This window comes from Croceibacterium mercuriale (assembly GCF_000802385.1).
Taxonomy (GTDB): Bacteria; Pseudomonadota; Alphaproteobacteria; order Sphingomonadales; family Sphingomonadaceae; genus Croceibacterium; species Croceibacterium mercuriale.
Window position 1 is genome coordinate 614351 of sequence record NZ_JTDN01000002.1, and the last position, 57671, is coordinate 672021.

Here is a 57671-nt window from a genome sequence, read left to right on the forward strand (position 1 = left end):
AGCCGCCCGATCGCGTCGGTCACCTGGGCTTGCGGGATGTCGTGAGTGAGGGCGGCCACGTCTGGGTAACTCCTGTTGGAAATGCGGTCAGCGACGGATCGGCTGGCCCAGCACGCCATAATCGCGTGCCATCTGACGGTAGAGATTAACGAATGCGGGATCGGCGTCGAACCGGCCGCCTGGATTGACCCGGTGTTCGGCCGGCGGTCCGGTCGTGGGGGTGGCGCCGGGCGCCTCTGCGCTGTTCAGCCCCTGGCTCAGCAGGTCGGGCTTGGGGCCTTCGCCGGCGCTGACGCCGTCCTGCAGGAAGATCGCCTCCTGGTGGCGGGTCGGCTCCCAGATGAAGCTGCCCCAGCCATTGGGATGCGCCTGCACCAGGTCGTTGAGGTAGCGCTTGCGGCTGGAATATTCGATCGCGAAGAAGCCGTGATCGGGATAGCGGCGGCTGAATTCCGCAAAGGTCCGCTCCCAGTCGCCCTGCGCCTGCTGCTGGTAGCAGGACATGCCCAGCGCATCGAAGCGCACGTCGCGTTCGATCAGGCTGTCGGTCCAGTGGCGGGTGATCTGCCAGTGGCGGCCCAGATGATTGTGCAGCGCCACCGGCACGTCGGGCAGCACCGCTCGGCTGGCGGCGATGCCGGCCTTCAGCAGCGCGGCGAAGCGGTCCATGCCGCCGGGCATGGCCTCGCTCATATGCTCGGCATCGGTGACCGGGTTGCCGGTGGCGAAGGGCAGCGGGATGCGCCCTTCCGGCCACAGCATGCCGAACGTGGTCTCGTTGCCCAGCACCACCATGTCGGGGGCGACGCCCGCGGCCTTCATCCTCGACAGGGCGTCATCCGTGTGCCGGTGGACCGCATCGACCAGCTGCGTGAAGGGCAGGTCGGCCCAGGCGGCCGGCTTGTTCTGCTTCTGCGGATCGGCCCAGGTGTCGGAATAATGCAGCGTCAGCGACAGGTGCATGCCGGCCGTGCGGATGCGGCGGGCAAAGGCGATGGTGCTGTCGATGCTGCCCCACGGCCCGCCCGGCTTGCCCCGCGAGTAGCCGTTTTCCGGATTGACGAAGGTGCGCAGCTTGATGGCGTTGAACCCGGCATCGGCGAAGATCGCCAGCGGATCGCGCTGCACGCCATCCTGCCAGTAGGTGGCGCCGATCGCCTCGTCCTCCGGCACCCAGGTGATGTCCGCGCCCAGCAGGTACGGCCAGGGTCGCCTGCCGCCCGCGGTCTGCGCCGGGACGGTCGCGCAGGCGCCCAGCGCCGCGCTACCGGCAGCAAGGCCCGCAGCGGCGGCGAACTGACGGCGGGACAGATCGATCATGCGAGATGGAACATCGGGGTCAGCGGCCATTCGGACGGCTTGTTGTCCGGTTCCACCTGCATGATGTCGGCCATGTGGTCCCACCAGCGGCGCATCACCGGATGACCGGGCAGCGCATCGCGCTTGTTCTGCTCCGCCAGGCGCAGGGTGGCGAACAGCGCATCGGTCTGCTCGTCCAGGAAGATGTGGTAGTCGCTGATGCCTGCATCGTGCAGCAGGTCGACCAGCTCCGGCCAGATCTCGTCATGCCGGCGGCGATATTCGTCGGCCATGCCGGGCAGCAATTGCATACGGAAGGCGTGAACCTGCACCGGGCGCTCCTCTCTTGTCTCCGCCCGTGCTTATGCCGCATGGGGGCGGATGCGTAAAGTGGGACTGCTTCCCAATTTATGGAATGGAGCGGCTCAGCTGCCTGCCTGCCCGGCGTTCGACCGGATGATGCTGGGCGGCAGGGTGAAGCTGGCAGGCAGCGGCGGGTTGGCCGGGTCGTAGGTGCGGAACGCGGGCGCGACATGCTCGCCCAGTTCCGGCACCTGCGCCATGCCGGCCGCGATGATCCGCGCCAGCTGGTACGCGCCATAGGTGTTGTGATGCGTCCGGTCGCGGCCTTCGTCGGCAAAGGCCTTGGCGGCTTCGTCCGGCCCCAGCGCCTCGTAGAAGGCAATGGTGCCTTCGGTCAGTTCCACCAGCGGCACGGACTGCGCCCGTGCGACCTGCCGCACGGCGGCGGGATAGCCGGCCAGCGACGGGACGATCCGCCCGGCCTCGTCATAGTTGCGGCGTTCGGGCGAGTTGATCAGCACCGGGGTCGCCCCGCGCAGCCGCACCTCCGCGATATAGGCGGCGAGCCAGGCATCATAGGTACTGCCGGCCGCGACATAGGTCTGCGGCCATTGCGCCTTCTGGTCGTTATGGCCGAACTGCATGGCCACGACGTCACCCGGCTGCACCAGCGACAGCACCTTGGCCAGGCGGTAATTGGTGGCGAAGCTCTTCAGCGTCTCCCCCGACCAGGCATGGTTGGCCACCGCGATGTCGTCCGCCATGAAGCGGGTGAGCATCTGCCCCCAGCTGGCGGCGGGATCGTCCGGCTGGTCGGTGACGGTGGAATCGCCCAGCAGGTAGAGCGTCGGCACGGTGACCGGTTCCACCGACACGGCCCGCACCGCGGCACGATCGCTCAGGAACTCGAGTGTCAGCCGGTCATCCCAGTTGAGGCTGGTCTGCTCGCGCGCGGACAGCCGGACGCCGCTGGCGCCGGGGGCATTGCGCTCGGGCGCGGGCAGGGTCGCGTCGCGGACATTGACGATGAAGCTGTGCCGGGCGGTCTCGCCAGCGGCGACGGCCACGTCCTCCAGCATCAGGCGACGTGATTCCGCCATCACGCTGATCCGGGCGGTGCCGGTGATCGTCAGCGTGACGCGGTAATTGCCGGGCGCGGCCCTGACCGACCAACGCTGCGCATCCTCCCACCCTTCGCCCGTCGCATCGCTGTAGGCGGCGGCGTCGGTCAGGTCGTGCTGCACGGGTTGCGCCATGGCGTGGGTCGCGCCCAGCAGGGCCAGCGCGATCAGCGCCGCCTTCAATGCCCGTCGCCGGGGATGTGCAGCATGGTCGGGCTGATGTCGGCGATCCTGGTGGTGCCGGTCAGTGCCATGGCGACGCGCATCTCCGCGCGCATCAGGTCCAGCATGTGCGTGATCGCGGTCTCGCCACCAGCGGCCAGGGCGTAGACCCAGGCGCGGCCCAGCAGCACGCAATCGGCGCCCAGCGCCAGCAGGCGGATGACGTCGAGGCCGGAACGGACCCCGCCATCGGCCATCACCACCAGCTGGTTACCCACGGCATCGGCGATCGGCGGCAATGCGCGGGCGCTGGACAGCGCGCCGTCCAGCTGACGCCCGCCATGGTTGGACACCACGATGCCGTCCGCCCCGGCCTGCACCGCCTCGCGCGCATCTTCCGGATCGAGGATGCCCTTGATGACGATCTCGCCCGCCCACTGGCTGCGGATCCAGGCGATGTCGTCCCAGCCCACGGCTGGTTCGAAATTGTCCCGCATCCAGGCAAAGAAGTCCTCCAGCCCGGTGTTCGGCCCCAGCACCGGCGCGACGTTGCCCAGCGCGTGCGGGCGGCCATGCACGCCGACATCCCACGCCCAGCGCGGCCGGCGCATCGCCTGGATCATGCGTCGTGCACCGCCCGCCAGCCCCGGCGCACCCGCCAGGCCGGAACGGTAATCGCGATAGCGGCTGCCCGGCACCGGCATGTCGACGGTGAACACCAGCGTGGTGCAGCCGGCTGCGGCCGCCTGCGCCAGCAGGTCGCGCATGAAGCCGCGGTCGCGGATCATGTAGAGCTGGAACCAGAACGGCTTCTTCGCCGCCGCCGCAACCTCCGGAATGGGGCAGGCGGACACGGTGGACAGGGTGAAGGGAATGCCCGCTTTGTCCGCCGCGCGCACCGCCTGCACCTCGCCGCGGCGGGCGTTCATGCCGGCCAGGCCGATCGGGGCCAGCGCCACCGGCATGGCCAGTTCCTGCCCGAACAGGGTGGTGCTGAGGTCGATCTGCGACACGTCCTTCAGCACCCGCTGGCGCAGTGCGATCGCCTCCAGATCGGCGACGTTCCGTTTCAGCGTAACCTCGGCATAGGAACCCCCGTCGATATATTCGAACAGGAAGTTCGGCAGGCGACGCCGGGCGAGGTCGCGGTAGTCGATCGCAGAAGCGGCCTTCATGATAGTCCTCTCAAATCCGGCCCTGTGATGCCACAATATGAGATCGCTTGCTAGATTTTGATAAAAGTCGGCCGCATGGCAATTGCCAGATTGGTCAGGACAATTTACCTTCTCGGTCAACCAGAACCGGCGGAGAGGCCTTGATGCGTTTGAAGTTCCTTGCCCTTGCCGGCGCCTGCCTAGCGCTGCCGGCTCCGATCATGGCGCAGGACGCCTCCGTCCACGTCGCCAGCCCGCGCCAGACCTTCAACTTCAACAGCGACTGGCGGATGCACCATGGCGAGCTGCAAGGCGCCTCCGCACCGCGCTTCGACGATGCCGGCTGGCAGGCGGTGGTGCTGCCCAATGCCTTCAACGAGAAGGAGGCTTTTGCCCGCGACATCCGCGAACATTCCACCGGCATCACCTGGTACCGCAAGCGCTTCACCCTGCCGGCGGACGCACCGGGCAAGGCGCTGCTGGAGTTCGAGGGCGTGCGCCAAGCGGCCGAGGTGTGGGTCAACGGGACGCAGGTCGTGCTGTCGGAGAACGGCGCGATGGCCTTCGGTGCGGATATCACCGCGGCGCTGCGTGCCGGCGAGAACGTGGTCGCGGTGCGGATCGACAATTCGTGGACCTACAAGGAGCGGGCCACCGGCAGCCCGTTCCAGTGGAACGATCGCAATTTCAACGTGAACTATGGCGGCATCACCAAGAATGTCCGCCTCCACCTGACCGGTCCGACCTACCAGACGCTGCCGCTCTGGTCCGGCCTCGGCACCACCGGGCAATATGTCTGGGCGGATGGATTCGACCTGCCGACCCGCAGCGCCACGGTCCATGCGCAGAGCGAGGTGCGCAACGAGGCCGGCGCGCCGCGCACGCTGACCCTGCGGGCGGAGCTGCGCGATCGCGACGGCACCTTGCGCGCCACGTTCGACAGCGCGCCGCAGGTGGTCGGTGCCGGGGCGACCGCCACATTGGCGGCGCAGCAGCAGGTGGCCGACCTGACCTGGTGGAGCTGGGGCCATGGCTACCTCTACACCGTCACCACCACCCTGCTTGACGGCGACCGGCCGATCGACAGCGTCGATGTGGTCACCGGCTTCCGCAAGCTGGATTTCGGGCAGGGCATGGTGCAGCTGAACGGCCGCACGATCCAGATGCACGGTTATGCCCAGCGTTCTTCCAACGAATGGCCGGCGGTGGGCGTGTCGATCCCGCCGTGGATCAGCGATTTCTCCAACCAGCTGATGGTCGACAGCGGCGGCAATCTGGTGCGCTGGATGCACATCACCCCGTCGAAGCAGGACGTGGAATCCGCCGATCGCGTCGGCCTGCTGCAGGCCATGCCGGCCGGCGATGCCGAGCGCGATCCCGATGGCCGGCGCTGGGAATTGCGAACGGAGCTGATGCGCGACGCCATCATCTACAACCGCAACAATCCCAGTGTGGTGTTCTGGGAAGGCGGGAACGAGAGCATCAGCGAGGCGCACATGGCCGAGCTGAAGGCGATCCGCGACCGGTATGATCCCCATGGCGGGCGGGCGATCGGCAGCCGCGAGATGCTGGACAGCACGATCGCCGAGTATGGCGGGGAGATGCTGTACATCAACAAGAGCGGCGACATCCCCATGTGGTCGATGGAATATTCGCGCGATGAATCGGCCCGGGCGTATCAGGACAACTGGACCCCGCCGTTCCATCAGGACGCGCCCGACTACAACCGCAACGGCGACAGCCAGGCGGCGGAGGATGTGCGGCGCTGGTGGGAATATTACCGCGTGCGTCCGGGCACCGGCACTCGCGTCAGTTCGGGCGGGGTCAACATCATCTGGTCCGACAGCAACACCCATTTCCGCGGCGACAACAATTACCGCCGCTCCGGCGAGGTCGATGCGGTGCGCCTGCCAAAGCCCAGTTTTTTCGCCCATCAGGTGATGTGGAACGGCTGGGTCGATCCGGCGCCGGGCACATATATCGTCGGCCACTGGAACTACGCCCCCGGCGTGGTGAAGCCGCAGATGGTGGTTTCCACCGGCGAGCGGGTGGAGCTGTTCCTGAACGGCCGCTCGCTGGGCCTGGGGGAGCGGAGCAACGGCTTCCTGTTCACCTGGCCGGACGTGGTGTGGAACGGCGGTGTGCTGGAGGCGGTGGCCACCCATGCGGATGGCGCCGTGACCCGGCACACGGTGGAGACGACCGGCGCGCCGGCCGCACTGAAGCTGACGCCGCATACCAGCCCCCGCGGGCTGGTGCTGGACGGCGCCGACATCGCGCTGGTCGATGTGGAAGTGGTGGATGATGCCGGGCGCCGCGTGCCGGTGGCCGACAACATGATCCGCTGGACGGTGGAAGGCCCGGCCGAGTGGCGCGGTGGCATCGCGCAGGGCGACAGCTCCGGCAAGCCGCGCGCGGCGGAAGCGGTACAGCCGGAGAACATCCCCGGCACCACCAGCCATCCGGGCACCGCGCGGGAGGAGGACAACTTCATCCTGTCGCCGAACCTGCCGGTTGAAGGCGGCATCAACCGCGTGCTGGTGCGCGCCGGTACCGGCAGCGGGACCGTGCGGCTGACCGCGATTGCGGACGGCATGGCCCCGGTCACGATCGAGCTGCCAACGGCGCAACCCGAAGCCGCCAGTGCCGGCCTGTCGCGCGACTTCCCCGAACGGCACCAGACCGCCAGCCTGTCGCGCGGACCGACGCCGAACGGGCCGTCCTTCACGCCGACCCGCACCACGCACCAGCCGGTGGCCGTCAGCGCGGCCGACAATGCGGGCGAGGTCGGTTTCGCGCATGACGACAACGAACTGACCCGCTGGTCCAGCACCGGTACGCCCGATGGGGCCGTAATCAGCTTCGATTTCGGCAAACCGGTGCTGTTGAGCGAGGTGGACCTGAAGCTGGTCGGCTGGCGCACCCGCGCCTACCCGCTGCGGTTCGAACTGGACGGCCGGACCATCTGGGAAGGCGATACGGAGCGGACGCTCGGCTACGCCAACGTCGCCTTCCCCCCGGCGCAGGGCCGGGTGCTGCGCATCGTGCAGACCGCGCCGGTCGCCGATCGCGACGCGTTCGGGCAGATCGTGGAACTTGCCACCGCGCGGCAGGCCGGCGACACCGGTGCGAACGAGGTGCCGCCCGGCTGGAACCTGGGCATCGTGGAGGCAGACTTCCACGGACCGGCGGGCGCCTGGTAGACGGGAGCAGGGCATGAAGGTCGGACGGGCATTTGCGGGCGGGGTGCTGCTGTGGCTGGCGCTGCCGGCGGCGGCGCAGCAGGATACGGCGGAGACGCACTGGATTGCCGGCTGGACGCAGCCGATGATGGCGGCGGCGGAGGCGGGCAGCGCACCGCCTGCGGACAGCACGGTACGCGTGCAGGTGCTGGTCACCGCCACCGGCCCGCGCATCCGCCTGCGCTTCAGCAACGCCTTCGGGACGGAGCCGCTGCTGCTGCAACAGGTGCGCGTGGCCCATGCCACGCAGCCGGGGCAGGACCTGGTCGATCCGGCCAGCACGCAGGCGGTCGCCTTCGGCGGTTCCGCGTGGGTCATCATCCCGCCGGGCGCGGAGTACCTGTCCGATCCGGTGGCGTTGCCGGCGACGGCGGGCGGCACGGTGGCGGTCACCTTCCACCTGCCACAGGCGAGCGCCTCCGTCGGATCGGTGCCGCAGGGGATCAGTTTCGTTGCACCCGGCGCGGTCGGGGGCGATCCCGCCAGCTTGCCCGGCGGCGCGAGCAGCAACCGCCTGCCGGTGCTGACGGGCGTGCATGTGGCGGCGGACCGCTGCGCGCGCACCATTGCCGCGATCGGCAATTCCATCACCGCGCATGGCGGCGGCACGGTGACCGGCGCGGATCGCTGGACCGAGGTGCTGGCCACGCGGCTGCGGGCGGATGCGGGTACCAGCGGGTGGAGCGTGGTCAATCTTGGGATCAGCGGCGGGCGCGTGGCGAAGGCCGGCACCGGCCAGGCGGCGACCGCCCGGTTCGAGCGGGACGTGCTGTCGCAGCCCGGCCTCGCCACAATCGTGGTGTTCGAAGGGGTCAACGATGTCGGCAAGCTGGTGCGGGAGGAGCCGGTCACGCCGGAGTCGCGCGCCCGCACGGTGGCCAGCGTGATCGAGGGCTATCGCCAGATGATCGCGCGGGCGCACGATGCCGGTGTGCGGATCGTGGGCATGACGATCCTGCCGTTCCGCGACACGCCCACCTATCGCTCCGACGCTGCGGCCGAGGAGGACCGGCAGGCGCTGAACCGGTGGATCCGCCAACCCGGCCATTTCGATGCGGTGATCGACCTCGACCCTGCCATGACCGATCCGGTGCGGCCGGGTTACCTGCTGCCGGCGGTCGATCGCGGCGACGGGCTGCATCCCTCCCCCGCAGGACAGGCGGTGCTGGGTGCAGCGATACCGCTGGAAGCACTCTCCGCGCCGATGGCCGGATGCCCGTGACGGCTTGTCGCCGCGGGTGAGGCAGTTGTAATGCTAACGCTAACACAAGACCTCTGAGGGAGAGTTCCATCGTGAAGATCACCGCCGCCCGTGTCATCGTCACCTGTCCCGGGCGTAACTTCGTCACCCTCAAGATCGAGACCGACCAGGGCGTTTACGGCATCGGCGATGCCACGCTGAACGGGCGGGAACTGGCGGTCGCCTCCTATCTCACCGACCATGTGATCCCCTGCCTGATCGGCATGGACCCGCAACGGATCGAGGATATCTGGCAGTATCTGTACCGCGGTGCCTACTGGCGGCGCGGGCCGGTGACGATGCGGGCGGTCGCCGCGGTCGACGTGGCGCTGTGGGACATCAAGGCCAAGATGGCTGGCATGCCGCTGTACCAGCTGCTGGGAGGGCGCAGCCGCGATGCCGTGATGGTCTATGGCCATGCCAACGGCGCCGATATCGAACAGACGGTGGACGCGGTCGGCCAGTATATCGACATGGGCTACAAGGCGATCCGCGCGCAGAGCGGCGTGCCGGGCGTGGAGAAGGCCTATGGCGTGAGCGGCGGTACGCTGCATTACGAGCCCGCCGATGCAGCGCTGCCCACCGTTACCGGCTGGGACACGCGCAAATCGCTGAACTTCGTGCCCAAGCTGTTCGAGAAGCTGCGCGACACCTACGGCTTCGACCATCACCTGCTGCATGACGGGCATCACCGCTACACCCCGCAGGAAGCGGCCAATCTGGGCAAGATGCTGGAACCGTTCCAGCTGTTCTGGCTGGAGGACATGACCCCGGCCGAGAACCAGGAAGCGTTCCGGCTGATCCGGCAGCACACGGTGACGCCGCTGGCCGTGGGGGAGATCTTCAACACGATCTGGGACGCCAAGGACCTGATCCAGAACCAGCTGATCGATTACATCCGCACCACCATCGTGGGTGCCGGCGGGGTGACGCACCTGCGCCGGATCGCCGATCTCGCCAGCCTGTACCAGGTTCGCACCGGGTGCCATGGGGCGACCGACCTGTCGCCGGTGACCATGGGCACGGCGCTGCATTTCGATACCTGGGTGCCCAATTTCGGCATCCAGGAATATATGCGTCACACGGACGAGACCGATGCGGTGTTCCCACACGACTACCACTTCCACGATGGTTACCTGCATTGTGGCGAGACGCCCGGCCATGGCGTGGACATCGACGAGGATCTGGCCGCCAGGTACCCCTACAAGCCCGCTTACCTGCCGGTCGCGCGGCTGGCGGACGGGCAGCTGTGGAACTGGTGATCCGCCGCCCTGGTGACACGCCGGCCAGCATGGAGTGTTGCCGGCGCGCCACCGTCCCTGCCTGACAGGAAGCTGCCTCCCCACGTGCACGGCGATGCGCTTGCTATTCATGCGGCGCGGGTGTTTGTAGAACAAGAGCGAGCGGGGCCAACCGTCGCCACGGCCGTAACGGTCGAGCAGGGGAGATGTTGTATGAGGAAGATGCAGTTCTGCGTCGCCGTTTCCGTCCTGGCCATCGTGGCCGGCGGGACCCAGGCCCATGCACAGGATGTCCGTGTACCGCCGGCCGGTGGCGGGACCAGCGCCACCGGCACGCCCGACCCGACCGGCCAGGTGCCCGTGACCACCGGCGAGCCGGACATTACCGACGGCGCCGCGACCGACCAGATCATCGTCACCGGTCTGCGCCGCAGCCTGGAATCGGCTGCCGCGATCAAGCGCAATTCCGATGCGTTCGTGGATGCGATCGTGGCGGAGGATATCGGCAAGCTGCCCGACACCTTCGCGTCTTCCGCACTGGCGCGCGTGTCCGGCGTCAGCGTGCTGCGCGGCGGCGGCGAGTCGGCCGGCGTCACGGTGCGCGGCCTGCCCGATATCAGCACCACCTATAACGGGCGGGAGATCTTCACCGCGGAAGGGCGCTTCGTCCAGATCCAGGACTTCCCCGCCGGCACGGTCGCCGCGCTGGAGGTGTTCAAGTCGCCCACCGCCAATCTGGTGGAAGGCGGCATCGGCGGGCAGGTCAATGTGCGTGGCCGGCGCCCGTTCGACTTCGACGGGTTCGAGATGTCTGGATCGCTGAACGGCGTGGACTGGGACCAGTCCGACAAATTGTCGTGGAACGGCAACCTGCTGGTCAGCAACCGGTGGGACACCGGCATCGGCGAGATCGGCGTTCTGGTGAATGCGTCCTATGTCGGCATCAACTTCCTGGATGCGACCCGCGAACAGTCGCTGGTGATCGGCACGACCAGCGCGGCCAACGCGCCGGGCACCAGCGGCGGCGTCCGCTTCCCGGACGCGCAGGCCATGTTCCTGGGTTACGGCGACCGCTTCCGTCCGTCGGCCAATGCGGCAGTGCAGTGGAAGCCCACCCCGGACCTGGAGATCTATGTCGACGGTCTGTTCCAGGGCTATCGCGGCAAGGATTACAACCGCTTCATGTTCGTGCCGATCTTCGGCGAAGGCACGCAGCTGACCAACCTGACCACGCGCGAAGGCGACCCGACCATCGCCCAGAGCGCGACCGTGACGGGCGCGTTCCGGCCGGATGGCTATTACGGATCGTTCAACGGCAAGACCGACACCTTCCAGTTTGGCGGCGGCGCGATCTGGCAGCGTGACGCACTCAAGCTGTCCGCCGATGTCGCCTACACCGACAGCACCTACAGGCAGGACGGCATCAACATCGATTACGCTTTCGCCCGGTCCCCGGTGCGCAATGTCGTGTTCGAAGCCGGCGATGATGGCGGGCCGGTCTTCGACTTTGTCAATTTCAACGTGAACGATCCCGCCAACTACATCAGCCGGGGGTTCTTCCAAGAGAACCTGGCCGTCAGCGGCAAGGACATCCAGGCGCGGGCGGATGCGCAGTACACCTTCGATGGCGGGTTCCTGCAGCGGATCGATTTCGGCGTCCGCTTCAACGACCGCGACGCCACGCGGGATCGCGGCGCGCCGTACATCAACAACGAGGCGGCCGGCATACCGATCACCGCGCTGCCGGTGGACTTCAACAGCCAGCCGATCGGTTTCGATTTCGGGGGCGGATTTCCGATCCGCACCTTTGCCGGCATTCCGGCCACCAGCATCCGCGACAATCTGCCGGCCTTGCGCACGTTCTACGGCGCGCCGGACGGGCAGCCCGTCTTCAACCCGGCGGAGAACTTCACCGCCAACGAGAAGGCCTATGCCGTCTACGGCCAATTGAAATATGGCTTCGACTTCGGCGGAGACATGCTGGTGGATGGTGTCGTCGGCCTGCGCGCGGTGCGCACCGAAACCAGCATCAGCGGGTTCCAGCTCGATGGTGCGCTGGTGACCCCGATCACGGCGGAGAACGACTACACCGACTACCTGCCCAATGTCAGCGCACGCGTCGCCTTTACCGACGAGCTGCAGCTGCGCCTGGCCTACACCCAGACGCGCACCCGGCCCAATTTCTTCGACCTGAACCCCACGCTGACGGTCGGCCCGCCGGTGGTGAACCCGAACCCCAACGATCCCAACAGTGCGGCGCGCGGCATCACCAGCGGCAATCCCGACCTGACGCCGCTCACGTCGAACAATTACGACATCAGCCTGGAATGGTACTTCTCGCCCAGCGGATCGCTGACCGGCGCGCTGTTCCGGCGCGACGCGCAGGGGTTCATCTCCCGCGCGATCACGTTCGAGAACGATCCGGTTTACGGCCTGGTACGGATCGACCGGCCGGAGAATACCGGCGACACCCGGTTCCAGGGCGCGGAAGTCGCCTTCACCAGCTTCCTGGATCTGGACAGCCTGCCCGAATGGGCCCGCGGCTTCGGCGTGCAGGCGAATGGCACCTATATCGATTCCGCAGGTGACCTCGCCGTCGCGCTGGGCGGATCGCCCAACGTCACGGGGGAGCAGGTTCGCTTCAACGGCGTGTCCAAGTGGACCTACAACCTGGTCGCGCTGTACGAACGGCCGATCTTCTCCGCCCGGCTGGCGTACAATTACCGTTCCAACTTCGTGACCTTCTACAGCATCGAGCCGCTGGACGTGGGCACCGATGGCAGTCCGCGCACCCGCGGCCTGCGGGAGCAGGGGCGCGGCCAGCTCGATTTCTCGACCACCGTCACCCCGATCCCCAACATCACCGTCGCGTTCGACGTGGTGAACGTGCTGGGCAATCCGTTGCAGCGTTATCGCGACTTCAACGACAACGGTGACGAGTTCGCGCGCCAGATCCTGTATCTGGAGCGGACCTATTCGCTGGGCGTGCGCTTCCGGTTCTGACCGGAGGCGACCACCCGAGCAGCCTTGCGCGACCGGCCGCAGAGCCGGCGCGCCCACAGGAGAGAGTGACCCATGGCATTCAGACTGTTCCTTGCGCTGGCCGGATCGGCGCTGGCGCTCGCCACCGTGCCGGCCGAGGCACGCGACATCTGGTCCCCGACCGAGGCGCATGGCTGGTACGACCGGCAGCCCTGGCTGGTGGGCGCGAACTACAATCCGTCCACCGCGATCAACCAGTTCGAGATGTGGCAGGCCGACAGTTTCGATCCGCAACGGATCGACCAGGAGCTGGGCTGGGCGGAAAGCATCGGCATGAACACCATGCGCGTCTACCTGCACAACATGCTGTGGGAGGATGACGCCGAGGGGCTGAAGCAGCGGATGGACCAGTTCCTGACCATCGCGGCGCGGCACAATATCCGGCCCATGTTCGTGCTGTTCGACAGCTGCTGGGACCCGAACCCCGTATCCGGCCCGCAACGCCCGCCCATCCCCGGCGTGCACAATTCGGGCTGGATGCAGGCGCCCGGCGCCGCGCGGCTGGCCGACCGCTCGCGGCATGGCGAGCTGGAAGCATATGTGAAGGACATCGTCGGCCACTTCGCGAATGACGACCGCGTGCTCGCCTGGGACGTGTGGAACGAGCCCAACAATGGCGGCGGCGGCAATTACCCGGCGACCCCGAACAAGACGGAGATGGTCGCCGGCCTGCTGAACGATGTGTTCGAATGGGCCCGTTCGGCCGAACCGACGCAGCCGCTGACGTCGGGCCTGTGGATCGGGGAAAGCTGGGACAAGCGCAACACGCTGGATGCGGTGGAGCGGATCCAGGTCAGCGAATCCGACGTCAACAGCTTCCACGACTACAACTGGCCCGAACAGTTCGAGCGGCGCGCGAACCAGATGCTCAGCTATGGCCGACCGGTGCTGTGCACCGAATACATGGCACGCGGTAACGGATCGACCTTCGACGGATCGCTGCCGATCGGCAAGCGGATGAACATCGGCATGATCAACTGGGGCTTCGTCGACGGCAAGTCGCAGACCCGCCTGCCGTGGGATTCCTGGAAGAAGCCCTATACCTTCGACGAGCCGACCATCTGGTTCCACGAGGTGTTCCGCAATGACGGCACCCCCTATCGCCAGGCGGAGACGGACCTGATCCGCCAGCTGGCGCGCGAACCCAAGGTGACGCAGGCCGCGGATCGCAATCGTTGAGCGGGCTGCTGCGGACCTGGTCGGCCGGCCTGCTGCTGGCGCTGGGCAGCACGGTCGCCGCATCGGAGGAGGCGAGCTTCGCCGGCGCTGATCCCGCGGTGCTGGTGGTGGAGGACCAGGTCTGGCTTTATCCCACCGGCGGCGATGGTGCGCTGCATGCCTGGTCGCAGACGGGGGATGGCAGCTGGCGGCGGGGCCCCGCGCTGATCCGGCTGGCCGATATCGGCTGGATCCCGCCGGCGGAGAACCGGCAGCTCTGGGCCCCGCACATGAGCGCGGCCAATGGCCGCTACTACTTCTACTACTCGGTCGGCCCGCAGGAGCCGTATCCGGCCAAGATCGGCGTCGCCGTCTGCGACACGCCCGCCGGCCCCTGCATCGACAGCGGCCGCGCGCTGATCGACGGGGCGGATGCCACGCAGTTCGCCGGCCGCCCGGCCGGCAATTGCGCCGACGGCATGTCTCCCTCCGGCTCCGGCCAGTACCGGTTCGAGGCGATCGACCCGATGGTCTATGTCGACCCGGCTTCCGGCAAGCGGCTGCTCTATGCCGGCGGCAGCAACGGATCGACGCTGCGGGTGTTCGAGCTGGCGCCGGACATGGTCACGCTGGAGCGGGAGGTGGCGGTGGACCAGCCGCCCTGCTTCACCGAGGGCGCCTGGATGCACGACCGGGACGGCACCTACTACCTGTCCTACAGTTCGGGCCATTACGACCGGTCCGATTACTCCGTACGCTATGCCACGGCGCCCGGCCCGACCGGGCCGTGGACCTATCGCGGCACCATCCTGTCCAGCGGAGGCGGGTACAAGGGGCCCGGGCATCACAGCTTCTTCCGCGACCCCGATAATGGACAGATGATGATGGCCTATCACCGGTGGGAAGGACAGGCGGGCGACGGACCCTATCGCAATGCGGAGCGGCGGGTTGCGCTGGCACCGGTCGAGTACCGGGCCGACGGGACCATCCGGCCGATCGACCTGGGCCGGGAACCGGCCAGCACCGCCACGGTTTCTCGACCTTAGCGATAGACAATGTACAAGGCTGATCGGAAGGGTGCCATGCAACTGTTCACGACCAGCCCTATGCGCCGTCCGGCCATGAACCTGACCCCGGGCGCGTCCGCATGAGCGGCGCGGCGCCGGCGGCCGGCCCCGGCCGATCCTTCCGCCTGCCATCCTTCGGCGTGCAGGTCCTCGCCGGCCTGGTGCTGGGTGTCGTGCTGGGCTTCGTGGCGCGGGGCCTGGGCGAGACGAGCACGCTGGCCGAAGGCTTGCGGATGGTGGGGGCAATCTTCGTGCAGCTGCTGCGCGCCCTGGTGCCGCCGCTGGTGTTCACCGCCATCGTGGGTTCGATCGCCGCGCTGAAGGACTTGGCCGGCGCGGCGCGGCTGGTGGTGCAGACGCTGGTGTGGTTCGCGCTGACCGCGCTGATCGCGGTCACTATCGGCATCGCGCTGGGCATCTGGCTGGAACCGGGCCTGCGCGCCGGGATCGATCCGGCCACTGCCGGGACCCCGGTCACGACCGGCAGCTGGCTGGGTTTCCTGCAGGGTATCATCCCCGCCAACTTCCTGGGTCTGGGCGCCACGACCACGCTGGAGGACGGGGCACCCGTCACCGCCATCTCCTTCAACGTGCTGCAGCTGATCGTGATCGCCATCGCGGTGGGCGCGGCGGCGGTGCGGGTGGGGCCGGCGGGGGAGACCTTCCTGGCGTTCAACGCATCGGCCCTGGCGATCATGAAGCGGCTGCTGTTCTGGGTCATCCGCCTGACCCCCATCGGCACGGCGGGCCTGATCGGCGACGCCATTGCCCGCTATGGCTGGGATGCGCTGGGATCGCTGGGGCAGTTCACGCTGGCGGTCTATATCGGCCTGCTGCTGGTGATCGGGGTCGTCTATCCGGTGCTGCTGTGGCTGAATGGCCTGTCGCCCGTGCAGTTCTTCCGCAGCGCCTGGCCGGCGGTGCAGCTGGGCTTCGTGTCGCGCTCCTCCATCGGCACGTTGCCGGTCACGCAGGAAGTGGTGGAGCGCGGGCTGGGCGTACCCCCGGCCTATGCCGCCTTCGCCGTGCCGCTGGGCGCGACCACCAAGATGGATGGCTGCGCCGCGATCTATCCGGCGGTTGCCGCGATCTTCGTGGCGCAGTTCTACGGCGTCGCGCTGGATGCCGGCGACTACCTGCTGATCGTGCTGGTGTCGGTCCTCGGCTCCGCCGCGACCGCGGGCCTGACCGGCGCGGTGGTGATGCTGACGCTGACGCTGTCCACCCTGGGCCTGCCGCTGGAAGGGGTGGGCCTGCTGCTGGCGATCGACCCGGTCCTGGACATGGGGCGCACGGCGGTGAACGTCGCCGGGCAGGCACTGGTCCCGACCATCGTCGCCGAGCGGGCGGGCATGCTGGACAGGGCCACCTTCGGCAGCCCGGTGGTGGCCGCCACCAGCTGACCTAATGCGCGGCACCCGGCGGGGGCAGGCGTTTCGGACGCGGAGCCAGCCAGATGGCGCTGGCCGCGACCACGAAGATGATCGATCCCAGCAGGAACATGTGGGTGATCGCCAACGCGCTGCTTTCCTGCGTCACCAGCTGCTCCACCGCGGCGCGCACCTGATCTGGCGAAAAGCCGTTACCCTGCAGCGCCTGCACGGTCGTATCCTCGTTCAGCCGCCCGACCATCTCGCTGCGCGCGACGGAGATGTTGTTGGCGAACAGGGTGGTGGAGAGGGATGTGCCGATCGCCCCGCCCATGGTCCGCAGGAAGCTCATCAGCCCGGCGGCCGACGCGGTTTCCTCCTGCTGCACGGCGGCCAGTGCGATGGTGGTCAGCGGGATGAAGAAGAACGGCATGCCGAAACCCTGCACCATCTGCGGAAACGCCAGCGACCAGAAATCCGCCCCGCTGGTCCAGTGCACGCGCAGCAGCGACGACAGGCCGAGCCACAGGATGCCGAAGCACACCAGCGCCCGCGGATCGTACCGCTTCATCAGCCGCGGGACGATCGGCGACATGATCACCGCGCCCATGCCGGTGAAGGCGGTGGCGTAGCCGGCATAGGTGGAGGTGTAGCCCAGGCTGCCCTGCAGCCATTGCGGGATCAGCACCACCGTGGCGAAGAACGTCGCAAAGGCGAAGGACAGCGTGCCCACCGCCACCACGTAGCCGCGATGACGGAACACGCGCAGATCCACGATCGGGTGTTCCTCCGTCAGCTCCCAGGCGATGAACAGCGCCCCGCCGACCAGCGCGACCAGTGCCAGGACGATGATCGTCGGATCCTCGAACCAGTCATGCTCCCGCCCGATATCCAGCATGATCTGCAGCGCGCCGATCCACACCACCAGCAGCACCAGGCCAACGGTGTCGATGCCCAGCTTCTGCTTCAGCGTCTCTGCCGGGACCAGCAGGCGCAGCGCGCCGAAGATGCACAGCAGCGCGATCGGCACGTTGATGAAGAAGATCCAGTGCCACGACCAGCTGTCGCTGATGCTGCCGCCCAGGATCGGACCCAGGATCGGCGCGGTCACCGTGGTCATGGCCCACAGGCCCATCGCCGCGCCGTGTTTCTCCCGCGGGAAGATGCGCAGCAGCATGGTCTGTGTCAGCGGCATCAGCGGTCCGCCGCACAGGCCCTGGCCGATGCGCGCGGCGACGATCATGGTCAGGCTGGTCGACAGCCCGCACAGGACGGAGAAGATGCCGAAGCCGATCATCCCGACGATAAAGGTCCGCACCGTGCCGAACCGCCCGGCCAGCCAGCCGGTCAGCGGCACGCAGATCGCCTCCGCCACGGCGTAGGAGGTGATGACCCAGGTCCCTTGCGTGGTCGACACGCCCAGCGACCCGGCGATATGCCCGACGCTGACATTGGCGATGGTGGTGTCCAGCACCACCATGAAGTTGGTCAGGCCCAGCAGCAGCCCGGCCAGCAGCAGCCTGGGACCGGTGAAGGGCGTGAACGTGTCGTCGCGGGCCATGGTTGCGCCTACCGGCCCGAAACGTCGATCTCGGCCGTCATCGACAGGCCGACGCGCAACGGATGGGCGGCAAGTTCACGCGGATCGAGCGCGACGCGCACCGGCAGGCGCTGCACCACCTTGATCCAGTTGCCGGTCGCGTTCTGCGCCGGGATCAGCGCAAAGGCGGAACCGGTCCCGCCGGAGAAGCCGACCACGCGGCCGTGATATTCCACGTCCCCGCCATACAGGTCCGACGTGAGCACCACCGGCTGGCCGGGCCTCACGCGGGCGAGCTGCCCTTCCTTGAAGTTGGCATCGACGTAGACCTGTCCGACCGGGACGATGCGCATGATCGTGGCGCCCGGCGCGATCCGCTGCCCCAGCTGGATCGTGCGGCTGGCGACGACGCCATCGATCGGTGCGCGGATCACCGTCCGGTCCAGATCGAGCCGTGCCTGCCGCACGCGGGCCTCGGCCGCCAGCACGTCGGGCGCGGTATTGGCATCCGCACCCTGGACCAGTGCCTGGTTGGCGGCCAGGTTGCCGGCGGCGGCACCCTGCTGCGAGGTCGCCTGGGTCACCGCAGCGCGCGCCTGCGCCAGTCCCGCACGGGCCGCAGCCAGCGCGTTGGTGGCGGCGGTGATCTCGTCGCCGGAAACCGCGCCATTGGCCGACAGCGCCTGCCGCCGGTCGAAATCGACCTGCGCCTTCTGGAACAGGGCCTGCGCGCTTTGCAGCTGCGCCCGTGCACCCGCCACATCGGCGCCGCGCGCCTGCACCTGCGCCGACAGGGCGGTGCTGGTGGCGGAAGTCTGGCCGAACTGGCGACGCGCCTTGGCGAGATCGGCCTCGGCCGCGGCCAGCGCGATGCGGGCGTCGCTGTCATCCAGCCGCACGAGCACGTCACCGCGCTTCACCGCCTGCGTGTCGGATGCCGACACCGCCACCACCTGTCCCGCCACCATGGGCGTGATCTGCGCGGTCTCCGCCCCGACATAGGCGTTGTCGGTCTCGACATAATGGCTGCCGACCAGCGCGTACCACAGGCCATAGCCCGCGCCCGCCAGCAGCACGATCGCGGCGATGGCGCCCAGGGCCTTCCGGCGCTTGCCGGTGCGCGCCGAGGTGTCGGCGGGGAGGTCGGCAGCAGGGGCATCAGCCATGGATCGGATCCTTGTCGATGGGGGCAGCGGCGGCCGTGGCGGGGAAACCGCCACCCAGCGCGCGCACGAGAGCGATGTCGAGGGTGAAGGCTCGCGCCTGCAGATCGGCGACGATCCGCTGCGCCTGCAATGCACGGTCCTGTGCGGTCAGCACGTCCACGAAGCGGGACAATCCGCCTTCGTAGCGCTGGCGCGCGATGTCATAGGCGGCGGTGGCATCCTGCAGTGCCTCCTGCTGTTCCCGCAGGCGCACAGCCAGCGCGCGCTGGCTGACCACCGCATCGGCGACGGCCTGATAGGCGCCGGTCACCGTGCGGTCGTAATCGGCCACGGCCAGGTCATAGCTGCCGCGCGCCACGCGGTATTGCCCCTGCAACTGCCCGCCACGGAAGATCGGCAGGCTGACCGCCGGGCCGGCGCTGCCGAAGGTCGATCCCCCGCGCAGCAGATTGTCGAGGCCGAACGACTGGAAGCCCAGCACGGCCGACAGGCTGAGTGACGGGTAGAAATCGGCCCGCGCCACCTTCACGCGGGCGGCCTCCGCCTCCACCCGGGCCAGCGCGGCGAGCACGTCCGGGCGGCGGGCGATCAGGTCGGTGGTCACGCCGGCGGGCAGGCCGCGCGGGGCGATCGCCACCGCAGGCTCCGCGATGGCGAGACCACGATCCGGCCCCTGGCCCAGCAGCGCGGCCAGCCGGTTGCGGGTCAGCGCGATCTGCTCGTCCGTGGCGGCGATCTCCGCCCGCGCCGCCGGCACGGCCGATTGCGCCTGCTTCAGTTCGGCCTGCGTATCCAGCCCCGCCGTCACGCGATCGGCGGTGAGCCGCTCGGTCTGCTCGCGGATCTCCAGCGCGGTGACCTCCACCGCACGGGCGGCGAACAGGCGCGACAGGTCGGCATAGGCATTGGCGATCGTGGTCGACAGCGTCAGGCTGGCTTGCGCCCCGTCCAGCCGCGCGGCCGCCGCATCGGAGCGGGCCGCGGCATAGCCGGCCCGGTTGCGGCCCCACAGGTCGAGATCGAAGCCCAGATCGGCGGAGACGCGCCCGGTATCGTTCCAGCCGCGCGGCACGAAGGCGGCGGGAATGCCGTTATTGTAGCTCTGCTTCGTGGCGGCGATGCTGCCGTTCAGGTCCACGCTGGGCAGGCGCGCGGCGCCGGCCTGCTGGGCGTAGCCTTCCGCCTGCCGCACCCGGGCCGCCGCTGCCGCGACGTCGGGCGATCCGGCCAGCCCTTCGGCGATCAGCGTATCCAGCTGCGGATCGCCGTAGCCGCGCCACCAGTCCAGCTGGGGCCACGGGGTGCCGGCTGTGTCCGCAAGGGTCTGGCCGGCGGCGTAGGCCTGCGCGGGGGCGACCTGCGGCACCGGGTCGAGGTTCGGCACGGTCGCGCAGGCGGACAGCAGCAGCGCGGCGAGCGGCGCCGCGCGCCGAACGGATCGAAAATCGGGAAGCATCATGAGATTGGCCGTACTATGTGGTACAGTTCGTCAGATGATGCTGCGGCGCACACTTGTCAACCCGGAAATGTACCGTATAGTACACCTGGTGAGCGATGTAGAGAAACAGGTACCTGATCAGGCACTTACGCCCCGCCAGCAGGAGCGGCGCGCGGCGATCGTGGCGGCGGCGCGGCAATCCTTCCTGGCAAAGGGCTATGCCGCTACATCCATGTCCGGCCTGCTGAAGACGCTCGGCGGGTCGAAGGCGACGCTGTGGAGCTACTTCCGGTCCAAGGAGGAGCTGTTCGCGGCGGTGATCGAGGATGTGACCGCATCCTTCCGCCAGCAGATCGAGACCGACCTGCTGAACCCGGGCGATCTGGAACAGACGCTGGTCGCGTTCTGCCGCAGCTTCATGGCACGGATGACGCATCCTGACGGGGTCGCCACCTGGCGGCTGGTGATGGCGGAAAGCAGCCGCTTCCCTGAGGTGGGCCTGATCTTCTACCGCGAGGCGGCCAGCCAGGTGGAACGGAGACTGGCCGGTTACCTGCAGCAGCAGATCGATGCCGGGCGTCTGCGCGATGAAGGCGCGCTGGACATGGCGCGGCTGCTGATGGGCATGCACAAGGCGGGGCTGCACCGCCGGCTATGGGGCGTGGAGCCCGCCGACGGCGCCGATGCGGATGCGGATGCGCGCAGGTTCGTCGGCTACTTCCTGCGCCTGTTCGCCGTGCCAGGCTGATACGTCAGGCCGGGCCGACCACCAGCGTCACCTCGCCCGCCTGCAGCCCGTCCGCCTCGGCCCGCACCACCACGGTGCCCGGGCGGTTGCCGACCCGCACGATCGCCTGGCACAAGCCGTTGAAGGCGTGCCGCTCGCTTGCCACGTCCGCCTCCACGCTGGTCGGGTTGCCGTTGCCGACGCCGATCACCTGACCGCGACCCTGCACGATGAAGCGCACCAGATTGCCGGCATCGGGCACCGGGCGACCGCGCCGATCCAGGATCTCGGCCCGCAGCACCGCCACGTCGTCGCCCGTGGCAGTCAGCCGGCGGCGGTCCGCGGTCAGTTCCACCCGATAGGCCGCATCGGCCGTTTCCACGATGTCGCGCGCGGTGCGCAGCTTGCCGTCCATGCCGCGCGCCTCCAGCTTGCCGGGCTCGTACGGCACCTGCCAGGCCAGATGCCCATCCACCGGCATCGGCTTGCGCCCGAGGGAGTCGCCATTGAGGAACAGCTCCACCTCCGGCGTATTGCCGTGCACCCACACCTCGATGTTCTCGCCCTCGCGCCCCGGCCAGTTCCAGTGCGGCAGCACGTGGACCAGCGGCTCGGCCGGGCGCCACCATGCGCGGTAGTAATAGAAATTGTCCTTGGGGAAGCCGCAGGTGTCGGTCACCCCGAAATAGCTGGAGATGCTGGGGAACCTGGGGAAGGGTGTCGGCTCCCCGCGATAGTCGAACCCGGTCCAGATGAAGCCGCCGGCGATCCACGGCCGGGTCGCGCCGATCCGCCACCAGGCCTCCGCCGTGCTGGCCCACCAGGGATGCTCGGTATCATAGGCGCGCAGCACCTGCCGTTCGGGATCGTTGGCATAGGCGCCGCGGGTGGCGACGGTGCTGCCCGTCTCGCTGCCATAGACCGGCACGTCCGGGTGGGCGGCATGGAATGCGTCCATCTGGTCCGTGCGGTAGTTGAAGCCGACCACGTCGACCACGGTGGCCACGCCCTTGTCCCAGCTATTGTCCAGCGCGAAGGTGCTGGGGCGGGTCGCGTCCAGCCCGCGCACGCGGTCCTGCATGGCGGCCGTGATGCGCGCGCCGCGCTGCGTACCCTGATGCGGCTCTTCGTTACCCAGCGACCAGGCGATCACGCACGGATGGTTGCGGTCGCGCCGCATGATCCGCTCCAGCTCGTCCATGGCGACGGGATCGCTGCTGTTGCGGCGCGCCTCCACGATCATCATCATGCCCATCTGGTCGGCGGCATCCAGCAGGGCGGCGGCCGGCGGATTGTGCGCGCTGCGCCAGGCGTTGCAGCCCATTTCCTGCATCTGCGCGATGCGCCAGCGGTGCAGCGCATCGGGGATGCCGGTGCCGACGCCCGCATGATCCTGGTGGTTGCACACGCCCAGCAGCTTGGCCGGCTGTCCGTTCAGCAGCAGGCCGCGCGCCGCATCGAAGCGGATGTGGCGCACGCCGAACGGCGTCTCGTATCGATCCACCACCGCATCGCCCACGCGAACCTCGCTGACGAGACGGTACAGGGCGGGGTCGGCGGGCGACCACAGGCGCGGGGCGGGCAGCACCGCATCGGCCTCCACGCTGATCGTGTCGCCGGCCGGAATGGTGAGCGTCTGGTCCGGCAGTCGCACCGCCTCCCGCCCGTCAGGCCCGGCGACATGCTGGCGCAGCACGCCGGTCGCATCCTCCCCACCGGCATTGCGCACCTCCAGCGTGGCGGTGACGCGCGCGCCGGCAGGCTCGGTCACGCTGCGCACGTAGCTGCCCCATTGCGGCACGTGGACGGGTGCCGCGCGCACCAGGTCCACATGGCGGTAGATGCCCGCCCCTTCGTAGAACCAGCCTTCGCCCAGCGTCGCATCGACCCGCACGGTCAGCACGTTGGGTCCGCCGTCATAATCCAGGAAATCGCCGATGGAGACGCCGAACGGGGCATAACCGCTCTCGTTGGTGCCCACGACGTAGCCGTTCACGAAGATCGTCGCGTCGCGGAACACGCCGTCGAACTCGAGCCACACCGCCCGGTCGCGGTCACTTGCCTCGATCGGCAGGGCAATGCGGTACCAGCCGATAGAGTTTGCGGGATGCGCCCGGCCGATCGCCTTGAAGCCATGGGCGGCCACGGCATCGGCGGTGTTCTCCGGCGCAGGCTCCGCCGGCGGCGCGAAGGGCAGCTCCACCGCCCAGTCATGCGGCACGCGCACCTGTCGCCAGTCACTGTCGTCGAAGCCTGGCTGCGCCGCATCGGCGGTTGCCGCGCCAGCCTTGGCAAAGGTGCGCTGGTTGCGGCCCCAGCCGAAATCGGCCTCCATGTCAGCGGCATGGCCCAGATGGAACCGCCATTCGGCCAGCCGTGTCACGGAACGGGGATTGGCCGGTGCCCGGCGGGTCTGCGCCGCCGCACGAGTCGGCAGGCCGGCAAATGGCAGCACCGCACCGGCCACCATACCCGCAGCCATCAGGTTCCGTCGGCCGATCCTCATGCGCTTTGTTCCCGTCCGCTAATTGTCAGATCACGGCTAGTAGCTTGGCCATGGCAGCGCCAGTGCTCTCGTCAGACTGGCGCCGGCCCCGTGGAATTGCCGATCACCAGCTCCAGCGCAATGTGATCCTGCACCGGGGCGGCGGGCGTCTGGCCGATATGCGCCAGCAGGCAGCGCGTGGCGCGGCCGGCGATCATGCGCATCGGACGGCGCACCGTGGTCAGCGCCGGGCTGACCATGGCGGCGACATCCGTGCCGTCGAACCCGGCGACCGACAGCTGCGCCGGAACCGCCAGCCCGCGCTGCTCCGCCGCCTTCAGCACGCCGGCGGCCATCAGGTCGTTGCAGGCGAAGATGGCGCTGGGCGGAGCGTTGCCATCCAGCAGCCGCGCGGCGGCCGCCATGCCGGAGGCGAAGCCGTAATCGCCCTCCACGATCATCTCCGGCCGCAGCACGATGCCGCTGTCCGCCAGCCCGCGGGTGAAGCCGGCAGCGCGTTCCTGCGAGGATGCGCGGCCTGCCGGCCCGGTGACCAGCGCGATGCGCCGATGGCCCAGGGCCGCCAGATGCGTGCCCACCGCGGCGCTGGCCTGCGCATCGTCGGCCACCAGCACCGTGGGGTATCCTGCCAGTTGCCGGCTGGCGAGCGCCACCGCCGGCACGCCCAGCCGCGCCAGGGCGGCGGGCAGGCCGGGTACCTCCGATACGGGCGACAGCACGATCAGCCCGTCGACGCGCGACCGGCGGGCAAAACCGGTCAGCTGCTGCACGATGTCCGGGTCCGCCACACGGGCCGGGCGCACCAGCAGTTCGTGCCCGCTATCGCTGCACACCTCCGCGATGCCGCGCTGGATGGCGCCCAGCACATGGGCGTTCTCGTCCCCCTGGATAACCGCGATCAGCTGCGACCGCCCGCTGGCCAGCGCCTGCGCCCGGGCGCTGGGGGTGAAGCCGAGGCTGGCGATCACCTGCTCGATCGCGTCGCGCGTCGCCGCGCCCACCTTGGGGGAGCGGTTGATGACGCGCGACACCGTGCGCACAGACACGCCCGCCGCCGCCGCCACATCGACAATGGTGGGCGCGCTGCTCATGCAGGATCAGTCCAGCGGATCGTCCAGGCGGTAGGCGCGCCGGACCAGCCCGTTGGTCAGCTCCTGCGCCAGCTCGGCCGCCTCCCAGTCCTCCAGCCGGTGTTCCGCCACCAGCCGCGCCAGGAAGGCGCAGTCGACCCGACGGGCGACATCGTGCCGCGCGGGGATCGACAGGAAGGCGCGCGTATCGTCGTTGAAGCCGACCGTGTTGTAGAAGCCGGCGGTCTCCGTCGTCATCTCGCGGAAACGGCGCATCCCCTCGGGGCTGTCATGGAACCACCAGGACGGACCCAGCTTCAGGCACGGATAATGCCCGGCCAGCGGCGCCAGCTCGCGGGCATAGGTGCTCTCGTCCAGGGTGAACAGGATGATGGACAGGGTGGTGCTGGTGCCGAACCGGTCCAGCAGCGGCTTCAGCGCGGCGACATAGTCGGTGCGGGTCGGGATGTCCGCGCCCTTGTCGCGCCCGTGGCTGGCGAACAGGCCGCCATTGTGATTGCGGAACGCACCCGGATGGATCTGCATCACCATGCCGTCCTCCGCGCTCATGCCGGCCATCTCGGTCAGCATCTGCGCCCGGAACAGCTCGGCATCGGCGGCGGTCCAGCTGTCGCCGCAGACCTTCAGGAACAGCGCCTCGGCTTCCGCCGGAGACAGGTTGGCGGTCTGCGCGGTGGGGAAACCATGGTCGGTGGCGGTGGCGCCGATGGCGCGGAAGTCGGCGCGACGCTTGCGATGCGCGGCCAGGTAGCCCTGCCAGCTCCAGACGTCCTCGCCCGTCAGTTCGGCAAAGCGCGCCATGGCCGGACGGAACGCCTCGTGCTCCACATCGATCACGCCATCGGGGCGGTAGGTGGACACGACGCGGCCGTTCCAGCCCGATGCGCTGATTGCCTCGTGATGCGCCAGGCTTTCATGCGCGCCTTCGGTGGTGGCCAGGAATTCGATGCCGAACCGGTCGAACAGCGCACGCGGGCGGAACGCCTCGGTCGCCAGCTGTTCGGTGATGGTGTCGTAATACAGGTCGGCGCTGTCCGCCTCCAGCGCGACATCCATGCCGAACACGGTGGCAAAGGCATGGTCCAGCCACATGCGCGACGGGGTGCCGCGGAACAGATGGTAATGCTGTGCGAACAGCCGCCATGCCGCCCGCGGGTCGGCCGCCGGTGCCACGCCATGCGCAGGTACGCCCAGCGATTCGAGCGCGATGCCCTGCGAATAGAGCATACGATACAGATAGTGGTCCGGCGCCAGCAGCAGCTCCGTGGCATTGGTCCAGTTGGCGTTGGTGGCGAACCAGGCCGGATCGGTGTGCCCGTGCGGGCTGACGATCGGCAGGTCGGCAATGCCGGCATAAAGCTGGCGCGCAATGGCGCGGGTATCGGGATCGGCAGGGAGCAGGCGATCTTCGTGCAACACCAATGGACGCATGTTTTCCTCACAAAATGGCGGTCTGGCGACTTGTGCCAACGTTGGCACAAATGATACCACGCTGCAAATGAGCGTTATCGACCAGATTGACCTTGCTGCGGTGCAGATCGACGAACGCGACAATGTCGCGATCGCGCTGCGCGCGATCCCTGCCGGCGAAGTGGTGGAGGTGGCCGGCCGGCGCATCACCCTTCGCGATCCGATCGAACAGGGGCACAAGCTGGCGCTGGTGGCGCTGGCGCCCGGCGACCAGGTCCTGCGCTATGGCTGGCCGATCGGCAGCGCGACGCAGGGCATCGAGCCCGGTGCGCATGTCCACAGCCACAACGTACACACCAACCTGTCGGGTGAGGAGCCGTACCGCTACGACCCGGTGCAGTTCCCGCTGCCGCCAGTGGCGGAGGATCGCTGGCGCTTTGCCGGGTACCAGCGCGCCGATGGCAGCGTGGGCACACGCAACCAGATCTGGGTGATCCCGACCGTCGGCTGCGTCGGCCGCACTTCGCAGCGGCTGGCGGCGGAGGCGAACAGGCGTCATGGCAATAGCACCGATGGCGTGCTGGCCTTCGCCCACCCGTTTGGCTGCTCGCAGCTTGGCGACGATCTGGACGGCACCGCGCGGATCCTGGCGGCGCTGGCCTGCCACCCCAATGCCGGCGGCGTGCTGCTGCTGGGCCTGGGGTGCGAGGAGAACCAGCTGAGTGCGCTGATCGAGCGTATTCCCGAACCCTACCGCGCCCGGATGCGGACGCTGGGCGCGCAGTTCAGCCTGGACGAGATGGGCGAGGGTGCCGAGGCGATCGACGCGCTGGTGGAGCAGGCCGCGGCCGACCGGCGCACCGAGGTCGGGCTGTCCGCGCTGCGGCTGGGTCTGAAGTGCGGCGGGTCCGACGGGTTCAGCGGGCTGACCGCCAATCCCCTGATCGGCCGCGCCGCCGATGCGGTGGTCTCCGCCGGCGGCACCGCGCTGCTGACGGAGATCCCCGAAGTGTTCGGTGCCGAGCGCCTGCTGATGGCCCGCGCGCGCGACGAAGCCACGTTCCATTCGCTGGTGGAGCTGGTGAACGGCTTCAAGGCGTATTTCCTGTCGCATGGGGAGCCGATCAGCGAGAATCCCAGCCCCGGCAATGTCGCGGGCGGCATCACCACGCTGGAGGAGAAATCGCTCGGCGCGGTGCAGAAGGGCGGCCGTGCGGCGGTGGTCGACGTGCTGCGTTATGGCGAGCGGCTGCGGCGCACCGGCCTCACCATCCTGGAGGCGCCGGGCAACGATGCCGTGTCCACCACCGCGCTGGCTGCGGCGGGCGCCACGCTGACGCTGTTCTCCACCGGCCGCGGCACCCCGCTGGGCAGCCCGGTGCCGACCATGAAGCTGGCGACCAATCACGGTCTCGCCGCCCGCAAGCCCGACTGGATCGACTTCGATGCCGGGTCGGTGCTGGATGACGGGCTGGATGCCACGGCCGAGGCGCTGCTGGACCGGATCTGTGCGGTCGCCAGCGGCGAACCGGCCCGCAACGAAGTACATGAGGAGCGCGATATTGCCATCTGGAAGAGGGGCGTGACCCTGTGAGCGAACCCACCCGTCTGTCGCGCGCCACCCTGGCGCAGCGCGCGCCCGGCATCGCCGCGCCCGTCTACCAGCTGGAGAGGCGCACCCCCGGCATCGTCCATTTCGGCCCCGGCGCGTTCCACCGCGCGCACCAGGCAGCCTATGCCGACGCCGTGCTGGACAGCGATCCGCGCTGGTCGATCAGCGAGGTCGCGCTCAATTCCACCGGCACCGCCGACGCGCTGCAGCCGCAGGACGGGCTGTATGTGCTGGCGCTGCTGTCGGAAACGCCGGAATACCGCATCATCGGCTCCATCGCGGAGCTGCTGACAGCGCGCGGGCAGGGCGAGCTGATCCTGCAGCGCCTGGCTGCCCCGACCACGCAGCTGGTGACTTCCACGGTGACGGAGAAAGGCTACTGCCTGTCACCCGATGGCGGGCTGGACATGAATCATCCCGGCATCGCGGCGGAGCTGGCGGGCGGTGCGCCGACCACCTTCATCGGCTGGCTGGTGGCTGGCCTTGCCCGGCGCAAGGCGGAAGCCGGCGGGCCGCTGACAGTGCTGTCGTGCGACAATCTGGCGCATAATGGCGCGCGGCTCGGCCGTGCGGTGCGCGAATATGCCGAGGCGACGGATGCCGATCTGGCCGCATGGATCGCGGACAATGTCAGCTTTCCGTCCTCCATGGTGGACTCGATCACGCCCGCCACGACCGATGCCGTGCGCGATCAGGTGGCTGCGGCGACCGGGTTGCAGGATGCCTGGCCGATCCAGCGCGAACGCTTCACGCAGTGGGTGATCGAAGACGATTTCCGCGGTGCGCGTCCCCCGTTCGAGACCGCCGGCGTGCAGTTCGTACGCGATGTCGCCCCGTTCGAGGAGGCGAAGCTGCGGCTGCTGAACGGCCCGCATTCCACGCTGGCCTATCTCGGCCTGCTGCTGGGGCACGAGACCGTGGCCGACGCGATGCGCGACCCCGATCTCAGCGCCTTCGTGGCGCGCATGATGCACGAGGATATCGCCCCGACACTGCGTACGCTGGAAGGCATGGAGCTGGCCGACTATGCCGACAGCGTGCTGGACCGGTTCCGCAATCCGGCGATCCGCCACCTGCTGTCGCAGATCGCGTGGGACGGATCGCAGAAGCTGCCCTTCCGCATCCTGGGCACGGTGCTCGACCGGCGCCGCGCCGGGCTGCCGACCGGGCGGCTGGCCGTGCCGCTGGCGGCCTGGTTCCGCTTCCTGGCGCTGCCGCGTGGCGATGGCGACAAGCTGGTCGATCCGCTGGGCGACCAGCTCGCTCCCCTCGCGGCTGCCGGCGACGTCGATGCTCTGCTGGCCGTGGAGGCGGTGTTCCCGCGCGAGCTGGCCGCTGATGCGGAGTTCGTGGCGGCGCTGAAACAGGCGCATGCGGCGATGAGCAACCGGAATGCCACCGCCAGCATGCTGAAAACAGCGTTGTGACGGGTCACGGGAGAGGACACGCGTGAACACGATCGAACAGGGGGCGGCACACGGCCGGCGCTATCGCTGGGTGATCGTCGGCCTGCTGCTGGCGGCGACGATCATCAACTATGTCGACCGGCAGATGATCGGCCTGCTGAAGCCGACCCTGCAGGAGGAGTTCGGCTGGAGCGAAGGCGATTACGCCAACATCGTGCTGTGGTTCCAGGCGGCATACGCGATCGGTTACCTGGGGTTCGGCGCCACGATCGACCGGATCGGCGCCAAGGCCGGTTATGCCTTCGCCTTCGTGATCTGGACCGCGGCGCATATCGCGCATGGCCTGGTCAGCACGGTGGCAGGCTTCTCTGCCGTGCGCTTCGCGCTGGGCATCGGTGAATCCGGCAACTTCCCCGCCGGGCTGAAGGCAGTGGCGCAGTGGTTCCCGCCCAAGGAGCGCGCCTTTGCCACCGGCATCTTCAACGCCGGATCCAATGTCGGCGCGATCATTACCCCGCTGCTCGTCCCGATCCTGACCATCGCCTATGGCTGGCAATGGACCTTCATCATCACCGGTGCGGTCAGCCTGGTCTGGCTGGTCGCCTGGCTGGTGCTGTACCGCAATCCGCCCGTAGACCAGTCCGCCTATGTCGCGCCGCCCGCGCCGGCGGACAATGCGATCGAGGCGCCCGCCATCGCCGCCGCTGCCGCCACCACGCCGGTCGGCGCTCCGCCGAAGATCGGCTGGCTGGCAGTGCTGCGCATGCGCGAGACCTGGGCCTTTGCCAGCGCCAAGTTCCTGACGGATCCGATCTGGTGGCTGTTCCTGTTCTGGCTGCCCGACTTCTTCAATCGCCGCCACGGGCTGGAACTGGCGCAGTTCGGCCCGCCGCTGGTGGCGATCTATCTGGTTGCCGATATCGGCAGCGTGGCCGGAGGGTGGAGCAGCATGCGCATGATGCGTGGCGGCATGAGCCAGAACAAGGCGCGCAAGCTGACCATGCTGCTGTGCGGGCTGTTCGTGGTGCCGATCATCTTTGCGCAATATGTCGACAGCCTGTGGGGCGCCGTGGCGCTGATCGCGCTGGCTGCCGCCGGGCATCAGGCCTGGTCCGCGAACCTGCTGACGCTGCCATCGGATACCATCCCGCAGAACGGGATCGGCAGTGCCATCGGCATCGGCGGTGCGGCCGGCGCGATCGGCGGCATGTTCATGGCGCAGTTCACCGGCTGGGTGCTGGACACGACCGGCAGCTACTGGCCGGTGTTCCTGGTCGCGGGCACGGTGTACCTGCTGGCGCTGGGCGTGATCCAGCTGCTGGTGCCCCGCATTCCGGATCGCTCCGCCGCCTGACGGACGCCTGTCGTACGAACTCCTGCGCCCGCCGGCATCCGTGCCGGCAGGCGTTTTCATGTGTCCGGCGGGCAACTGACTCCCACATGGCGAATAAGCGTTTCATATTTTCATAGGCAGGGCGGTTTTTGTTTGTCATACAAACGAACAAGAAGACTCGAGTGGGGAGTGACAGCGGTTCGATAGCGGTGCGTGGGGCACCACTTCGGACCAGCGCGACGGCAGGTCGGCCGTCATTCCCAGGTATAACGCAGAACAACTGCTCCGGCCGGTCATCGGTCGGCATAATCGCATCAGGGGAGAGAGTGCATGCGTGGAGTGGAATTGCGGCGCGTGGCGCAGGTGACGGCATCGTGGGCGGTGCTGGGGCTGGCGCTGGCATCGGGCAGCGGACAGGCACTGGCCCAGGCGGCACCCGGTACGGAAGCCGGTGCCCCGGTCATCACCGGCAGTTCGCGGCAGGATGTGGATCCCGCTCCTGACACGGTAGCTGATGCTACCCCTGGCGACGAGATCATCGTCAGCGGCGCCCGCGAAAGCCAGCAGAGCGCCAACGCCCGCAAGCGGAACGCCCGCACCGCGACAGATTCCCTGGTGGCGGACGACATCGGCTCCTTTCCCGACCGCAACGTGAACGAGGCGATCAGCCGCATTCCCGGCGTGGCGCTGGACCGCAACGAATTCGGCGAAGGCGCCGGAATCGCCATTCGTGGCAACGGCCCTGACCTGACCCGCGTGGAGCTGGACGGCGTCGGCGTGCAGAGCACCACCGGACTGGCACTGGGCGCCCCGCGCGGCGCCGACTTGCGTGAATTGCCGGCGGAGTTGGTCAAGAGCATCGACGTGGTCAAAGGCTCCACCGCCGACATGACCGAAGGGTCGATCGGCGGCACCGTGCAGATCAAGACCCGCTCCGGCCTGGATTTCGACGATTTCTTCATCACCGCACGCGCCGGCGTGACGCAGAACTCGCTGGGCAAGGACTGGACGCCGGATTTCAGCGGCGTCGTGGCGGACAAGTTCTTTGATGACCGGTTCGGCGTCATCCTGTCCGGCACCTATTCCAAGATCCAGAACAACGGCCACAATTTCGAGAACGTCCAGTCGGGCAACCAGGGCTATGCCCGTGTCTACGACTTCGACCAGTCGCCGGAAAAGACCTTCGAGTACAATCTCGACACGCTGGGCACCGATGCGGCCGATGTCCGCTTCGCCAACAGCACCTTCACGCCGCGCACGCTGCTGGAAACCATGATTGCCGCCGGTTCGAAGGATGCCTGCCTGACCGCGCTGCCCTTCCTGGCAACCTCGGCCAGCGCCGCCTTGAAGAACCAGCGCAATCTGGAGCAGCGGTCCTGCCTCAACCAGTGGGCGGACGAGACACCGTCGCTGATCCGCCAGTTTGTGAACACCCAGACGGAGGAACGCTATTCGATCGACGGGCGTATCGATTTCGAGATCACGCCGGACTGGACCGTGTTCGCGAAGGGCACGATCGCCAATCGTACGGCCGACGACCAGCAGCGCACCCGCAATCTCGTCAATCTCTTCAGCGAGAATGTCGGTGGTACGTTCAACGTCAACACGGCGACGAACCCCGGACGGCGCACGGTATCTCCGTTCGCACCCGAGGGTTATTTCCTGTTCGACCCGCTATACTCGCCGCGCACCTTCCAGGGCACAGGCACGCCCACCCCGCCCCTGGCGCAGGTGACCGGCGTGGTGCTGAATGCGCGACCGGACAGCATTGTCGTGGACGATCTGCACAATGTCACCGGCTTCACGCTGACAAACAATTCGGTCGGCATCGACCAGATCGACAACACGATCACCAACAAGTCCGATTACGTCCAGGCAGGTACCAACTATTACGGCGAGACGTGGGAGGTCGAGGCGTTCGTCGGCATGACCAACGCGTCCAGCAGCCGGTTCGACAAGCGGTTCTCCCGGTCGTACCAGTATGGCGATGCCACATTGGCACTGCAGGAAAACGGCCTGTGGGACATCCAGCTGCCGGACAATTTCGACGACACGAACCCTGCCAATTTCGTGCAGCTGAACCCGGTGCCGTGCGTCAACAATTCGACCGTCGCGCCGCCCAACTGTATCGCACAGACCGCGGTTGCTGCTGGTGAGTTCAACCCGGCAACCCCCGCCTACACCCAGGCGCAACTGCCGCTCGTCACGCCCAGTTTCGGCCTGCAATATTCCCCGCGTGCGGGTGAGGCGTCGGAGAAAATCGCCAAGCTGGACGTATCGTACAAGGTGAATGACGAGATACCGTTCTTCACCCGCTTCAAGGCCGGCGCGATGTACCGCCGGAACGACACGCAATCGTGGGGCAATGGGGGCTATACGGTGGCCAGTGCGGTGGGCACCTTCGGACAGGCCGGCTATATCCCGGCAGTCGTGGTGCCGCGGGCGATCGTTCGCGGTAGCCTGCGTGCATGCCAGCCGACAGCGACCAGCACAGTCGGGTGCAATTACGGCTTCGTGCCCAGCACCAACCCGGCCTTTGGCCGCGAAGGTGTCGATACGCTGACGCCGGATCAGTTGCGCCAGCTGTTCATGGATACACTGGAAGAGTCGGATTCGGATTACTTCGGCGATCTGCCAAACCGCGGCAACCTGCCTGGCAACTGGCAGGGCATCAAGGTAGCCGAGCTGTTCGAACAGCTGGGCAACAACCAGTTCATGAACTTCGACTGCCTGAGGGAATGCACCGGTAGCGACGGGCAGGTCTATGCCCAGCCGACCACCCTGACGCAGGAGACGATCAAGAACGTCTATGCCATGTTCGACTTCGAACTGGATCAGCTGCCGCTGGGTCTGGTGCTGAACGGCAACGTCGGTATCCGCGGGGTCATGCGCGACGTGAAGGGCACCGGCTTCCAGACGCTGCAGTCCATCACCATCACGCCCAGCTACAACCCAGCTGTTCCGAACGCACCAGGCGGCACCGTCACCCGCAGTTTTTCCCAGAACACCACGCTGACCGGCAAGACCAACAACTGGCTGCCCAGCTTCAACGTAAACCTGTGGGCGTTCGACGAGACGGTGGTGCTACGCGCTTACGGTGCGAAGACGGTGGCCCTGCCCAGCCCGGGCCTGCTGGTCGCAAGCGGCAACTGCATCATCGACCAGCGTGACGTGCTGGACGGCGATGGCGAGCTGGGCTGCACCGGCCGGGTCGGCAACCCCAATCTCAGCCCGTTCGAAGCGTGGAGCTACAATGCCAGCCTGGAATGGTACCCGAATTCGGATACCCTGCTGTCGGCGACTTTCGGTCGGCTGGATGTGACCACAGGACGGCCGATCAACGTGACTTCGACCCTCCGCCCGTTCGCCGGCAGCACCCAGATCGATCCGGGCACCGGCCTGCCGCTGTCGGACTTCACATTCACCATCCCGACCTATGCCGATGGTCCGGGTTATTCGCGCGACGTGCTGGAGTTCCAGGCCAAGACTGCCTTCACCTTCCTGCCGTGGTTCCTGCGTTATACCGGCGCGGATGCGAACATCTCGATCCTGTCGACGGCCGTCACCAGCGGCCAGCAGGACCCGCTGTCGGGCGACATCATGGGGGTGCCGGGCGAGTCCAAGTACACCACCAACGTCTCGCTGTGGTATGATGACCGCAAGCTGCAGCTGCGCGTCACCTACCAGGACCGGACCGAGGCCTTCCAGTGCATCACCCCGTGCGGCGGCACGGCCAATGCGTTCAACTATCCGGGTGAGCAGTGGACCAATGTCCGCCTGGCGGGGCCCGGCTACAATCCCGGCCGGCCGTTCTTCCGGAACGGCACGACCTTCATCGATGCCAAGATCGCCTACAACTTCAACGAGCGGTTCCAGATCTATGCGGAGGCTCGCAACCTGACGCGGGAAGCGCAGATCGAAGGCTCCGGCGAGTATGACCGCTTCGCCGACGGGACGGAGCGGGTGTACAAGCTGCGCTACGGCGGCCGTCGCCTGATGGGCGGTGTGCGCTTCACCTTTGGCAGCTGATCGCCAGCTGATCGCGTGAACCAGGGGGCGCCTTCCGGCAGCGGAGGGCGCCCCTTCCTTATCGGCCATCACCCCGTTACCGGAACGCCCATGCGCATCGCCCTGTTCGAACCGGAGATTGCCGGCAATGTCGGCGCCGTGCTGCGCCTGTGTGCCTGCATGGGCGCGGGCGTGGACCTGATCGAGCCGCTGGGCTTCCAGTGGAACGATCGCCGTGTGCGCCGCACCGCGATGGATTACATCGACCACGTGGCGGTGACGCGCCATGCCGACTTCGCCGCCTTCCGCGCGACGATCGGGCCTGCACGCCTGGTGCTGTTCACCACCAGGGCCGCGCACTCGGCCTACGAATTCACCTATCGCGCCGATGACGTGCTGCTGTTCGGCAAGGAAAGCGCCGGGGTGCCTGCCGCGATCGCGGATGCCTGCGATGCGCGGGTGCGCATACCCATGCGGCCGCAGGTGCGGTCCATGAATCTCGCCACCTCCGCCGCGCTGGCGCTGGGCGAGGGGCTGCGCCAGACTGCCACCCTGCCCCAGTGACCGAAGGATATGCCATGATCACCCTGTCCCGCCGCGCGGCCGCCGCCGGCCTGCTCGGCACCGCCATGCTGGCGGGCGCCGGCTGCGCCCATGCGCCGCGCGTCGCTGCGCCGGGTGACGGCTTCGTGTTCAGCTATTTCACCGGGGGCCGGGGCGAGGCGGCGGGGCTGCGGCTGGCGACCAGCCCCGACGGGCTGACCTGGCGGCCGGTGCGCGATGGCGCGGTGCTGCTGGTGCCGGAGGTCGGCGAGAGCAAGCTGATGCGCGACCCGTTCCTGCTGCGCGGGCCGGACGCGGGCGATCCGTGGCACCTGCTGTGGACCACCGCGTGGGAGGGGGTGACGCTGGGGCACGCGACCAGCCACGACCTCCTCACCTGGTCACCGCAGGCCGCGATCCCGGTGATGGCGGGCGTGCCCGGCATGCGCAATGTCTGGGCGCCGGAGATGATCTGGGATGCGGTTGGCCAGCAGTTCGTGCTGTTCTGGTCCAGCACCGTGACAGGCCGCTTTCCGGAAACGGCGGGCACATCCGAAGATGCCTACAACCACCGGCTGTATTACGCGACCACGCGCGACTTCCGGCAGATGTCTGCCCCGCAGGTGCTGCTCGATCCGGGCTTCAGCGTCATCGATGGCACCTTTGTCGAGCATCCGACGCTGGGCCTGCACCTGATCGTCAAGGACGAGACCCTGGTGCCCGAGAAGAAGCATCTGCGCATCGCCCGCGCGCAATCACCGACCGGCCCGTTCGGCGAACTGTCGCCGCCATTCTCGCCCGGCTGGGTGGAAGGGCCGACGACGGTGCAGGTCGGCGAGTGGACCTACGTCATATACGACCGGTATCGCGAAGGCAGCTGGGGCGCGGCCCGCTCGCGCGATCTGGTGCAGTGGGAGGATGCCGGCGCTGCCATCACCATGCCGCCGGGCGCCCGTCACGGCACGATCGTGCCGGCCCCCGCCGCGCTGATCGCGGGGCTCGGCTGACACTTCGCAAAATGGCGGATCGCTGGTAAAGTCCGACAAAAGGACTGTGAGAGGTTTGCCATGTTGATCACCCGCCGCGTGCTGCTGGGCAGCGCCAGCATCCTTGCCGTCTCGCTGTCCGCCGGCGGCGCGCTGGCGCAGATCGCCGCCTCGGCGCAGCGCCGGGTGGAACCGGTGCCGCTGCGCCATGTACGGCTGCGGCCCTCGCTGTTTGCCGACTCCCTTGCCGCCAATCGCGACTACCTGCTGGCGCTCGATCCCGAACGGCTGCTGCACAACTTCTACCGCTCGGCCAACCTGCCGGCGCCGCAGCCGGTCTATGGCGGGTGGGAGGCGATGGGCATTGCCGGCCACTCGCTGGGCCACTGGCTGACGGGTTGCGCGCTGATCGTGGCCGGCAGCGATGATGCACAGATCGCAGGCCGGCTGGACCATGCGCTGGCGGAGATGGCGCGCATCCAGGCGGCGCATGGCGACGGCTATCTCGGCGGCACCACCGTGGAGCGCGATGGCGAGACGGTCGACGGCAAGGTGGTGTTCGAGGAGGTACGCCGCGGTGACATCCGCAGCGGCGGGTTCGACCTCAATGGCGGCTGGGTGCCGCTGTACACCTGGCACAAGGTCCATGCCGGCCTCCTGGACGCCCACATGCTGGCCGGCAATCCACGTGCCATGCCGATCATGCTCGGTCTGGCCACCTATCTGGCCGACGTGCTGGAGCCGCTGACGGACGCGCAGCTGCAGCGCGTGCTGCATGCCGAACATGGCGGCCTGAACGAGACCTATGCCGAAACCTACGCTCTGACCGGTGATCCGCGCTGGCTGCGCCTGGCCGAACGCATCCGGCACAAGGCGGTGCTCGACCCGCTGACCGCGCAGACGGACAGGCTGGCCGGGCTGCATGCCAACACGCAGATCCCCAAGGTGATCGGCCTCGCCCGCCTGCACGAGCTGACCGGCGACCCGGCGCATGCGGCGACCGTGCGCTTCTTCCACCAGACGGTCACCGGCCATCACACCTATGTGATCGGCGGCAATTCCGAACGCGAGCATTTCGGCGAGCCGGACCGCCTGTCCACCCGCATCACCGAGGCGACCTGCGAGGCGTGCAACAGCTACAACATGATGAAGCTGACGCGGCACCTGTACAGCTGGCAGCCGGAGGCACGCTGGTTCGACTATTACGAGCGGGTGCAGCTGAACCACATCATGGCGCACCAGCGGCCCAGCGACGGGCGCTTCGTCTATTTCATGCCGCTCGCCGCCGGGGCGCGGCGGGTTTATTCCAGCCCGGAGGACAGCTTCTGGTGCTGTGTCGGCTCCGGCATGGAAAGCCACGCCAAGCATGGCGATTCCATCTGGTGGGCGGATGAGGACACGCTGTACCTGAACCTGTTCATCCCGTCGGAGCTGGACTGGGCGGAGCGCAACCTGGCGGTGACGCTCGACACCGCCATGCCGCTGGACGGTAGCGCCACGCTGACCGTGCGCCGTGCACCGCGCACGACCCACGCCATCGCGGTGCGCCTGCCCGGCTGGGCCGAAGGTGCGGCCCTGACCCTGAACGGGGAGCCGGCATCCTTCGCCACCCGCAACGGCTATGCCGTGCTGCAGCGCCGCTGGCGTGCCGGCGACACGATCGGCGTGACCCTGCCGATGACGTTGCAGGCGGAACCGACGCCCGACGATCCGGCGACCGTGGCCTTCACACACGGGCCGCTGGTGCTGGCGGCCGACCTGGGGTCGGCGGATGAGCAGTTCGGCGGGATCGGCCCCGCACTGATCGCCACCGGCGCGGCCACCACCGCGCTGGCGGCGGACGGCGCGGGCCGCTTTCGGGCGGCTGGCGCATTGGGCGAGGAGCTGCGGCTACTGCCCTTCTTCAACCAGTATGATCGCCGCGCCGCGGTCTACTTCCGGACCTTCACGCCGGACGGCTGGGCGGCAGCGCGCGAGGAATATGTCCAGGCGGCTGAGGCGTCGCAGGCGCTGGCCCGGCGCACGGTGGACGTGCTGTATCTGGGCGAGATGCAGCCGGAGCGGGACCATCAGTTCGCTTCCGACCGGAGCGAGGTGGTGAACTGGAGCGGCCGTTCGGCCCGGCGCCTGCGACCGGGCGAGTCGTTGCAGGTGCTGCTGGCACGGCGCCCCGGCCCCGCGATCCTGCGGCTGATGGTGGCGAAGGGTGACGTCGACCGGCGCATGATCGTGAGCGTCGACGGGCAGGAACTGGCAACCGGCACCGCCCCTGGCGTGACCGTCGGCAATCTGGCGGCGGTGGACTACATCATCCCGTCCGCCGGGGAGCAGGGCCGCGATCATGCAGAGGTGCAGGTCACCGCCGACAAGGAGGATGCGGTGGTCTACGAGATGCGGATGATGGCGCCGGAGGCGGCCAGCACCTGACATCGCCTTCCGTCATCGCGAGCGCGGCCGTCGGTGCGCTCGCGATGACGAGGCGGGATTACTTCCCGGCCACCTTGCCGGCCAGGTCGAAGCCCGGATGCGGCGGCTGGTTGTAGGCGGTGTTCTGCCAGGCGACGGCTGCGCGATAGACCGGGTCGTGCATCAGCGTCACCAGCCGGTGCTCGGTGGAATAGGGCGTGGTGTAGATGCGCAGCGCCCGGCTGTCCTCTGTCCGCACGATCAGCTCCTCCCGCCAGTCGCCCAGGATGTCGGCCGACAGTGCGGGGTTCTTCTTGGTGCCGTTGCCGGAGGCGACGTCGGCCGGCTGCAGCAGGGTGCTTTCGCTTGCCGCCTGCCAGTCCCACTTGGTGATGACGGTGCCGTCCAGCAGCTCGCGGGTGGCGTCCCCGTCCCACCAGATCGCGAAGTTGGCGGCTCGCGGCTTGGCGGAACCGATCGCCTCCCCCTTGGCGTTGTACAGGCTCGGGCTGTTGCTGGCCCAGCTTTCCGCACCCGGATGGCGCGGGTCGATGTCGGCGGCGATGCCGCGGCCTGTATCCTCCTGCGCCGGCGTGGACCACAGCACCTCGCCGGTGCGCGCATCCATCATGGCGGCACCGCGATTGCCGCTGGCGCGCATGTTCTCGTGCACGCCGAACTTCTCCAGGCCCGGACGCGTGGGATCGAGGTCGGACACATGCATGGCGTCGCCATGGCCCATGCCGCTACTCCACAGCCCGGCGCCATTATCGTCCAGCGCCATGGCGCCATAGATGATCTCGTCCCGGCCATCGCCGTCGACATCGGCCACCGACAGCTGATGATTGCCCTGTCCGCCGAACCGTTCGTTGCCGGGCACCGTGGAATCGAACAGCCAACGCTTCATCAACTGGCCATCACGGAAGTCGAAGGCCGCCACGGTGGTGCGCGTGTAGTAGCCGCGCGCCATGATTATGGAGGGCCGCTGCCCGTCCAGCCAGGCGACGCCCGCCAGCATCCGGTCCGACCGGTTGCCGTACTTGTCGCCCCACGTCGCCTCCGCCTGCTCGGGGGTGGGATTGTCCGTTTCCGGATGCCGCCGCGGCTCGAACGGCACGCTGGCGAGCGCGCGCCCGGTCGGCCCGTCGAATACGGTGAGATATTCCGGGCCGGACAGGATGCGCCCGGTGGTCCGCGCCACGCGGCTGCCGTCCGCCGCCGTTTCCGAGCCAGTGCGGTCGGCGCTGGCCACCGTGGCATCGCCGGCGCGCCAGTCGGCCGACGCATCGCCGATCACGGTGCCGGTGCCGTCCACCGTCCCGTCCGCGGTCTTGACCGCCAGCTCGGACCGGCCGTCCCCGTCGAAATCCGCCACCATGAACTGCGTGTAGTGCGCGCCCGAGCGGATGTTGCGGCCCAGGTCGATCCGCCACAGGCGGGTGCCGTCCAGCGTGTAGGCGTCCAGCAGCGTCGGCCCGGTATAGCCGCTCTGCGCATTGTCCTTCGCGTTGCTCGGGTACCACTTCACGATCAGCTCGTACCGGCCGTCCCCGTCCAGATCGCCGACCGAGGCGTCGTTGGCGGTGTAGGTGTAGGCTTCGCCGGTGGGCGTGGTGCCGCCGTCGGGCAGCTGCAGCGGTACGTTGAGGTAGCCCTCCGCCAGCACCGGCGCAGGCGCGCTCTGCTGCCCTTCGCGGCCGCCGGTGATTGCCGCCACGCTGTAGCGGGCGCCGGCGCCACCGGACCCGTCCACGAAGATCGTCGCGCCGGTCAGCGGCTGGGCCGTGATGCGCTGCCCGTCACGATAGATTGCGAAAGCGGTGCCGGCAGGATCATCCGCCAGCAGCCGCCAGCTGACCAGTGTGCCGCCGCTCTGCGCCGGCACGGCAACCACGCCGCGATCCAGCCGCTCCAGCTGGCGGCCGTTCACCGCCAGCGTGCCGCCGGAGCCTGCGGCCGCCTGGCCTGTCGGGGTTGTTGCGCTGGCGAGTGGCGCCTGCATGCCGCAGCCGGCCAGCGCGATCGTGGCCGTGCAGGCCAGAAGTGTGAATGTGTGCCGCAAGATCGTATCTCCCTGTCGCCGGACTTGCCGCCCGTTCTGCGTCTTGCGGTATTTGTCGTATAAGTAGCGGCATGACGCAACCCTTCCCACGATATGAAGGGCTGTCCCAATTGTCGCGAGTTGTAACCTACAGACGCCAGACCGCGAAATCGCGGACTGCCAGATGGCTCCAGGTCGTGCGCAGGCCGAAATGGCCGCGAGTGTAGGGTGCGGGGTCGCGCATGGTGAAGACGGGCGCGCCGTCGCGCAGCACCGCGATGTGCGGGCCGTCTGCGATCAGGCGGATGCGGATCGGCTGGTTGGGCACGATCATGGCGGCGGGATCGGTCCGGTCATGTTCGGGCAGCAGCGGCCGGTCGCCGTCGCGCCCGACATAGCGGCGGAGGCGGGTGGTGGTGTTCCGGTTGCCGCCGATGCCGACATAATACATCCGCAGGCGATCGTAGTCGGTGAAGGCGCCGCTGCGCGGCACATCCAGCACATTGCCGGTGGCGGCGCGGGTGTCCGTGGCCATCCAGAACGCGTTGACGTCGCTGACCTGGTCGAGCGGTCCGCCTGCGCTGATCGCCGTCACCGTATAGTCGATCGCCACCGGTCCGCTCAGCTCGGGCCGGAACCACAGGGTGATGCCGGCCGGTGCGGCGATGTCCAGCACGCCATCGGCGGCGCTGACCTGCGCGGGCTGCTCCGCCTCCACCAGCCATTGATCCAGCCCATGGCGGAAGTCGTCGCTGTGCAGCAGCACAGGATCGCGCCTGCCATGCACGCAGCCACCGGCCAGCAGCGTCGCGCCTATGCCGGCAAGCACCCGCCGCCGCCCGATCTCGCCCATGGTCCTGATCCCTTTAAGGCCGTGACAATCCCGGCCTGTCGTGCATTGTGGAACAAACATTCAGAATGTGGAGGATTGGATGCCGCCTGTCGAGGTCGATCGCCGCCGCCTGCTGGCCGGCGCCGCGCTGCTGCCGGTCATGGCCGCCATGCCCGCGCAGGCAGCCATCGCACGCCTGCCTTACCGCACCCTGCCCCTGTGGCCCGGCGCGGCACCCGGTGCGGAAGGGGTGACCGTCACGCAGCGCAGCGTGCTGCGCAGCCCGACCTCCTCGCCCGACGACCTGGCCTTCTATGGTATCACCCGACCCACGCTGACCTTGGTGCAGCCGGCGCAGCCGAATGGCACCGCGCTGCTGATGATTCCGGGCGGTGGCTATGAACGGATTGCCGCCAGCCCCGATGGCGGCGGCATTGCGCACCATCTGGCAGGGCTGGGCTTCCATGTGGGCGTGCTGCTGTATCGCCTGCCCTATGATGGCTGGACGGCCGGACCGGATGCCCCGCTGCAGGACGCGCAGCGTGCGCTGCGGATGCTGGCGGCGGAAAGCGGCGCGCAGCGCACCGGCACGATCGGCTTTTCCGCCGGCGGGCACCTGGCCGGTGCGCTGGCCACGCGGCACATGGATGCGACCTACGCGCCGCTCGACAGCCTGGACCAGCGCACCGCCCGGCCGGACTTCGCCGCCCTGATGTTCGCGGTGGTGACCATGACCGACCCGCATGCGCACAAGCCCAGCCGCCGCAACCTGATCGGGGCGGAGCCGTCGGCGGAGCTGATCCGGCGCCATTCGATCGAGCAGAACCTGCCCGACGACTTGCCGCCGATCTTCCTGTCCGCCGCGGTCGACGATCGCGTTGTGCCGGTGGAGAACACGCTGATGCTGCACGCCGCGCTGAAGGCGAAGGGCATGAACGCACCGTGCCATGTCTTCGACGTGGGTGGTCACGGCTTCGGTTCGGTGGAGGATGCGGGCGGGCCGGGGCATTTCTGGCCGCTGCTGTTCACCGACTGGCTGGGGCGCCAGGCGTGAGCCTGCGCGGCCTGCTCCCGCTCGCCGCGGCGCTGCTGGTATCGGCTTGTGCCACGGTCCCGGACACAGGCACGCGCATCGCGGTGCCGCTGTTCCGCGATCCGGTGCATGATGGTGCGGCCGATCCTTCGATCGTGCGCGACCCGGCCACGGGCGAATGGGTGATGTTCTACACCAACCGCCGCGGCGACCTGACCAGCGCCGATCCCAAGGATGTCAGCTGGGTCCATGACACCGCGATCGGCGTGGCCCGCTCCACCAATGGGGCCGACTGGCGCTACAGCGGCACGGCGGCGATCCCCGCGGAATGCACCGGCGCGACGCTGTGGGCACCGGATGTCGTGCGCTTCGGGGATAGCTGGCACATGTGGCTGACCGTGGTGCCGGGCGTGTTCCGCGACTGGAACGCCCCGCGCAGCATCGTCCACCTGACCAGCACGGACCTCGCCAGCTGGACCTGTGGCGAGACGCTGCAGCTCGGCTCCGACCGGGTGATCGATGCCGATGTGGTGCGGTTGCCCGATGGCCGATACCGCCTGTTCTTCAATGACGAGCGGCAGAACAAGGCGATCCGCCAGGCGGACAGCACCGACCTGGTCAACTGGACCCTGGGCGAGACGCTGGTCGACACGCCTGGCGAAGGTCCGGTGGTATGGCAGTGGCGCGGGGCCTGGTGGATGATCAGCGATGCCTGGCGCGGGCTGCTGGTCATGCGGTCGGACGATAAAGGCGCCAGCTGGCAGCGGCAGGACGGCTATCTGCTGGGCACCCCCGGCAGCGCCACGACCGACCGCTCGCTGGGCCATCATCCCGATGTGGTGGTGGCGGGCGACCGTGCCTGGCTGTTCCATTTCGTGCAGCAGGATGGCGAGGCGGAGATGGCCGGCAACCCGCAATGGGGTCGCCGCAGCGTGATCCAGCTGGTGGAACTGGTGGAGCAGGATGGCCGCCTGACAGTCACCCGCGAACCGCCGCTGCGCGCCGATGTGGCGGCGGCGTTCACGCCACGCTGACAGGTCAGCGGTGCGTGGGGTAGGCTTCCAGGTCCAGCTCGGTCGCCTCGCGGATCACCTCCACCCGGTCGTCGGCGTCGCGCATCTCGTACAGCTTGCCCAGCGCATTGGTGAAGGGGCGGTGGACCACCAGCATCAGCCGCCCGTCGAAGGCGCGGAACAGCATGCCGTGGCCGCTGTCGCGCTGCACCAGCGGCCCAAGCTGCTCCCACGGACCGGTCACCGTGCCGCTGGTGGAGCGGGCCAGCGCCTGCACATAGCCCCGCTCGCCATAGCTGGACCACAGCATCACCAGCGTGCCGGCCGCGGTGCGGAAGAATTGCGGGCCGTCGGTCACCCACACCGTGTCGCCCTGTGGCTGCGGCTGGCCGCGCGCCCAGTCCGCCGCATCGGCGCGGAACAGCAGCTGCGGCTCGCCGATCGGGCGCAGGTCATCGTCCAGCGGCACCGCCTCGATCGTGCCCACCGTGGTCTGCACCCATTCATGGGCATAGACGAACCAGGGCCGCCCCTCGGCATCGACATGCAATGTGCCGTCCAGCGTCATCCGGCTGGCCGGCACGACCGGCTCCCCGTCATTGGCCAGCGTGAACGGGCCGGCCGGGCTGTCCGCCACCGCCATCAGCGTGCCGCGGCGGTGCGGGGTACGCCTGCTGCCGGGCTCTGCCGGCAGGGCGGCGGCTTCGTTGTGGAAGGTGGTGAACAGGTACCAGCGGCCCCGCCACTGATGCACCTCGGGCGCCCAGGCGCCGCCATCGGCCCAGGTGCCTTCGGGCAGCGCGAACACCACGCGCGGGTGGCTCCAGTGCTTCAGGTCGCGACTGGCATAGGCCATCGTGCCCAGCCGCCGGTCGCCGGTCATCGCCGCCTCGTTGCGGGTGAACAGGTGATAGGTGCCAGTGTCCGCATCCGCCACGATAAAGGGATCGTGCAGCGGCATCTGTGGCAGCAACAGGGGGTAGGCCCCGGTCGTGCCTGCCGATGCGGAGGAGAGCGGCGGGGCCATGCAGCCGGGGGCAAGCAGCGCGAGCGCCAGCGCCGGCACGATATGGCTGAACCTGCTGCGCATCCCGACCAGTCCCCTTTTCTCCGGGTAGGCTTCCCACATGCTGGTTGCCGTGTCTATCCTGTGGCCAGCAAGGGAGAGCACGCGATGAGAACGGGCAAGGGCATGGCCACGCTGCTGGCGCTGGCGGCAGGATTGGGCACGGCGCAGGCGCAGGAGGCGCGCGCACCGACGCTGTTCATCGCCAGCGATTCGACGGCGCAGAACTACAATCAGGATCGCTACCCGCAGGCAGGCTGGGGCAGTTTCCTGGGCTGCGTACTGACGGGCGCCACGGTGGAGAACCGCGCGATCGGCGGGCGCAGCACGCGCACCTTTGTCAGCGAAGGGCGCTGGAACCGGCTGCTGGCCGATCTGCGCCCCGGCGACGCGGTGCTGATCCAGTTCGGTCACAACGATGCGAGTGCGGAGAAGCCCGAACGCTTTGCCGATGCGGCAACGACCTACCGCCAGAACCTGGTCAGCTTCATCGCCGATGTCCGCGCTGCCGGCGCCACGCCGGTGCTGCTGACCCCGGTGGCGCGTCGCTCGTTCGAGAACGGTCAGGCCAAGGCCGATTACCCGACCTATTCGGCGGTGGTGCGCCAGCTGGCCGAGGCGCGCGGCGTGGCGCTGGTCGATCTGGAGGGCGCCTCGCGCGCGCTGCTGGACCGGGTCGGCTATGATGCGTCGGAGGCGCTGTACCTCCACTATGCGCCGGGCGAGGCCGCACCGTGGCCGGAGGGTGTGAGCGACAATACCCATTTCAGTGAGCTGGGCGCCCGGCGTATGGCCGGGCTGGTGGCGGACGGCCTGCTGGCGACCCCGCTGGCGCCCTATGTCTCGGCCGACCGGGCCGACCTGACGCGGGAAACGCCGCTGGGCAGCAGCGCCTGCCGGTAGGGGATCGCCACCTCCCCATGCTGCGCATGGGGAGGACAGAGGTATTCTACCGCGCCGCCTGCCACGCGGCGTAGTCGCGCGCCACCGTCGTGCCGCTGCCGTTGAACCAGCCATAACCGCGCCGCCGTTCCGCGCTGATCTCGTTCACATCGTCATGGATCGACAGGTCGCGGTCGCCGAAGATCGGCTTGCCGGTCTCGATCGAATAGAACCGGGACCATAGGGGGTCGGCACCCGGTTCCGGCACCAGCCGCCGTTCGGTTTCGCTCAGGCGGCGCCATGCCATGTCCTGGACCGCATGATCCGCGAACCAGCGCACCCCTGCCTCCACCGCGCGCACGATACCCGGATCGCTGCGGTCCTGCTGCATCAGGAACGTCAGCACGGGAGCGCTTTCGCCCGTGGACAGGGCGATCATCTCGTAATTGCGGGCGGGCACCGGCTGGCGGGTGAAGGGGTCGTATTGCTGCGCCCAGATGGTCGGCTGGCCGGCCACCTCCACCTGCAGCTCCAGCAGCACCGCCACTGCGCGTGCGGCGGCGGCGGCGGCCTGGGCCTGCTGTTCCGGCGCGATGAAGCCGTAGGGGCCGGCGCCCGTGCCGACCTGCTGCAACAGCTCCGTCGTGTTGATCAGCATGTTGTCGTTCAGGGTCAGCGCATCGTGATACAGGCCCTGCAACGGCCAGACCTGCGCCCAGCCGCCGCCGGGCATCTCCGCCGCCAGCAGGTAGGCCAGCCCGCGCGCGAAGGACTGGCGGTAGGGATCACCTTCTGCGCCGGGCAGCTGTTCCTGCACCCGCGCCAGGAAGGCGAGTTCGTGGATCGTGGCGTCATTGTCCATCGTGCCGACGAAGCTCCACCCGTCGGCGCCATCCTGCGCGGCATGGGCGCCGGCCTGGCCGATGCTGATGGTGTAGCCCTGCCCGGGCGCCCGCGGTGGACCGGTGCGATCCTGGTTCTTGCCCCAGCCGCCCGCCGGCGTCTGGAAGCTGACGACATTGTCCGCGATCGCGCGCGCTTCCGCGCCGCCATACCATGCAGCGTCCCGATCCAGCGGCATGGTGCGCGCGCTGTTGCCGGTCGGCGGCGGGCCGGGCACGTCCTGCCCGCTGGCCGCCAGCGCGCTGCGTTCCGCCTCCAGCATGGCCTTGTCCCGCGCCATCGCCGCCTGCGACCGGGCAAGCCAGTCGAGCCACGCCTCCCGCTGCGGGCCGGCCGGCACGGCGGCCTCGACATCGGCAACGGTCAGCCCCTTCAGCGGCACGGTGGTGCCGATCACCTCTGCATGGGCGACAGCGGGGATTGTCATGGGGGCGGCGAGGGCCAGCAGCAGGGCCAGGGTGCGATTGTGGGTCATGTCGTTCTCCGAAGTGATCGGCTCAGCGCAGGGCGGCGAGCCCGTCCTGGATCCATTGCGTGTCGCCGCCGAAGAAGGCGTCCAGCCGCCAGCGGGCCGCCTCTTCCGCGTTCAGCTGGTGCGAGGTTGGCGCCCGGGTCGCGGGCGAGGCGCCGCGACCGGTGGAGCCATGCTCGGCATAGAACGTCGTCGGCAGCTTGTTGGTGGTGCCCGGCGTCCATTCGCGCCAGCCATCGGGGTGGACGTCCGCATCCATGCGGGTGTCCAGGAAGATCACCCGCGAATGGTCGCGCCACGGCCGGCCCAGCCAGATCTGCCCGGCCGCCGGATCGGCGGTGATGGTCGCGCGGTCGAACACATAGGCGCTGTCCTCGTCCGGCGCATTGCGGCTTTGCGCGGTAATCATCACCGTGCTGCCCGCCAGGCCGTGGATCCGGCAGTTCTCCCAATAGGCATTGGCATTGCCGAAGATGAAATCGACATGCCCCTCGATATAGGAGTCGAAGAAGTATTGGCGCGACATGCGCCCGCCCTGCCCCTTGTTGGCGTACAGCGTGTCCTGATGCCCCAGCAGCCGCACGCGCGACAGCACCGCGCGGTCGCCGGTCAGCAGCAGCGCCACCGCCTGTGACGGCGGATTGGCGGGGTTCAGCCACCAGTCGTTCTGGATCGTCAGGTTGCCGATGCGCAGGTCATCTCCGCTGGCGGTGATGGAGGCCGACTTGCCGGTGCCGCCCGCGCTCTGGGACGAATCGCCGAACACCAGCACGGTGTCCTCCGGGCGCTGGCCGGTGCCGATCAGGGTAACGCCGGGCTTGGCGATCGTCAGCTTTTCCCGCCATGTGCCCGGCGCGATGCGGATCGTGCCGCCGGTATCGGGCAGGGCGTCGATCGCTGCCTGCACGCTGCGCTGGGCGCCCGGCGCCTCGGTGGATACCTGCAGTTCGACCGGCGCCTGCGCCATGGCCGGCGCGGCCGCCAGCAGCAATGCACCCGCCAGTATCGTACCGATCACCCTGTTCATCATGCCATCTCCCCTGCCAGCCAGCGCACGGCATTGGCATAAAGCCGCCGCTGCAATGGCGCGACCATGTCGGGCAGGCGATGCACCGCCACCCGCATGCCCCTGGTCTGCGCGATCAGCGTGGCCGCCCCGGTGAAGCGGTCGTGATCGCGGCTGTAACCGGCGATGATCTCCAGGCCGTCTCCTGCCACCAGCAACCCGTTGGACGGCTGCCCTTCCACCTGGTGCAGCACGCTGGTCGCGCAATCGGCGGGGATGCCGGCGAACAGGGGGTGGGCGCGCAGGAAGTTCCAGTTGCCCATCCACGGCGCCCGCAACGTGCCGACCTGCCCGTGATAGTCGAACAGCCCCAGCACCGCCAGTTGCCGGGCGACGCCTTCGGCCAGACCGTCCTCCGGCACCAGTGCGAACAGAGGCGTGCCGGCGCGCACCGCCTCCAGCACGGCGTCCGGAATCTCGCCGCGCGTCACCACCGCTTCCTCGCCCGGCGGGCGGGCCTCCAGTCCGGTCTGCTCGCCCACCTGCCGGCGGGTGATCTCGTCCGCACTCAGGCCGGAGGCGATGATCCCGTCATAGGTACCGCCCGCGCGGAACGGCACGATCGTCACCCCGGGCAGGGCGGCCAGCTGCTGCTGCACCGATCGCGCCACGCCTGACACGGCGATGGTCAGCGGGCGCCGCGTGGCCGGGGCGGGCGGGACCACCAGCAGGTCGCGGGTGAACGTCGCATCGGGCGTGGCCGAATGGGCAAAGCGCACCTGCCAGGTGCCCGGCTGGTCGAAGGCCGGCAGCGCCACCTTCTCCGCCACCAGTTCGGAGAACACGTCCCGTCGGTGCGCCGGCACCGGCCAGCTTCCCACCCGGCGCTCCTGCCCGTCCGGAGCCACCACGCTCAGCGTCAGGTCACCCGATGCCGGCCGGTTGGTGTCGTTGAACAGGTACAGGTCCAAGGCGGCCGCTTCGCCCGGATCATAGACCAGCCGCCGCTGCTTGGCGCAGGGGCGCACCGGCAGCAGGCTGCGGCGGACGATCTCCGGATCGGCCTTGAAGCCGCGCAGATTGTCCACGATGCCCGAATGGTTCTCGATCGCGGTCGTTTCCCACCCGCTGATCGCGGCGATGTCCACGCTGTCGCCGATGCGGATGTTCTCGTGGTAGTTCTCCCACGCGTCATAGACCTTGCTGCCGACCGACAGGTAGAAGGCATCGTCCGTAGGGAATGCTGCACGGAAGCCCCACTGGTCCAGGAACGCCCCGGTCCGCTGCAGGATCACGCGGTGATCCTCCAGGTCGTAGCTCTGCCCATGCGCCTCCAGCTCGCGCACCATGGCGGCGTGGTTGTCGGCGGTGGCGCAGCCCTGCATCTCGCCGAACTCGACGATGAACGGCTTGCCGGTCTGGCGGTGGATATACTCCTCCGGCCCCTGGTAGAACCTGTCGTACCATTGATCACCTGCGCCCTGGTGGTTGACCCACCAGCCACCATGCTGCTCCACATCCGATCGCAGCATGTGGTCGCTGTAGGGCAGCAGCATCGCCTGCGCCGCACCACGCTCCACGAACCCGTCGTTCAGGATGACGCAGCGGCTGGGATCGGCGGCGTGGATCGCGCGCAGCACATGCTCCACATCCGGGTTCGCCAGGTTGGCACCGATCTCGTTCTGCAGGGTGTAGTGCACCAGGCTGGGACGGGAGCGGAAGGTGCGGGCCATGGCGACGCACTTGGCCACCATGAAATCCACGCTGAACTGGTCGGCATAGGACAGGCTCTCGCCCGGCTTCAGGTCGCGGCCGACCGCGTGGCGGCCGCCGCCCGGTTCCATCACCCGCAGCAGGCCCATGCGGTCCTGTGCGGCGAATACCTCCTCCTTGCCGACATTGCGGTGGAAATGGAGGCAGTTGAGGCCCAGCGCCTTGGCGGCGGTGACCTCCCGCTCGGCCAGCTCGATCGTGGGCCACAATCCGTTGAAGCCCCAATAGCCCCACGAAATCGCGGAATAGAGCTTCACCCGCTCGCCATTCAGCCGCAGCATGGCATCGGTGCCGACGCCATCGACACCCAGCCAGCGGAAGCCGAACTCGGCCAGCCGCTCGTCCCCGGCCCAGCCGAAGCGCAGGCGGTGCAGCACGGGATCGGCCAGCGACCACAGCCTTGCGTCGGGCTTGTTCAGGCGGAAGATCACCGTCGCGACATTGCCGTCCAGCGTCAGCTGCTCCACCGCCACCTCGGCCGGCAGCTCCGCCCCGGTGCTGTCCATCAGCGTCAGTCTCGCCAGGCCGGCCAGCGCGGCGATGTTCGCCGGCGGGGTGGTGAAGACGACCTGCATATGCCCGGTCACGACCCGCGGATCGGGCGTGTTGAGCACCCAGGCATCGGCGATATGCGCGTCCAGCGGGTGCACGCTCAGCGTCATGCCGCGATCGATCCCGCCGAAGCCGTGGGAAGCGAACAGCTTGGCCGCGCCCCACATCATGGTGGTGGAATCGCGCCAGTCATACCGGCCGCCGGGATTGGTGATGCGGATCGCCAGCCGGTTGCCCGCGCCGGGGCGCATGGCGGCGGTCAGGTCGCAATGGATCGGCAGCTCGCTCATGATCGAGTAGCCGACCAGTTGCTCGTTCAGGAACACCTCTGCCCGCAGCCGGGCGCCGCGGATGTGCAGCAGCACGCGCTTGCCGGCGGCATCGGCCGGCACGTCGATGTCACGCCACCACCACGACACGCCGCGATATGCGCCGTTCTGCGGGACGGAATCATCCTCGGCATAGCGGTACTCATCGGCGGTATAGGGGCGCAGGCCATCGACGCCCCACAGGTGCTCCTCCACCGTGGTGGGCAGCGATACGGTCAGCGCCTGCGCCGTGCCGAGCACGCCCCAGCCGCCGGTCGGCGCATTGCGGGGCAGGGCGGCGAGATCGACATCATCGGGCAGGAACAGCTGGTCCTGCTCCCACGTGGCTTCCCGGTCCAGCCACAGGTTCCAGCCGGTGTCCGGCACGCCGGCCAGCAGAGGTGCGGCATGGACACTGGGAATGAAGGGCAGCCCGGATGCCAGCGTGGCAGTCGCTCCGGCTGCGATGAACCCGCGGCGGGTCAGTGGCAGGTTGGTCATCGGGCGCCGCCATTGCTGGTGGAAGGGCAGAACGGCTGGCAGCAGCGCTGTCCATGGCACAGGTGCACCGGTGTCATTTCGCGTCCGATCCCGGCATCACAAACTCTCCCTCATGCGGCCACTGCTGGTGCGCCGCCATTGTTCTGATTACAGTAACGCTATCATGAGGCAGCGGGCCTTCGCAACCGGTTGTCATACATCCTCTCCGATATCTGACCGGCTCATTGTAACAAAGCATGGCATGTGCATGCCAACATGAAGGATGATGATTGTCCTGCCGCTACTTAGTACGCAATGATTGCAGGTGGCGGCGGGCCATACGGGAACGTCACTCTTCCGACATGCTTGCCAGCCAATACTGATAGCGTTACCTCGGCCGTGAACGGGACCGGCGCCAAGCCGCCAGAAGAGGAAGCTGACATCATGGCACCGACACGCGCAGGCCGCACCGGCATCTCCGTCAGCCTGGGCGCGATCGTCGCCGCGCTGCTGCTGGCGCCCGCCGCCCGTGCACAGGACCCGGCCGCGCTGGACGCCGCGATCACGCAGGCGGAGCAGCAGGCCGCCGCCTTCGTCGGGCAGATGACGCTGGCGGAGAAGGCCTCGCAGATTCCCGACGCCTCCCCGGCGATCGAGCGGCTCGGCATTCCCGGCTACAACTGGTGGAGCGAGGGGCTGCATGGCGTGGCCCGGGCGGGCGAGGCGACGGTGTTCCCGCAGGCGATCGGCATGGCCGCGACCTGGGATGTGCCGCTGATCCAGCGGACGGCGGATGTGATCGCCAGCGAGTTCCGCGCCAAGTACCTCGCCACGCGCAAGCCCGATGGCAGTTCCGCCCAGTATCAGGGCCTGACCGTCTGGTCGCCCAACGTGAACATCTTCCGCGATCCGCGCTGGGGTCGCGGGCAGGAGACGTGGGGCGAGGATCCGTTCCTGACCAGCCGGTTCGGCGTCGCCTTCATCGAAGGATTGCAGGGCGACGATCCGCGCATGCTGAAGACGCTGGCCACGGTGAAGCACTTCGCCGTCCATTCCGGCCCGGAGGCGGACCGGCACAGCGACGACATCCACCCCTCCGCGCACGACTTGGAAGATACTTACCTGCCTGCGTTCCGCGCCGCGGTGACGGAGGCGCGGGCGGAGGGGCTGATGTGCGCCTACAACGCCATCGACGGCGTGCCGGCCTGCGCCACGCCGATGCTGGAAGGCATCGTGCGCACCGACTGGGGCTTCCGCGGCCATGTCGTGTCGGATTGCGCGGCGATCGCCGACTTCTTTCTGGAAACCTCGCATCGCTGGCAGCCCGATCCGGAACACACCGTCGCCGCCGCGATCAATGCCGGCACCGACCTGTTCTGCCGGGAATTCGGCCGTGACAAGAGCAGCGACCCCGCGATCATCGTGCGCGCGGTGGAGCAGGGCCTGCTGACGGAAGCGGCGCTGGACCGCGCGGTGACGCGGCTGGTCACGGCGCGCATCCGGCTGGGGCTGGTCGGCGATGTCGGCGCCGGCCCCTACGCCGGGATCACGCCGACGCAGTTCGACACGCCCGAGAACGCCGCACTGGCGGGCGAGGTGGCACGCGCGTCCATGGTGCTGCTGAAGAATGACGGGCTGCTGCCGCTGGCTGCTGCGCCCCGGCGCATCGCGGTGATCGGCCCCAATGCGGACAGCGTGGATGCGCTGGTCGGCAATTACAACGGCACGCCATCGCAGCCGGTCACCGTGCTGGCCGGCATCCGCGCCCGCTTCCCGCAGGCGGACGTCACCTATGTGGAAGGCACCGGCCTGACCGGCGCGCCGCTGAAGGAAGTGGGACCCGAGCCGCTGGGCACCGTGCGGATGGAGGTGTTCGACAATCCCGACCTGTCCGGCACGCCGGTCGTGACCAGCGAGGAACTGGTGCGGTTCCGCTGGGGCCAGCCGGTGCGGGCGGACCGGACCGGTTCCGTCCGCTGGAGCGGCACGATCACCGCACCCACCAGCGGCCCCTACCAGTTCCAGCTGCGCAGCTTCGACGGCTATCGCATTCTGGTGGACGGGCAGGAGGTGGTGAACGCCTGGGACGCGGGCGAGCCGGGCGACATCGTGTCGCAGGAGGCGCAGCTGACCGCCGGCACGCCGGTCTCCATCGTGGTGGAGGCGCGCCAGAGCGGCACGCGCGGCGACCAGCAGCTGCTGTGGAGCGCGGCCGAGACGCGCGGCGATGCGGCGCTCGCCGCTGCACGGACCGCCGACCTCGTGGTCTATGTGGCCGGGCTGAACGCCAAGCTGGAAGGCGAGGAGATGCGCGTCAACGCGGCCGGCTTTGCCGGTGGCGACCGCACCAGCCTGGACCTGCCCGCGCCGCAGCAGGAACTGCTGGAACAGCTCCACGCCAGCGGCAAGCCGGTGGTGCTGGTGCTGATGAACGGCAGCGCGCTGGCGGTGAACTGGGCCGATGCCAATGTGCCCGCGATCATCGAGGCGTGGTATCCCGGCGGCCCCGGCGGGCGCGCCGTGGCGGACCTGATCGCCGGCGATTACAGCCCGTCGGGCCGGCTGCCGGTCACCTTCTACCGCTCCGTCGATGATCTGCCGCCGTTCAAGGATTACGGGATGGCGAACCGGACCTACCGCTACTTCGATGGCGAGGTGCTGTACCCGTTCGGCCATGGCCTCAGCTATACCAGCTTCGCCTACCAGCCGGTGCGGCTGAGCCAGGCGCGCGTGGCCGCCGGCGAGCCGGTGCAGGCAAGCGTGCGCGTGCGCAACAGCGGGGACCGCGACGGGGCCGAGGTGGTGCAGCTCTACGTCACCCATGACGCGCCCGGCGCGCCGCGCCGCACCCTGCGCGCCTTCCAGCGGGTGGAACTGGCCCGCGGGGAGGAACGCGACGTGACCTTCACGCTGGATGCCGAGGCGCTGAGCATGGTGGATGCGCAAGGGCGACGGCTGGTGCCGGAGGGTACGATCGGCCTGTGGATCGGCGGTGGCCAGCCCGATGCCCGCAACGGCCTGCCCGCCGTGCAAGGCGTGGCCGCGCAGGTGCAGGTGACGGGCGAACATGTGATCCGCTGACCGGTCAGGCGGGCCGCAGCTGGGGCCCGCGCAGCCGCATCACCTGCCCGGCGGTCAGGTCGATCTGGCGGGTGATCCCGCCAAAGCGCACGGTGCGGCGGCCGGCGATGGTGCTGCGCAGGGTCACGCTGTCCGGCGCACCATCCCGCCATGCCAGGTCCACCGTGCAGGCGCCGCGTGCGCGCAGGCCCCGGATGCTGCCGGTCGGCCAGGCGTCGGGCAAAGCCGGCAGCAGCAGGATGTCGTCGTCCGCACTGCTCAGCAGCATCTCGGCGATGGCCGCCGCCCCGCCGAAATTGCCGTCGATCTGGAACGGAGGATGCGCGTCGAACAGGTTGGGATAGGTGCGCCGCGGCCCGATCAGGAAGCGCAGGATGTCATGCGCCCGGTTGCCGTCGCGCAGCCGTGCCCACAGCGCGATGCGCCAGGCGGTGGCCCAGCCGGTCGCCTCGTCACCGCGGATGTTCAGCGACTGCATGGCGGCGCGCGCCAGTTCGGGCGTGGTCTCCACGCTGATCTGGCGCGCGGGATAGACGGAGTAGAGGTGGCTGACATGGCGGTGGTGCCGGTCCTGCGCCTGGTCGTCCCAGTCCTGCTGCCACTCCTGGAGCTGCCTCTGCGCGCCGATCCTGAACGGCGGCAGACGGTCGCGCAGGCTGCGCAACTGTGCCGCCAGCGCCGCATCCCGGCCCAGTATGTCGGCGGCCTGCGCCACCTGCCAGAACAGGTCGCGCAGGATGCCGGCGTCCATCGTCGGCCCGGCGCACAGCGCGCTCAGGCCGCCATGCCGGTTCTCGGGCGAGGTGGTCGGGTTGGTCACCATGTGGCCGGTGCCCGGATCCTGCACCAGCGTGTCCACGAAGAACAGCGCGGCGCCCTGCATGATCGGATAGACCGACTCCAGGAAGGCGCGATCGCGGCCATAATCGTAATGATCCCACAGATGGGTCGTCAGCCAGGCGCCGCCCATCGGCCACATGCCGTAACTGGGCGCGTCGATCGGCGCGGTGGCGCGCCACAGATCGGTATTGTGATGGCACACCCAGCCGCGCGCGCCATACATCACCTGCGCGGTGCGCGCCCCGGTGACCGCCAGGTCGCGCAGCATCGCCACCAGCGGTTCCACGCATTCGGGCAGGCTGGTCGGCTCCGCCGGCCAGTAGTTCATCTCCGTATTGATGTTCACCGTGTACTTGCCGCCCCAGGGCGGGCTGGTGGTATCGTTCCAGATCCCCTGCAGGTTGGCCGGCTGGCTGCCGGCGCGCGAACAGGCGATCAGCATGTAGCGGGCATGGTTGAAATACAGCGCCGCGAGCGAGGGATCGTCGCCCGCCTCCCCGCGTCGCACGCGCTGGTCGGTCGGCAGGTCGGCATAAGGTGCGCGCCCCAGATCCAGAGAAACGCGGCGGAACAATGCCTGATGGTCGGCGGTGGTGTCCTGCGCAATGCGCCTCCAGTCATGCCCGCGCGCAGCGTCGATCTGGCCGGCGGTGATCGCGAGCGGATCGCCGGTGACATCGTCGAAGCGCTTGTAGCTGGTCGCCATCGCCACCAGCACGGTCACCTCGTCCGCGCCGGTGACGATCAGCTGGTCGCCGTCCTGCCGCAGCGTGCCGCCCTTGTGCCGCACCAGCGCGCGCGCGGCGAAGGTGAGGGCGCCCTCGACACCCTGCGCCGCGTCGTTGCGGCCGGACAGGACCAGCTCGCCCGTGCGGCCGGCGGTCATCGCGGCGTCCTTGACCGGCGAAACGAAGGTCAGGGCCAGCGATACCGCGCCGGGCCGGTCGGCGCCGATGCGGGTGGCGACCACTTGGTGCGGGGCGGAGGCGAGCACCTCCTGCCGGTGGACGGTGCCGTCATCGCCGGTCCAGCGGGTGGTGGCGATCGCGCTGTCGAGGTCCAGCTCCCTCCGGTAGCCGGGCACCGGTGCGAGCGCGGTGGCCGGGGTCACCTCGCTGCTGATCGCGCGCGGGGCGCTGGTCGGGGGTGTGCCGGGCGTCATGCCCAGGCGGGTCAGCACCAGCCACCCGATCGTGCTGTAGTTCATCTGCTTGAGCGGGCGGGCCATCACCTTCTCACTCAGCAACGCCTCGGCCTCGGCGAACTTCTCGTCGAAGATCAGCTGGCGCACCGTCGGCAGCGCGTCGCGCGCCTCCGGGCTGTTCGGGTCGTACGGCCCGCCGGACCACATCGTGTCCTCGTTCAGCTGCAGATATTCGCGGGTGGTGCCGCCATGGACCATGGCGCCGATCCGTCCGGCGCCGACGGGCAGCGCCTCCACCCAGCTGGCGGCGGGCTGCGCATACCACAGCACGCTGTCGCTGGCGGGCAGGCTGCCGGCAGGACGGTCGGCCTCGGCTGCCGCCGCCCCGCCTGCGGGTGCCAGTGCCAGGCCGGCACCCATGAGGGTCATGGCGTCACGGCGGTCCAGCCGGGGATCGAAGCCTGTCATTGTCACTTCCTTTCGTTCCGGCAGCGGCACCGCAGCGTCACGGCGTCACGATCGCCTTGATCACGCCGGAGGACGGATCCATCCATTCGGTCATGCGTGCGGGCAGCTCGCGCATGGGTGTACTGTGGGTGTGCAGCGCTTCCGTCGGCACCAGACCGGCGCGGATGGCGGCAATCACCGCTGCGAAATCGGCGCGGGTCGCATTGCGGCTGCCCAGCAGGGTGGTTTCGCGCTTGTGGAATTCCGGATCGTCGAAGGTGATCGTGGCGGACACGACCGACACCAGCACGTAGCTGCCGCCATGCCCCACCCGGGCAAAACCCTCCGTCATGGCCGCCGGGCTGCCGGTGCAGTCGAACACGGCATCGAACCCGTCTCCCGCGCTTGCCTCGGCCAGCGCCGCCTCGTCACCCGGCACGATCGCGTGGGCTGCACCCAGCCGCTCCGTGCAGAACCGCGCCCGCACCGCATTGCCGTCCAGCACCGTCACCGCGGCACCCTGCTGCGCGGCGAACAGGGTCACCGCCATGCCGATCGGCCCCGCGCCCACCACCAGCACCCGGTCCCCCGCCAGCAGCGCGGCGCGGCCGACCGCATGATGGCCGATGGAGAGGAACTCGACCATTGCGGCCTGGTCGGGCGTCAGGCCGGTGGCGTCGATCAGGAACCGCGGATGCAGGGACATGCGATCCGTCAGCCCGCCATCCTGATGCACCCCCAGGACGGACAGGTTGCGGCAGCAATTCTCCCGCCCGCGCAGGCAGGCGCGGCAGGTGCCGCAGAACAGATAGGGCAGCACGGCGACCAGCGTGCCGGGCGCAAAGGTGCTGTCCTCGTCCGCCTCGATCACCTCGGCCGACAGTTCGTGTCCCATCACGCGGGGGTAGCTCAGATAGGGCTGGGTGCCGCGCATGATGTGGTAGTCGGTGCCGCACAGCCCCACGCGGCGGATTGCCAGCAGCACCTCGCCCGGCTGACGGGTCGCGGCGGGTCGTTCCGCCAGCACCAGCCGGCCCGGCTCCTCGCAGATACAGCTGTGCATGGTCAGACGTCCCCCGCCGGTCGGCGTGCATAGAGCGCAAAGGCCACGATGCAGACGAATGCCGCCGCCGGCACCAGCATGGCGGTGGCGATGTCCGCCCGGTCCGACACCCAGCCCATCAGTGCGGTCAGCAACGCGCCGCCGATGATCGCCATGATGATCAG

General features: G+C 68.7%; 39 protein-coding genes (2 of these 39 running past the window's edge). 19 read left to right on the forward strand and 20 right to left on the reverse strand.

All coding sequences use genetic code 11. The features are described 5' to 3' along the window. The 5 genes from bglB to lldD form a co-directional block, all read right to left on the reverse strand. Positions 1-59: the start of a beta-galactosidase BglB gene (bglB, locus tag PK98_RS12560; RefSeq protein ID WP_039097202.1), read on the reverse strand. Its footprint begins 1057 nt before the window's first position; the window shows 59 of its 1116 coding nt (coding positions 1-59); it begins with the start codon at positions 57-59; the stop codon falls past the left edge of the window. A 28-nt stretch (positions 60-87) separates the two neighbouring features. Next, a complete protein-coding gene (locus tag PK98_RS12565) occupies positions 88-1320 on the reverse strand; it encodes a glycosyl hydrolase 53 family protein (RefSeq protein WP_039097203.1) in 1233 nt (410 codons plus the stop codon). Next, a complete protein-coding gene (locus PK98_RS12570; protein WP_039097204.1) occupies positions 1317-1631 on the reverse strand; it encodes an L-rhamnose mutarotase in 315 nt (104 codons plus the stop codon). Before PK98_RS12570 ends, PK98_RS12565 begins: the two co-directional genes overlap by 4 nt. 93 nt (positions 1632-1724) lie before the next feature. Then, a complete protein-coding gene (locus tag PK98_RS12575) occupies positions 1725-2906 on the reverse strand; it encodes a rhamnogalacturonan acetylesterase (RefSeq protein WP_052208641.1) in 1182 nt (393 codons plus the stop codon). Next, complete coding sequence (lldD, locus tag PK98_RS12580) at positions 2903-4060, reverse strand: FMN-dependent L-lactate dehydrogenase LldD (RefSeq protein WP_039097205.1); 1158 nt, start codon at positions 4058-4060, stop codon at positions 2903-2905. The genes PK98_RS12575 and lldD overlap by 4 nt, the downstream gene beginning before the upstream one ends. Positions 4061-4203: 143 nt before the next feature. Between lldD and PK98_RS12585 the strand changes: the two genes are divergently transcribed. The 7 genes from PK98_RS12585 to PK98_RS12615 all read left to right on the forward strand — a co-directional run bounded on the left by PK98_RS12585 (position 4204) and on the right by PK98_RS12615 (position 16432). Next, complete coding sequence (locus PK98_RS12585; RefSeq protein ID WP_052208643.1) at positions 4204-7242, forward strand: sugar-binding domain-containing protein; 3039 nt, start codon at positions 4204-4206, stop codon at positions 7240-7242. Between the two features lie 13 nt (positions 7243-7255). Next, on the forward strand, positions 7256-8503 hold the full coding sequence (locus PK98_RS12590) for an SGNH/GDSL hydrolase family protein (protein WP_052208645.1): 1248 nt from the start codon (positions 7256-7258) through the stop codon (positions 8501-8503). Positions 8504-8574: 71 nt separating this feature from the next. Further along, positions 8575-9783, forward strand: a complete 1209-nt coding sequence (manD, locus tag PK98_RS12595) for a D-mannonate dehydratase ManD (RefSeq protein WP_039097208.1) — start codon at positions 8575-8577, stop codon at positions 9781-9783. 192 nt (positions 9784-9975) lie between these two features. Continuing rightward, positions 9976-12765 carry a TonB-dependent receptor gene (locus PK98_RS12600; protein WP_081996226.1) on the forward strand — a complete coding sequence of 930 codons (2790 nt, stop codon included), beginning with the start codon at positions 9976-9978 and terminating at the stop codon, positions 12763-12765. Positions 12766-12837: 72 nt separating this feature from the next. After that, a complete protein-coding gene (locus PK98_RS12605) occupies positions 12838-13983 on the forward strand; it encodes a cellulase family glycosylhydrolase (protein WP_039097210.1) in 1146 nt (381 codons plus the stop codon). After that, a complete protein-coding gene (locus PK98_RS12610) occupies positions 13980-15008 on the forward strand; it encodes a family 43 glycosylhydrolase (protein ID WP_052208649.1) in 1029 nt (342 codons plus the stop codon). The genes PK98_RS12605 and PK98_RS12610 overlap by 4 nt, the downstream gene beginning before the upstream one ends. Positions 15009-15109: 101 nt before the next feature. Next, positions 15110-16432, forward strand: coding sequence for a dicarboxylate/amino acid:cation symporter (locus PK98_RS12615; protein ID WP_052208651.1), 1323 nt, complete (start codon positions 15110-15112; stop codon positions 16430-16432). Between the two features lies 1 nt (position 16433). Here PK98_RS12615 and PK98_RS12620 read toward each other — a convergent pair whose 3' ends face one another. Genes PK98_RS12620 through PK98_RS12630 form a run of 3 tightly spaced genes read right to left on the reverse strand, consistent with a single transcriptional unit; the run spans position 16434 to position 20564 of the window. Then, positions 16434-17960 (reverse strand): DHA2 family efflux MFS transporter permease subunit, encoded by a 1527-nt coding sequence (locus PK98_RS12620; protein ID WP_039097211.1) that lies wholly within the window; start codon positions 17958-17960, stop codon positions 16434-16436. 8 nt (positions 17961-17968) lie between these two features. Next, positions 17969-19105, reverse strand: a complete 1137-nt coding sequence (locus PK98_RS12625) for an HlyD family efflux transporter periplasmic adaptor subunit (protein ID WP_039097212.1) — start codon at positions 19103-19105, stop codon at positions 17969-17971. Then, positions 19098-20564, reverse strand: coding sequence for an efflux transporter outer membrane subunit (locus PK98_RS12630; RefSeq protein WP_039097213.1), 1467 nt, complete (start codon positions 20562-20564; stop codon positions 19098-19100). The genes PK98_RS12625 and PK98_RS12630 overlap by 8 nt, the downstream gene beginning before the upstream one ends. A gap of 88 nt (positions 20565-20652) precedes the next feature. On the opposite strand from PK98_RS12630, the gene PK98_RS12635 reads away from it, so the two are divergent. After that, on the forward strand, positions 20653-21291 hold the full coding sequence (locus PK98_RS12635) for a TetR/AcrR family transcriptional regulator (RefSeq protein ID WP_052208805.1): 639 nt from the start codon (positions 20653-20655) through the stop codon (positions 21289-21291). Positions 21292-21295: 4 nt separating this feature from the next. On the opposite strand, the gene galA is transcribed toward PK98_RS12635, so the two are convergent. The 3 genes from galA to uxaC form a co-directional block, all read right to left on the reverse strand. Next, positions 21296-23776 (reverse strand): beta-galactosidase GalA, encoded by a 2481-nt coding sequence (gene galA / locus PK98_RS12640; protein WP_039097215.1) that lies wholly within the window; start codon positions 23774-23776, stop codon positions 21296-21298. Positions 23777-23847: 71 nt separating this feature from the next. Beyond that, positions 23848-24867: a LacI family DNA-binding transcriptional regulator gene (locus PK98_RS12645; RefSeq protein WP_039097216.1), complete on the reverse strand. Its 1020-nt coding sequence runs from the start codon at positions 24865-24867 to the stop codon at positions 23848-23850. Between the two features lie 6 nt (positions 24868-24873). Then, positions 24874-26298, reverse strand: a complete 1425-nt coding sequence (gene uxaC, locus PK98_RS12650) for a glucuronate isomerase (protein WP_039097217.1) — start codon at positions 26296-26298, stop codon at positions 24874-24876. Positions 26299-26365: 67 nt separating this feature from the next. Here uxaC and PK98_RS12655 point away from each other — a divergent pair, with 67 nt between their 5' ends. The 7 genes from PK98_RS12655 to PK98_RS12685 all read left to right on the forward strand — a co-directional run bounded on the left by PK98_RS12655 (position 26366) and on the right by PK98_RS12685 (position 38592). Then, a complete protein-coding gene (locus tag PK98_RS12655; protein WP_039097218.1) occupies positions 26366-27871 on the forward strand; it encodes a UxaA family hydrolase in 1506 nt (501 codons plus the stop codon). After that, on the forward strand, positions 27868-29316 hold the full coding sequence (locus PK98_RS12660) for a mannitol dehydrogenase family protein (RefSeq protein WP_039097219.1): 1449 nt from the start codon (positions 27868-27870) through the stop codon (positions 29314-29316). The genes PK98_RS12655 and PK98_RS12660 overlap by 4 nt, the downstream gene beginning before the upstream one ends. 22 nt (positions 29317-29338) lie before the next feature. Then, positions 29339-30649: an MFS transporter gene (locus tag PK98_RS12665; RefSeq protein WP_052208653.1), complete on the forward strand. Its 1311-nt coding sequence runs from the start codon at positions 29339-29341 to the stop codon at positions 30647-30649. A 309-nt stretch (positions 30650-30958) separates the two neighbouring features. Beyond that, positions 30959-34657, forward strand: coding sequence for a TonB-dependent receptor (locus tag PK98_RS12670; protein ID WP_081996227.1), 3699 nt, complete (start codon positions 30959-30961; stop codon positions 34655-34657). 90 nt (positions 34658-34747) lie between these two features. Beyond that, the gene (locus PK98_RS12675) at positions 34748-35200 is read left to right on the forward strand and encodes a tRNA (cytidine(34)-2'-O)-methyltransferase (RefSeq protein WP_039097220.1); all 453 of its coding nucleotides are present in this window, start codon (positions 34748-34750) and stop codon (positions 35198-35200) included. A gap of 14 nt (positions 35201-35214) precedes the next feature. Continuing rightward, complete coding sequence (locus PK98_RS12680; protein WP_052208807.1) at positions 35215-36186, forward strand: glycoside hydrolase family 43 protein; 972 nt, start codon at positions 35215-35217, stop codon at positions 36184-36186. Between the two features lie 60 nt (positions 36187-36246). Further along, positions 36247-38592 (forward strand): glycoside hydrolase family 127 protein, encoded by a 2346-nt coding sequence (locus tag PK98_RS12685; RefSeq protein WP_039097221.1) that lies wholly within the window; start codon positions 36247-36249, stop codon positions 38590-38592. 58 nt (positions 38593-38650) lie between these two features. Here PK98_RS12685 and PK98_RS12690 read toward each other — a convergent pair whose 3' ends face one another. Continuing rightward, on the reverse strand, positions 38651-40633 hold the full coding sequence (locus PK98_RS12690) for a rhamnogalacturonan lyase (RefSeq protein ID WP_456062130.1): 1983 nt from the start codon (positions 40631-40633) through the stop codon (positions 38651-38653). Positions 40634-40760: 127 nt separating this feature from the next. After that, on the reverse strand, positions 40761-41465 hold the full coding sequence (locus PK98_RS12695) for a DUF6250 domain-containing protein (RefSeq protein ID WP_039097222.1): 705 nt from the start codon (positions 41463-41465) through the stop codon (positions 40761-40763). Between the two features lie 79 nt (positions 41466-41544). On the opposite strand from PK98_RS12695, the gene PK98_RS12700 reads away from it, so the two are divergent. Both PK98_RS12700 and PK98_RS12705 read left to right on the forward strand, forming a co-directional pair. Continuing rightward, positions 41545-42498: an alpha/beta hydrolase gene (locus PK98_RS12700; protein WP_039097223.1), complete on the forward strand. Its 954-nt coding sequence runs from the start codon at positions 41545-41547 to the stop codon at positions 42496-42498. Beyond that, positions 42495-43511, forward strand: coding sequence for a glycoside hydrolase family protein (locus tag PK98_RS12705; RefSeq protein WP_235425504.1), 1017 nt, complete (start codon positions 42495-42497; stop codon positions 43509-43511). The genes PK98_RS12700 and PK98_RS12705 overlap by 4 nt, the downstream gene beginning before the upstream one ends. A gap of 4 nt (positions 43512-43515) precedes the next feature. Here PK98_RS12705 and PK98_RS12710 read toward each other — a convergent pair whose 3' ends face one another. After that, positions 43516-44580, reverse strand: a complete 1065-nt coding sequence (locus PK98_RS12710; RefSeq protein WP_039097684.1) for a glycoside hydrolase family 43 protein — start codon at positions 44578-44580, stop codon at positions 43516-43518. An 84-nt stretch (positions 44581-44664) separates the two neighbouring features. Between PK98_RS12710 and PK98_RS12715 the strand changes: the two genes are divergently transcribed. Beyond that, positions 44665-45459 (forward strand): rhamnogalacturonan acetylesterase, encoded by a 795-nt coding sequence (locus tag PK98_RS12715; protein ID WP_039097224.1) that lies wholly within the window; start codon positions 44665-44667, stop codon positions 45457-45459. A 46-nt stretch (positions 45460-45505) separates the two neighbouring features. Here PK98_RS12715 and pelA read toward each other — a convergent pair whose 3' ends face one another. From pelA to PK98_RS12730, 3 genes are read right to left on the reverse strand one after another with little or no spacing between them, the layout of a single operon-like run. Further along, complete coding sequence (gene pelA / locus PK98_RS12720; RefSeq protein WP_235425505.1) at positions 45506-46816, reverse strand: pectate lyase; 1311 nt, start codon at positions 46814-46816, stop codon at positions 45506-45508. Positions 46817-46838: 22 nt separating this feature from the next. Then, a complete protein-coding gene (locus tag PK98_RS12725) occupies positions 46839-47843 on the reverse strand; it encodes a pectinesterase family protein (protein WP_200885034.1) in 1005 nt (334 codons plus the stop codon). Further along, entirely contained in the window at positions 47840-50953 is a 3114-nt protein-coding gene (locus PK98_RS12730) for a sugar-binding domain-containing protein (RefSeq protein ID WP_039097226.1), read from the reverse strand. Before PK98_RS12730 ends, PK98_RS12725 begins: the two co-directional genes overlap by 4 nt. A 378-nt stretch (positions 50954-51331) precedes the next feature. On the opposite strand from PK98_RS12730, the gene PK98_RS12735 reads away from it, so the two are divergent. Next, entirely contained in the window at positions 51332-54013 is a 2682-nt protein-coding gene (locus tag PK98_RS12735; protein ID WP_200885035.1) for a glycoside hydrolase family 3 C-terminal domain-containing protein, read from the forward strand. A gap of 4 nt (positions 54014-54017) precedes the next feature. On the opposite strand, the gene PK98_RS12740 is transcribed toward PK98_RS12735, so the two are convergent. The 3 genes in view from PK98_RS12740 to fucP are tightly spaced (at most 37 nt apart) and all read right to left on the reverse strand, a layout consistent with a single transcriptional unit that may run on beyond the window. Then, the gene (locus PK98_RS12740; RefSeq protein WP_039097228.1) at positions 54018-56465 is read right to left on the reverse strand and encodes a glycoside hydrolase family 95 protein; all 2448 of its coding nucleotides are present in this window, start codon (positions 56463-56465) and stop codon (positions 54018-54020) included. 37 nt (positions 56466-56502) lie between these two features. Beyond that, the gene (locus PK98_RS12745) at positions 56503-57507 is read right to left on the reverse strand and encodes a zinc-binding alcohol dehydrogenase family protein (protein WP_039097229.1); all 1005 of its coding nucleotides are present in this window, start codon (positions 57505-57507) and stop codon (positions 56503-56505) included. Positions 57508-57509: 2 nt separating this feature from the next. Continuing rightward, positions 57510-57671, reverse strand: the end of a protein-coding gene (fucP, locus tag PK98_RS12750; RefSeq protein ID WP_039097687.1) for an L-fucose:H+ symporter permease. Its footprint extends 1128 nt past the window's final position; the window shows 162 of its 1290 coding nt (coding positions 1129-1290); its start codon lies beyond the right edge, outside the window; it ends in the stop codon at positions 57510-57512.

What these genes read in the sequence shown, in the direction of transcription:
- PK98_RS12565 (WP_039097203.1), bottom strand. Translation starts at nt 1,320, where the DNA reads ATGATCGATCTGTCCCGCCGTCAGTTCGCCGCCGCTGCGGGCCTTGCT.
- lldD (WP_039097205.1), bottom strand. Translation starts at nt 4,060, where the DNA reads ATGAAGGCCGCTTCTGCGATCGACTACCGCGACCTCGCCCGGCGTCGC.
- PK98_RS12585 (WP_052208643.1), top strand. Translation starts at nt 4,204, where the DNA reads ATGCGTTTGAAGTTCCTTGCCCTTGCCGGCGCCTGCCTAGCGCTGCCG.
- PK98_RS12590 (WP_052208645.1), top strand. Translation starts at nt 7,256, where the DNA reads ATGAAGGTCGGACGGGCATTTGCGGGCGGGGTGCTGCTGTGGCTGGCG.
- PK98_RS12600 (WP_081996226.1), top strand. Translation starts at nt 9,976, where the DNA reads ATGAGGAAGATGCAGTTCTGCGTCGCCGTTTCCGTCCTGGCCATCGTG.
- PK98_RS12605 (WP_039097210.1), top strand. Translation starts at nt 12,838, where the DNA reads ATGGCATTCAGACTGTTCCTTGCGCTGGCCGGATCGGCGCTGGCGCTC.
- PK98_RS12615 (WP_052208651.1), top strand. Translation starts at nt 15,110, where the DNA reads ATGAGCGGCGCGGCGCCGGCGGCCGGCCCCGGCCGATCCTTCCGCCTG.
- PK98_RS12620 (WP_039097211.1), bottom strand. Translation starts at nt 17,960, where the DNA reads ATGGCCCGCGACGACACGTTCACGCCCTTCACCGGTCCCAGGCTGCTG.
- PK98_RS12625 (WP_039097212.1), bottom strand. Translation starts at nt 19,105, where the DNA reads ATGGCTGATGCCCCTGCTGCCGACCTCCCCGCCGACACCTCGGCGCGC.
- PK98_RS12630 (WP_039097213.1), bottom strand. Translation starts at nt 20,564, where the DNA reads ATGATGCTTCCCGATTTTCGATCCGTTCGGCGCGCGGCGCCGCTCGCC.
- galA (WP_039097215.1), bottom strand. Translation starts at nt 23,776, where the DNA reads ATGAGGATCGGCCGACGGAACCTGATGGCTGCGGGTATGGTGGCCGGT.
- PK98_RS12645 (WP_039097216.1), bottom strand. Translation starts at nt 24,867, where the DNA reads ATGAGCAGCGCGCCCACCATTGTCGATGTGGCGGCGGCGGCGGGCGTG.
- uxaC (WP_039097217.1), bottom strand. Translation starts at nt 26,298, where the DNA reads ATGCGTCCATTGGTGTTGCACGAAGATCGCCTGCTCCCTGCCGATCCC.
- PK98_RS12655 (WP_039097218.1), top strand. Translation starts at nt 26,366, where the DNA reads ATGAGCGTTATCGACCAGATTGACCTTGCTGCGGTGCAGATCGACGAA.
- PK98_RS12670 (WP_081996227.1), top strand. Translation starts at nt 30,959, where the DNA reads ATGCGTGGAGTGGAATTGCGGCGCGTGGCGCAGGTGACGGCATCGTGG.
- PK98_RS12675 (WP_039097220.1), top strand. Translation starts at nt 34,748, where the DNA reads ATGCGCATCGCCCTGTTCGAACCGGAGATTGCCGGCAATGTCGGCGCC.
- PK98_RS12680 (WP_052208807.1), top strand. Translation starts at nt 35,215, where the DNA reads ATGATCACCCTGTCCCGCCGCGCGGCCGCCGCCGGCCTGCTCGGCACC.
- PK98_RS12685 (WP_039097221.1), top strand. Translation starts at nt 36,247, where the DNA reads ATGTTGATCACCCGCCGCGTGCTGCTGGGCAGCGCCAGCATCCTTGCC.
- PK98_RS12695 (WP_039097222.1), bottom strand. Translation starts at nt 41,465, where the DNA reads ATGGGCGAGATCGGGCGGCGGCGGGTGCTTGCCGGCATAGGCGCGACG.
- PK98_RS12700 (WP_039097223.1), top strand. Translation starts at nt 41,545, where the DNA reads ATGCCGCCTGTCGAGGTCGATCGCCGCCGCCTGCTGGCCGGCGCCGCG.
- PK98_RS12710 (WP_039097684.1), bottom strand. Translation starts at nt 44,580, where the DNA reads ATGCGCAGCAGGTTCAGCCATATCGTGCCGGCGCTGGCGCTCGCGCTG.
- PK98_RS12715 (WP_039097224.1), top strand. Translation starts at nt 44,665, where the DNA reads ATGAGAACGGGCAAGGGCATGGCCACGCTGCTGGCGCTGGCGGCAGGA.
- pelA (WP_235425505.1), bottom strand. Translation starts at nt 46,816, where the DNA reads ATGACCCACAATCGCACCCTGGCCCTGCTGCTGGCCCTCGCCGCCCCC.
- PK98_RS12725 (WP_200885034.1), bottom strand. Translation starts at nt 47,843, where the DNA reads ATGATGAACAGGGTGATCGGTACGATACTGGCGGGTGCATTGCTGCTG.
- PK98_RS12730 (WP_039097226.1), bottom strand. Translation starts at nt 50,953, where the DNA reads ATGACCAACCTGCCACTGACCCGCCGCGGGTTCATCGCAGCCGGAGCG.
- PK98_RS12740 (WP_039097228.1), bottom strand. Translation starts at nt 56,465, where the DNA reads ATGACAGGCTTCGATCCCCGGCTGGACCGCCGTGACGCCATGACCCTC.
- PK98_RS12745 (WP_039097229.1), bottom strand. Translation starts at nt 57,507, where the DNA reads ATGCACAGCTGTATCTGCGAGGAGCCGGGCCGGCTGGTGCTGGCGGAA.